We start from the raw sequence: 49543 nt of genomic DNA on the forward strand, positions 1-49543 counted from the left end.
GCGCGGGGCCGGTCAGAGGCCGCCGAGGCCGGGGCGGGGGCCACCGGCGGCGCGCCGACGCTGACGCCTGCCCGGGCCTCGGCGCTGCAGGCCGAATGGGGCGCGCGGATCCTGGCGCGGGTCGACCGCAGCCACCGCTATCCGCGTGGCACGCGGGCCAGCGGCCGGGCGCTGATCGAGCTGGTGCTGGCGCGCGACGGGCGGCTGGTCTCGGCCCGTCTGGTCCAAAGCGCGGGCGACCCGCGCCTCGACGAGGCCGCGCTGGCGGCGGTGCGCCGCGCCGGCCGGTTCCCGCCCGCACCCCGGGGGCTCGAGGCCGCGCGCTACAGCTTTACCCTGCCGCTGAGGTTCGAGTGGCAGGGCTAGCGCCCGCCCGATCCGGACGGACGACGCCCTCAGGCGGTCTCGGGCCGCCGGATCAGTGCCGCCGCGCCACGCGCCCGGTCGGAAAGCCCGGTTTTCGGGCTTTCGGCCAGGCTCAGCAGCCGCGCCCGCATGCGCGGGTCCCAGAACTGGTCGATATGGGCGGCGATGGCGGCCTCGGCCTCGTCATCGGGCAGGCGGGCAAAGGCGGTTGCGATCTGATTGGCCATATAGGCCAGCTTGTCAGGGGTCATGTTGGATCTCCTCCGCAGCGATCCGCCGGGCATGGGTATGAATGTCGAAACTCTGACCGCGCGCCCGGGCGATGAGGGTCAGCCCCGCGGCGTCTGCCGCGGCGACGGCGCGGGCGGTCGGCGCCGAGACGGCGATCAGCGCCGGTGCGCGGGCAAGCACCGCCTTCTGCACCAGCTCGATCGAGACCCGCGAGGTCAGCAGGATCGCACCGCCCGAGGCGTCGCGCCCCAGCCGGGCCAGCCGTCCCACCAGCTTGTCGAGCGCATTGTGCCGCCCGACATCCTCGCACAGCGCGACCAGCCCCTCCGCGCGGGTCCAGAACCCCGCCGCATGGGCCGCCCGCGTCGCGCCGTGCAGCTCCTGGGCGAGGCTCAGCGCGGTCATCGCCCCGGCGATCTCGGGCGGCGTCAGGCACAGCCCGTCCGGCGGCAGCACCGGCAGCGGACGGCTCGCTTCGGCAAGACTTTCGACACCGCAAAGCCCGCAACCGACCGGCCCCGCCATGCGGCGGCGCCGCCCGGCCAGCCGCGCGCCGAGACCCGGCGCCAGCCAGATCCGCAGCTCGATCCCCTCGTCATGATCCGCACGCTCGATCCGCGCGATCTGACCGGGGCGCTCGACGATGCCTTCGGTCAGCGAAAAGCCCAGCGCGAAATCGTCAAGATCGGCGGGGCTGGCCAGCATCACCGCATGGGTGGTGCCGTCATAGCACAGCGCGACCGGCACCTCCTCGGCCAGCCGCCGGATGTCGGGCGCGGCCCCGTCGGGGCCGAGGCTCTGCACCTGCGATGTTGTCCAGGCCCGCATCCGGGCTCATTCCGCGGCGGGCAGGATGCGGCGGGCGGCGCGGGCATGGGCGGCGTAATCCTCCTGCCAGTCCGAGGGCCCATTCGACAGCGCCACCTGCACCGCCGTCACCTTGTATTCGGGGCAGTTGGTGGCCCAGTCGGAATAGTCCGAGGTCACCACATTGGCCTGGGTCTCGGGATGGTGGAAGGTGGTGTAGACGACGCCCGGGCTGACCCGGTCGGTCAGGGTGGCCCGCAGCGAGGTCTCGCCCGAGCGCGAGGCGAGGCGCACCCAGTCGCCCTCGGCGATGCCCCGGGTCTCGGCGTCATGGGGATGGATCTCCAGCCGATCCTCGCCATGCCAGGCGGTGTTGGCGGTGCGCCGGGTCTGGGCGCCCACATTGTACTGGCTGAGAATGCGCCCCGTCGTCAGCAGAAGCGGGAAGCGCGGGCCGGTGCGCTCGTCGGTCGGCACATAGTCGGTGATGACGAACAGCCCCTTGCCGCGCACGAAGCCCGCCTCGTGCATGACCGGCGTGCCCCTGGGGGCGGCCGCGTTGCAGGGCCATTGCACCGAGCCCTCGCGGTCGAGCAGACCGTAGCTGACGCCCGCGAAGCTGGGGGTGGTGGCGGCGATCTCGTCCATGATCTCGGAGGGGTGGGCATAGTCCCAGCCCGCGCCCATGGCATTGGCCAGCGCCATGGTGACCTCCCAGTCGGCCAGCCCGGTCATGGGCGCCATCACCCGGCGGACGCGGTTCAGCCGGCGCTCGGCATTGGTGAAGGTGCCGTCCTTTTCGAGGAAACTCGAGCCCGGCAGGAAGACATGGGCGTAATTCGCGGTCTCGTTCAGGAAAAGATCGTGGACGATGACGCAATCCATCGCCGCCAGCCCCGCCGCGACGTGCTTTGTATCGGGGTCCGATTGCAGGATGTCCTCGCCCTGGACGTAAAGCCCGCGGAAGCTGCCATCGACGGCCGCGTCCAGCATGTTGGGGATCCGAAGCCCCGGCTCGTCCGAGATCGTCACCTTCCAGAGCCGCTCGAAGATGGCACGGGTCCCGGCGTCATGGACATGGCGGTAGCCCGGCAGCTCATGCGGGAAGCTGCCCATGTCGCAGCTTCCCTGCACGTTGTTCTGGCCGCGCAGCGGGTTCACGCCGACACCCGGCCGCCCGATATTGCCGGTCGCCATGGCAAGATTCGCGATCGCCATGACGGTGGTCGAGCCCTGGCTGTGTTCGGTCACCCCCAGCCCGTAATAGATCGCGGCATTGCCGCCCGTGGCATAAAGCCGTGCGGCCTGCCGCACCTGATCGGCCGGTACGCCGGTCAGCGCCTCGGTCGCTTCTGGGCCAAGATGGTCTTCCGAGACGAAGGCGGCCCAGTCGGCGAAGGCCTCGGCATCGCAGCGCTCGGCGATGAAGGCGCTGTCGGTCAGCCCCTCGGTCACGATGACATGGGCCATGGCGGTCAGAAGCGCCACATTGGTCCCCGGTCGCAGCGCCAGATGATGGGCGGCCTGCACATGGGGGCCCTTGACCAGATCGATCCGGCGCGGATCGGCCACGATCAGCCGGGCGCCCTGCCGCAGCCGCTTTTTCAGCCGCGAGGCAAAGACCGGGTGGCCGTCGGTCGGGTTGGCGCCGATCACCAGCACCACATCGGCCGCCTCGACGCTGTCGAAATCCTGCGTGCCCGCCGAGGTGCCGAAGGTGGTCTTGAGGCCATAGCCCGTGGGCGAATGGCAGACCCGGGCGCAGGTATCGACATTGTTGTTGCCGAAGACCTGCCGGATCAGCTTCTGCACGAGGAAGGTCTCCTCGTTGGTGCAGCGCGACGAGGTGATGCCGCCGATGGCGCCGGTGCCGCTTTCGGCCTGGATCGCGCGCAGCCTTTGCGCGGTGAAGGCCAGCGCCTCGTCCCACGAGACCTCGCGCCAGGGCTGGTCGATGGTCTCGCGGATCATCGGGTTCCGGATGCGGTCGGGATGGGCGGCATAGCCGAAGGCGAAGCGGCCCTTGACGCAGCTATGGCCGCGATTGGCCTTGCCGTCCTTCCAGGGCACCATGCGCACCAGCTGGTCGCCCTTCATCTCGGCCCGGAAGGAACAGCCCACGCCGCAATAGGCGCAGGTGGTGACGATGGCGCGGTCGGGCGTGCCCATCTCGATCACCGCGTTTTCCTGCAGCGTCGCGGTCGGGCAGGCCTGCACGCAGGCGCCGCAGCTCACGCAGTCGGAACTCAGGAAATCGGTGGTGCCCGACGCGATCCGCGCCTCGAAGCCGCGTCCCTCGACGGTCAGCGCGAAGGTGCCCTGCACCTCTTCGCAGGCCCGCACGCAGCGGAAGCAGGCGATGCATTTCGACGGGTCATAGGTGAAATAGGGGTTCGAGCTGTCCCTGGCCTCGTAGCGCGGGTTGGCCTCGCCGTTCTGCCGGGGCTCGAAATGGTTGGCGCCGGGGGTATAGCGCACCTCGCGCAGGCCCACCGCGCCCGCCATGTCCTGCAACTGGCAGTCGCCATTGGCCGCACAGGTCAGGCAGTCGAGCGGGTGGTCCGAAATGTAAAGCTCCATCACCCCGCGCCGCAGTTTGGCGAGCTTCGGCGTCTGGGTCTGGACCGCCATGCCGTCCGCAGCGGGCGTGGTGCAGGAGGCGGGCGTGCCGCGGCGGCCCTCGATCTCGACCATGCAAAGCCGGCAGGACCCGATGGGTTCCAGGCTGTCGGTGGCGCAAAGCTTGGGGATCTCGATCCCGGCCATGGCGGCGGCGCGCATGACCGAGGTGCCTTCGGGCACAGTCACGTCCGTGCCGTCGATGGTGAGGGTGACGGTCTTGTCGGACCGGCGGGCGGGGGTGCCGAAATCGGCATCGGGAAGGATGAAGTCTTTCATCTGCTGGCCTCCGGGCTGGCGGATTGGTCATGCGATGCGAAAAGGGACGCGCCCGATCCGGGGAGGGCGTCGGCTGAGAGAAGATCGGCGCGGTTCATGGTGCAATCTGCCGCCACGCGTTCCGCTGCTTGAAACGTCGCAATGCGCCCTCCCTTGGGGAGGATCGGGCGCGGCGCGGGCCGGGCGCCCGGGCCAGAGGGGTGGATACCTCGGGACAGGACGGCGGAGCGTTGCGCCATCGAAGGCATTTCGGACACGATCATTCCGCCGCCTCCCGTGCCCCGCCGAAATCCTCGGGGAAGTGGCGCAGAGCACTTTCCACAGGGTAAGGGGTGAAGCCCCCCAACGCACAAAGCGAGCCCGCGCGCATGGTTTCGCACAGATCGGCCAGGATCGCGGGCGCGGCCGGATCGCCCGCGAGGATGCGGTCGATGGTCTCCATGCCCCGGACCGCGCCGATCCGGCAGGGGGTGCAGGTGCCGCAGCTTTCGACCGCGCAGAATTCCATGGCAAAGCGGGCCATCGCGCCCATCTCGACCGTATCGTCGAAGACCACGAGCCCGGCATGGCCGATCAGTCCGCCCGCCGCGTCGCATTCCTCATAGCCGAGCGGCGTGTCGAACAGCGACCGGGGGAAATAGGCGCCCAGAGGCCCGCCGATCTGCACCGCCTTCACCGGACGGCCCGAGGCGGTGCCGCCGCACACACCCTCGATCAGCTCGCCGATGGTCATGCCGAAGGCCGCCTCGAAAAGCCCGCCATATCTGACATTGCCCGCGATCTGCAGCGGCACGGTGCCAAGCGAGCGGCCCAGCCCGAAGGAGCGGTAGTGATCCGCCCCTTCCGACAGGATCGCCGGGACCGAGGCCAGCGTGATCAGGTTGTTGACGACGGTCGGCCGCCCCATGAAGCCCTTATGGGCGGGCAAGGGCGGCTTGGGGCGTACGATGCCGCGCTTGCCCTCCATGGAATTCAGAAGCGCGGTTTCCTCGCCGCAGACATAGGACCCGGCGCCGACCCGGTCCTCGATGTCGAAGTGATCGCCCAGAATGCCCGCTTCGCGCGCGACGCGCAGCGAGGCGTCGAGCATCGCGATCGCCTGCGGATATTCCGAGCGCATGTAGACATAGCCCCGCTCGGCACCGACCGCGCGGGCGCAGATCGCCATGCCCTCGATCAGGCAGAACGGATCGCCCTCGATCAGCATCCGGTCGGCAAAGGTGCCGCTGTCGCCCTCGTCGGCATTGCAGACCACGGCCTTGCGCGCGCCCTCGGCCTCCAGCACGGTCTTCCACTTGATGCCGGTCGGAAAGCCCGCGCCGCCCCGGCCGCGCAGGCCCGAGGCGGTGATCTCGGCCACGATCTCTTCGGGCGTCATCGTCATCGCCCGCTCCAGCCCCTTCATGCCGCCCTGAGCGCGGTAGGCGTCAAGATCCAGAGGCTCGACAATGCCGCAGCGGGCGAAGGCCAGACGCGTCTGGCGGGCGAAGAAGGGGATCTGTTCGACCGGGCCGAGGGCCTTTGGGTGATCCTCGAAGGCGCCGTCGAACAGCGCGGGCACATCGGCAGGCTCGAGCGGGCCGAAGCCCATGCGCAGGCCGTTTTCCTCGATTTCCAGCAGAGGCTCCAGCCAGACCATGCCGCGGGTGCCGGTTCGCTTCAGCACCAGATCGAGCCCGCGCGCCTCGGCCTCGGACCGAAGGGCCGTCGCCACCTCGTCGGCGCCCAGCGCCAGCGCGGCCGCGTCGAGCGGCAGATACAGCGTGAGGCTCATGCCGATCCCTCCCGCGCCAGGCGTTCCAGCCGGTCGGCGGTGACCCGGCCCAGCGGACGGTCATCGACCAGCGCCGCGGGCGCGCAGGCGCAAAGCCCCAGGCAATAGGCCGGTTCCAGCGTCACCGCGCCATCTTCGGTCGTGCCGTGCCACTCGACCCCAAGCCGCGCCTTCAGATCTTCGCCCAGCGCGGCCGCGCCCTTCGCCTGGCAGGCCTCGGCGCGGCAGACCCGCAGCACCCGGCGGCCGCCGGGCTCGGTCCGGAAATCGGGGTAGAAGCTGACCACGCCATGGATCTCGGCCGCACTCAGGCCCAGTTCCTCGGCCAGCGCCGGATAGGCCGCGACCGGCACATGGCCGAAGCTTTCCTGAACGGCATGCAACACGGGCAGCAGCGGGCCGTCCAGATGCGCATGGGCCGCGGCGATGCCGCGGCATCGCGCGATGATGTCGGTGGTCATGCAGTCCTCCCTTTGCATGCCATAGTGTGCCGACTCGCCCCCGGCGGGATCAATGCCCGCGATTCGTCGGGCGATAGAAATAATCTATTGAAAAGCCGCCTTGCGGGCGGCCTCCATCAGGGCATCGAGCACCGGCGTCATCGGTTCGCGATGGGGCGCGATCAGCCCGACGACATGCTCGGCCACGGGCTCAGTCAGCGGCACCGCGACCAGCGATCCGGTGCCCAGAAACGGCTGGGCGCTGCGCAAGGGCAGGATCGTGACCCAGCCCGAGGCCTGCACATGGGCGATGAGCGCCAGCAGCGAATTCGATTCAAGCCGCGCCCGGGCCACGGCACCCGCTTCGGCCAGGTGGCGGTCGACGATCCTGCGGTTCTGCATGTCGGGGGTCAGCAGGCACAAAGGCTCGGACGCGGCCTCGGCCCAGGGCACCGCCTCGCGCCCGGCCAGCGGATGATCGGCGCGCATCACCAGATTGTAATGCTCGGCATAAAGCGGGACGGTGGCGACCCGGCCGAGCGGCTCGTTTTCAAGATAGGTGATTCCCGCATCGACCTGCAGATCGTCCAGCATCTGCACGATGGCCGCCGAGTTTCGCGAGAAGACGGTGATTCGCAAATTCGGGTGACGCAGCGTCAAAGGGCCGGTCAGCGCGGTGATCGCGGCCAGCGCGGTCGGCACCGCCGCCAGCCGCAGATCGCCCGAGAGCCCGCGCTTGGCGGTGCGCATCTCCTCGCGCAGCGCCCGTGTATCGGCGACGATCACCCGGGCGCGTTCCAGCACCCGCGCGCCCTCGGGCGTGAGCCCCCCGAAGCGCGAGCCGCGCCAGACCAGAAGCACGCCAAGCTGTTCCTCCAACTGCTTGATTGCGGCCGAAAGCGTGGGCTGGGTCACCCCGCAGGCCTCGGCCGCGCGGCCGAAATGGCGCTCGCGCGCGAGCGCTATGAACATCTCGAGCTTGTCGATCATCGGTCCCCTCCCGGCGCCAGACTGCACCGGGCGGCGCGCGCGGCAAAGGGCCTTAACCGAACTGTAACATGAATACGATCTGTGGGGGTGTCGTGCGTCGCCGTGAATGCGTGCGCTTGAAAAGTGACCGAGAAGCCGTTTTGACTGCGGCACGTGGCCCCGCGCGCCAACGGGGCCGAACCGAAAGGACGCCAGATGAGGCCCCGCCAGCCCGCCCCTTGCCTGTTCCGCCAGTTCTGCACTGCGCCGGACCGGGGACCCGACCCCGTGCCCGCAGCGGGCCGAGATGCGGGGGCCGCGCGATGAGCCTCAGAACCCCGCAGAAGGAACTGACGCTGGGCCGGGCGCAAAGCCGCGGCCTGCTGGTCGCGGTGCTGGTCTTCAGCGTCTTCACCAACCTGCTGATGCTGACCGGGCCGCTGTTCATGCTGCAGGTCTATGACCGGGTGCTGGGCTCGCGGTCCGAAGAGACGCTGGTCGCGCTCTTCATCCTGGTGGGCGCGCTTTATCTCTTCTACTGGCTGCTCGACTATGCCCGCGGCCGGGTGATGGCCCGGATCGGCGCGCGGCTGCAGGCGTCGCTGGCGCGGCGGGTGTTCTCGGCCATGGTCGAACGCGCGGCGCTGCGCGGCGGGCAGGGGCCGGGCGCGACCGCCATCGGCGATCTCGACGCGATCCGGAACCTCTTTGCGGCGCCTGTGCTGCTGGCGCTGTTCGACATGCCCTGGACGCCGTTCTTCCTGGCCGCGATCTTCCTGTTCCACCCCTTGCTGGGGCTGGCGGCCATCGGCGGCGGCGCCGTGCTGATCCTGGCCACGCTGATCAACCGCTGGGTCACGAATGGGGCGCTGGAGCGGTCGCAGGCTAAGTCCTCGCGCGCGGCGCGGCTGGCACGGCAGGCCGAAGAGGGCGGCGGGCTGATCTGGTCGCAGGGCATGGCCTCGGTCATGGCGGATCGCTGGGCGCGGATGCAGGAGGATGCCAGCGCCGAGGGCATGGATGCCAACGACCGCAGCGGTACGCTTGCCAGCTTCTCGCGCGCCTTCCGGTTCTTCCTGCAATCGGGGCTGCTGGCGCTGGGCGCCTATCTGGTGCTGCAGCACGCGGTGACGCCGGGCGCGATGATCGCCTCGTCGATCCTGATGGGCCGGGCGCTCGCGCCGATCGAGCAGGTGCTGGGCCAGTGGGCGCTGATCCAGCGTGCCCGCAGCGGCTGGAAGACGCTGGGCGAGTTCCTGCAAACGGTGCCCGAGCGGATCCAGCCGACCCAGTTGCCCGATCCGGTGGCGCAGCTGACGGTGACGAATATCGGTCTGCGCGCCTCGGCGCCCGGCGCGCCGCCGGTGCTGCAGGGCATCAGCTTCGAGCTCAATCCCGGCGAGGCGCTGGGCGTGATCGGCAAAAGCGGCGTCGGCAAGACCACGCTGGCGCGGATCATCCAGGGCCTGTTGCCGCCCACCACCGGCGAGGTCCGGCTGGCGGGCGCGACGCTCGACCAATACGGCCACGAACGGCTGGGCCGGGTGATGGGCTGCCTGCCGCAGGAGGTGCGCTTCTTCGACGGCACCGTGGCCGAGAACATCGCCCATATGGAACTGAATCCCGATCCGGCGCGGGTCGTGCAGGCGGCCACGCTGGCGCGGGTGCATGACATCATCCTCAAGCTGCCGCAGGGCTACGACACCATGCTGATCGAGGGCAGCGGGCTTCTGTCGGGCGGTCAGCGCCAGCGGCTGGCACTGGCGCGCGCGCTCTATCACGACCCGGTGCTGCTGGTGCTGGACGAGCCCAACTCGGCGCTCGATGCCGACGGGTCCGAGGCGCTGAACGCGGTCGTCGCCGACATGAAACGCGCCGGCAAGTCGGTCCTGATCATGACCCACCGGCCGACCGCCATCGCGGTCTGCGACCGGCTGATGGTGATCGATGCGGGCCAGCAAAAGGCGCTGGGTCCGCGCGACGAGGTGTTGAAAAGCGTGATCCGCAACGCGCCCGAGGTGCAGCGCGCCATGGGCGCGGCGCGCGTGAACGTGGTGCCCCAGAAGGAGGCGCAGGGATGAGCGCGAAATCGCAGATCAGCGCCCGGCTGCCGCTGGTGGTGGGCATGATCGCCGTGGTCTGCCTGGTCGGGGGCATCGGGGTCTGGAGCGTGGCGACCAGCATCGCGGGCGCGGTGGTGGCGCCGGGCACGATCAAGGTCGAATCCGAACGTCAGGTCGTGCAGCATGCCGATGGCGGCGTGGTGGGCGAGATCCTGGCCAAGGATGGCGATACGGTCGCGGCGGGTCAGGTTCTGGTGCGGCTCGACGGCACCTTCCTGCGGTCCGAACTGATGATCGTCGAACGGCAGTTGTTGGAGATCCAGGCCCGCAAGGCCCGTCTGGTGGCCGAGCGCGACAGCGTGGACAGCCCCGATTTCAGCGGGCTCGACAGTTTCAGCAATATCGAACCGTTCTGGGTGGCCGAACATATCGACGGCCAGACCCGGCTCTTTGCCGCGCGCAAGGCCGCGCTGGCGCAGGAACTGGACCAGCTGCACGAACAGACCGTGCAGATCGAGAACCAGATCGACGGTACCGGATCTCAGCAGGGCGCGCTGGTCAAGCAGCTTGCCCTGATCGAGAAGGAACTGGCCGACAAGATGACGCTTTACAAGCAGAACCTCGTGCCCGCGAGCCAGGTTCTGGCCCTGCAGCGCGAAGAGGCGGGGCTTGAGGGCGATATCGGCCGGCTGACCTCGCAGGAGGCCGAGCTGCGCGCCAAGATTTCCGAACTGGCGGTGCAGGGGCTTCGGCTTCAGGAAAGCCGCCGCGAGGACGCGATCACCACGCTGCGCGACCTGCAATATTCTGAAATCGAGCTGCAGGAACGCCGACTGAGCCTGACCGAGCGGCTGTCGCGGCTCGACGTGCGCAGCCCGGTCGACGGGGTGGTCTTCGGCTCGAAGGTGTTTGCCCTGGGCTCGGTGGTGCAGGCGGCCGAACCGATGCTTTATGTCGTGCCGGGCGGGCAGGCGCTGCTGGTGTCGGCCAAGGTCGAGACCACCGATATCGACGAGGTGTTCCCGGGCCAGCCGGTCTCGCTGAAATTCACCACCTTCGACAGCCGCACGACGCCCAATGTCTCGGGCACCGTGCTGCGGGTCTCGGCCGATGCGCTGACCGACGAGGCGACGCGCGAGACCTATTACGAGGTGGTGATTCAGCCCGATATCGACGAGATGGCGGCGCTTCCGAATATCGAGCTGGTGCCCGGCATGCCGGTCGAATCCTTCATCCGCACCCGCGACCGCTCGCCTCTGTCCTATCTGCTGCATCCGCTCGCGGTCTATTTCGAGCGCGCCTTCCGCGAGACCTGATCCCGCCCGGCCCGGCCGCCGGTCCGGGCTTGACCCCGGCCCGGCCGCGTCGCAGCCTGCGCCCCGTTACGGGCAAGCGGGAGGAGACGCATGGAAAATCCGGTCAACAGGTTCAAGGCGGGGCTGAGGGAGGGGCGCCATCAGCTTGGGGTGTGGAACGCGATCCCGCATCCGACGGTCACCGAATGTCTGGCCGCGTGCGGCTTCGACTGGATCGTGATCGACACCGAACATGGCGCGATGGAGGTGACCGATGCGCTGCCCGCGTTGCAGGCGGTGGCGGGCTATCCGGCGGCCTCGGCCGTGGTCCGACCGGCGATCAACGACTGGGTGCTGATCAAGCGCCATCTCGATCAGGGGGCGCAGACGCTGATGCTGCCTTATGTGCAATCGCGCGACGAGGCCGAGGCGGCGGTTCGCGCGATGCGCTATCCGCCGCGCGGGCTGCGGGGTGTCGCGGGGATGACGCGGGCCAGCCGCTACGGGCTGGTCGAGGACTACACCCGCCGCGCCGAGGACGAGCTGTGCCTGATCCTGCAGGTCGAGACCGCCGCGGCGCTCGACCGGCTGGAAGAGATCGCGACCGTCGAGGGCGTCGACTGCATCTTCATCGGTCCGGCGGATCTTTCGGCCAGCATGGGCTATCCGGGCCAGCCCGAGCATCCCGCCGTGGTCGCGGCCATCGAGGGCGCCATCGCCCGGCTGAAGGCCGTGGGGGTGCCCTCGGGTATCCTGACGCTCGATCCCGATTTCGCCCGGCACTGCATCGCGCTTGGCACCGGGTTCACGGCGGTCGGCGTCGACATGCTGTCGCTGCGAAACGGGACGAGGGCGCTGGTCGAGGCCTTCGGCAGCGCGTGACGCTCAGGCCGACAGCCGCGCCGTGAGCCGCCGGTCGTAGGAGGACGGAATCCCCAGAACGTCGCGGTATTTTGCGACGGTGCGGCGGGCCAGCGTAAAGCCCGCCGCCTTGGCTTGGGTCACGATCGCCGCATCCGACAGCGGCCGGGCCGGGTTTTCCCTGGCCACGATGTCGCCCACCAGCGCGATCAGCGCGTCCTGCGACGGCCCGTCCTCGCCCGATCCGGGCGTGAAGGCGCGGCTGAAGAAGGCCCGCAGCGGCACCGTGCCCCGGGGCGTCTCGATCATCCGGTGCTGCACCGCGCGGCTGACGGTCGAGGCATGCAGCCCCAGTTCCCCGGCCACGTCCTCGGTGCTGAGCGGGCGCAGATGACGCGGCCCGCTGTCCAGATAGTCGGTCTGCCGCCGCACCAGACAGACCGCCGCCGCCAGCAGCGTCGAATGCCGCCGTTCGACCGCGCGGGCCAGCCACTGCGCGCGCGACCGGGCGCGGGCAGCGAAGGTCCGGGCGGCGGCATCGCGCCCGGTGTCCGGCGGTTCGGTGATCTTGATGGCGGGCAGGCTCGAGCGGTTCAGCTCGACCGCCCAGGTGCCGTCCTTGCGGATCACCCGCAGATCGGGCGGCAGGATCGGCGGTTCGGCCGCGGCGAAGGCCAGCCCCGGCTTGGGGTCGAGCCCGCGAATGGACCGCAGGGCGTTGCGCACGTCCTGGGGGGTGCCGTCGCACAGGTCGGCCAGCGCGTCGATCCGGCCCGCGGCGACCATATCGAGATTGTCGAGGATCACCGACAGTTCCCAGGTCAGCATGCCCCGATCCTCGGCCTGCAGCCTGAGGCATTCGGCCAGTCCCCGGGCGAAAAGCCCGGCCGGTTCGAACTGCTGCAGCCGCGCCAGCACCGCCTCGGCGACGCTCAGCGGCACCCGGGTCGCGGCGGCGACGGTCTCGGGCGCGGCGCCCAGCCAGCCGGTCGGCTCCAGCGCCTCGGCAAAGGCTTCGGCCACGCGGGCGAGGCGCGGATTGGGAAAGGCCAGCGCGATCTGGCGCAACACATGCTCGTAAAGGCTTGGCTTGTCGGAGGCCAGCGCCGCGATCGCGTCGAAATCGGACCCCGCGCCGCTGCCCGCGACCCCTGTCGGCACGGCGCGCAACGCCTGCGGCACCGAGACTTCAAGGCAGGGGTTTTCCAGCGCCTCCTCGGCCAGATAGGCCGACAGGTCGACCGCGGTCATCTGCAGGATCTTGAGCGCCGCCTGCATCTTTGCGGTCATGGCCAGACCCTGGGTCTGGCGCTGGGAAACTGTCATCTCCATGGCAGCATCCTAGCACGGAAACGGTTGCCGGGGGCAATTACGGGATCGCCCGGCCCGGGACCGAAGGCCCTGTGAGCAGGCGCCCGGCCGCGCGGAACGGGCCGGGCTGCCTCATCTTGCGGCGTTCAGCCGAATTTGAAGAGGATCCCGTAGCCGCCGCGCGGATAGGACCATTCCAGTTCGCCCGTGGCCTGGCACACGATCCGGCAGGTGCCGCATTCCATGCAGCCATCGGCCGCCACCTCGACCTGGCCGTCCTCGTTGATCGAGTAGCAGCCCGCCGGGCAGATCTTGATCAGCGCCTTCAGCTCTTCGCTGTCGCCGCCCGGCTGATGGTTGATCTTCACATGCGGCCGACCCTCGTCCACCTGGTAGCGGTTCTGATAAAGCCGCTCTTCCATGCGGGGGGATTTGCTGCCGTTGGTCTTGTCCGTCATCGCCAGGCCCTCGCCAGTTTAAGCATGTCAAAGGCAACATTGAGCCAGTTGCCGCGGGCTGTCTTGAGACCCTTCAGGATCTCGGCTTCCTTGGACCGCTTGTCGCGACCGTCGACCCGCAGGAAAGCGTTCATCGAGCGGTTGAGCAAGGCGGGATAGGTGGTGAAAAGCTGCCGGTTCTTCTCGAGCAGCCCCGGGATCTTGCGGTATTTCTTGAGGTCCTTGATCACGACGCTGTCTTCCAGCGCGTCGCGATACAGCTTGAGGTTGTCGTTGGTCGCGGGCAGGCCCTGCGCCTTCAGCGCGATCAGGCTTTCGCCTGCCAGCCGTCCCGAGGTCATCGCCAGGTTCGAGCCCTCGCGGTGGACCGCGTTCACGAACTGCCCGGCATCGCCCACGATCAGCCAGCCGTCGCCCGTGAGCTGCGGGATCGCGTCATAGCCGCCCTCGGGGATCAGGTGGGCGACATATTCCTTCATCTCGGCGCCCTTCAGCAGCGGCTTGACCGAGGGGTGGTTCTTGAACCGGTCGAGCAGTTCGTAGGGCGGGATCTTCTCGCGGGCGAAATCTGCGACCAGACAGCCGACGCCGATCGAGATCGATTCCTTGTTGGTGTAAAGAAACCCGGTCCCGACCATGCCGGAAGACACCGATCCCAGCACCTCGATCACCACACCCTCGTCCTCGTCGGCGAGGTTGAAGCGCTCGCGCACGGTTTCCTCGGGCAGGAAATGGGTTTCCTTGACCGCAAGCGCCACGTGCTGCGGCTTGATCTCGCTCCGCAGGCCGGACCGCTGGCCCACGAGCCCGTTCACGCCCTCGGCCAGCACCACCACATCGGCATAGACCGGGCCGCCCTCGCGGTCGGTCAGCACGCCGATGACCTTGCCGGCCTCGTTCTTGACCAGCTCGGTCACCGTGGTCTCGGTGATCAGCGTGACCCCGGCCTCGCGCACCTGCTTGGAAAACCACTTGTCGAACTGCGCGCGCAGGATCGTATAGCGGTTGGGTTTTTCCTCGTTGAAGGTGTCGGACCGGTGATGGGTGCCGGTGTGGGATTTCTCCGACAGCATCCAGAACCGCTGTTCCACCACATGGCGTTCCAGAGGCGCGGTCTCGCGGAAATCGGGGATGATGCGTTCCAGGGCATCGGCATAGAGGATCGCGCCCTGCACGTTCTTCGAGCCGGGATATTCGCCCCGGTCGATCTGCAGCACGTTCAGTCCCGCCTTGCCCATCGTGTAGGCCGCCGCGTTGCCGGACGGACCGGCCCCGACGACGATGGCATCGAAATGTTCAGCAGGCATCGGTCAGTCCTCTCAGCTGGCCATCGCACGCGCCGAAAGGCGGCGGGCGAAGGCGTCGGTCAGGGCCGGCAACACGGTCAGCGCGTCGGCCACCACGCCCAGATGGGCGAATTCGAAGATCTTGGCCTCGGGGTCGGTGTTGATCGCGATGATCAGGTCCGCCCCCTCGACGCCCACCCGGTGCTGGATCGCGCCCGAGATCCCGGCGGCGATGTAGAGCTTCGGCCGGATCGTGTTGCCGGTCTGGCCGATCTGGCGTTCGGCCGGCGCCCAGCCCTTCTGCACCAGCGGGCGCGAGACGCCCCATTCGGCGCCCAGCACCGCGGCCAGCCGCTGCACCATTGCGAGGTTCTGCGGCTGTTGCAGCCCCATGCCGCCCGCGACCACGATATCGGCATAGGCAAGGTTCGCCTTCTCGACCTGCGCGTCCGAGACGAATTCCAGCACCTTGGTGACGATGTCGTCTTCCTTCATCCGCAGCGAATGCCAGACCATCCGGCCCGAGCGCGAGGTGTCGGGCTCGGGCATCGCCATCACGCGGGGCCGCACCGTCGCCATCTGCGGGCGGTGGTTCAGCGTGTGGATGGTGCACAGAAGCGTGCCGCCGAAGGTCGGCCGGGTCGCGGCCAGCGACTTGTCGTCGGCGATCTTCAGTTCGGTCGAGTCGGCCGTCAGCCCGGTCTGCAGCGTGGTCGCGACCGATCCCGCGAGGTCGCGGCCCAGAGGCGTCGCGCCCAAGAGCAGGATCTCGGGCTGGTACTTGTTGACCAGATCGGTCATCGCCCGGGTATAGGGCTCGTTGCGGTAATCGGCGAGCAGCGGGTCCTCGCAGATATAGCAGACATCGGCGCCGTAGTGATAGGCCTCCTTGATCGCCTGCTTGGTGCCCTCGTCGCGCGGGCCCAGAACGACGCCGCACAGATCGACGCCCAGGTCATCGGCCAGCTTGCGGCCTTCGCCCATCAGCTCCCACGACACCGGGTGGACCTTGCCGCGCTCGATCTCGACGAAGACCCAGACATGCTTGTAGCTCTTGAATTTCTCGGCCAGCTGCATCTGCATCGCAGCGCGGCTGCTGGCGGGGTTTTGCGGAGCTTGTGCCATCACGCGATCTCCTTACGCAGTGATCTTGGCGGACACGTCCGCCTCGAGTTTCGGGCTCTTCGCGAAGAGGACGTCGAGGATCGCGTCACCGATCTGGGCGGGCGTCTTGCCCTCGACGGCGACCATCTCGGCCTTCTCGGCGCGGGGCTGGGGCGCGAAGACGCGCTTGACGACCGTGGGCGAGCCGCGCAGGCCGCATTTCATCGGGTCCTCGATGCCCGCATCGTCGGCCGACCAGACCGTCAGCGGCGCGCGGGCGGCGCGCAGCATGTCCTGCAGGGTGCCGCGGCGCAGGTGGTTGGTGTCCTCGAGCATGGTGATGAGGCAGGGCAGCTTCGATTGCAGCACCTGTACCCCGCCCTCGGACCGGCGGCGCACGGTGATGGTGGCGGCCTCGGTTTCCAGCGAGTCGATGGCCGAGACATAGGTCAGCTGGTTCAGCCCCATCCGCCGGGCGATGCCGGGGCCCACCTGCGCGGTGTCGCCGTCGATGGTCTGCTTGCCGGTGAAGACGATGTCGATGGGCGCCTCCTCGGCCAGCTTGGTCAGCGCCGAGGTCAGCGCGAAGGACGTGGCCAGCGTGTCCGACCCGGCAAAGCGGCGGTCGGTGATCAGCACCGCCTTGTCGGCGCCAAGACCCAGCGCGCGGCGCAGCGCGTCCTCGGCCATGGGCGGGCCCATGGTCAGGACGGTGACCGTCCCGCCGTAATCGTCCCGAAGCCGCATCGCCTCTTCGAGCGCGAACAGGTCATAGGGGTTGATGATCGTCGGCACGCCCTGACGCATGATCGTGTTGGTAACCGGATGGACCCGGATCTGGGCCGAATCCGGCACCTGCTTGATGCAGACGACGATGTTGAGGCCCGTCCGGGTCTCGACGGGCTCTTCGGGCGCGTCGATGGCCTCGGCGGCGGGGAAGTCGGGTTCGTGCAGTTTCTCGCTCATTGGACAGACAGCCGAAGCCCCTCCATCGGCACGACATTGCCGCGCGGTTGCGTGTAGATCTTCAGCGCCTTCTGGGCGCGCGGGGTGGAATTGACGAAATCGGCATGGGCCTTTTGCAGGGCCGCGCGGGCGGCGGCGCGCACGCCCTCGTCGTCAAGCTGGCCGAGATCGGAGTCGGCCAGATACTGGCCCATCCGTTTCATCACATGCAGACGCGCCCGGTTCAGGACCGCCTGATCGAAAGGCAGGTCCAGAAAGGCGAAGAGGTCTTCGGCCGAGGACAGTGCGTAGAGCTGGTCGAGCATGCTCGGCCGGGACGCGGGGCGTGTCATGTGAGGCTCCGTTCTTGGGTTTCGGTCGGTCCGGGATGGCGGGCAAGCGCCTCGGCCCGGGCGGTGAGAAGAATGAGATCGGCCGGGGTGGCCGCGCGCTTTTCGCGGTCGGCCCAGTCGCGCAGAAGCGGCAGCACGGCGCGGGCGGTGGTCTCGTCCGAGGGCAGGCCCGCGGCCGCCAGCGCCTGGATCAGGGCTGCCAGCCCCGAATGCTTGCCCAGCACGATTTCGCGGGCGCGGCCGAAGCGGGCCGGGCTCAGCGCCTGGGCCTCGTAGGTACCGGGGTCCTTCAGAAGCCCGTCGACATGGATGCCGCTTTCATGGCTGAAGACATTGGCACCGACGATCGGCCGGGTCGGCGACAGCGGCCGGTTCGAGGCGCGGGCGACGATCTGCGACAGCCCGCAAAGCCTATCGAGCGCAACCCCGGTCGGCCGGCCCTGAACGGCCAGCGCCGCCACGACCTGTTCCAGCGCGGCATTGCCCGCGCGTTCGCCAAGCCCGTTGACCGTCACCGACAGGAAGGCCGCGCCGCCGCGATGGGCGGCCAGGGTGTTGGCGGTGGCGAGCCCCAGATCGTCATGGGCGTGAAATTCCAGCGGCAGCGGCCCCGGCGCCAGGATCGAGACCAGCGTATGGGCCGCGAACGGGTCCATCAGCCCCAGCGTATCGGCCAGCCGCATCCGGATCGCGCCCGCCTCGGCCGCGACCTGCGCGAGCTGGGCCAGAAAGCCGATATCGGCGCGCGAGGCATCCTCGGCGCCGACCGAGACCTGAAACCCCGCCCGCGCGGCCAGCCGGACCAGCCGCGAAACCTCTTTCAGAGCCCAGTCGCGGTCGCGGCCCAGCTTGCCTGCAAGCTGGCGGTCCGAGGCGGGCACCGTCAGGTGGATGCGCGACAGCGCGGTCATCGCCGCCAGTTCCAGATCGCTGTCGCGCAGTCGGCACCAGGCGACGCCCCGGGCGCGGGTCAGATGCGCGCCCGCCTCGCGGATCGCCGCAACCTCGGCCATGCCCATGGCGGGCACACCCAGTTCGATCTCGGCCACGCCCGCCCGGTCGAGCGCCACCGCGATCTCGACCTTCTCGGCGGCCGAGAAGGCAACGCCCGCCGCCTGTTCGCCGTCCCGGAGCGTGGTGTCGCAGATCTCGGCCGGGGGCGGGGCGGGGGTGAACTGGTCGGGGACATAGGGGGCAGTCATGGCGGCGGTCCTCAACGGCTGGGGGCGGGAACGACGAAGACCGGCCGGCCGAGTTCCTCGGCAAGTCGTGTCTGCAGGCCGCCGAGGGTCAGCCCGGCCAACTGGCAACCCGAGCAGCTGCCCTTCAGATGCACCCGGACCCGGGGACCCAGAATGTCGTGGAAGGCAACATCGCCGCCATCGGCGCGAAACCGGGGCCGCATTTCCTCCAGCACCGCCTCGACCCGGGCGCGTTCTTCGTTGGCCGAAAGCCTGGGGGCGCCGGCTGTCGAGGGCAGCGCGGGCTTGATCGGGGCAACGCCCAGCGGCTGGGCGACCCGGATGCCCTGGGCGGCCCGGAAGGCCGGGGGCTGGGCGTAGTCCTTCAGCGCGGCGACAAGGCCCTCGGCCGCGACCTCGGCGGCCGAGCGGTCCTCGGCGGGCAGCCCGCCCAGCGCGGCCTCGATGGCATCGGCATCGATCGCGCGCGCCTCGGCAAGCGCCTTGCCGATCACCAGCTCTGTCAGGGCCGAGCCCGCGGCGACTTCGGGCCCGCCGCCGGTCGACTGGAACATCGCGGCAGCGATGCGCCCGGCGTCGATCTTCAGGGTCAGGCGGAAGGCATTGCCGCTGCGCACCGCCCCGGCCTCGCCCAGCGCATTGGCGCCCTCGAGTGTGCCGCGGTTGCGCGGGTTCAGGAAATGGTCGGTGAGGATTTCGGAATAGTCCAGCATCTCTCTCTCCGGGGGCATCAGCAGAAGGATTTGCCGCACCCGCAGCCGCTTTTGGCATTGGGATTGTCGAAGACGAAGCCCGAGCCCTCGAGCCCCGAGACGAAGTCGATGGTGGTGCCGAGCAGGTAGCCCTGGCTGTCCGGATCGATCAGCACGGTGACGCCGCCCGCGGCCTCGACCACGGCATCGGTCTCTTCGCGGGTCAGTTCGAGCGCCATGGCATATTGCAGCCCGGCGCAGCCGCCCGACTGCACCATCAGGCGCAATCCGGCGATCGGGCGTCCGGCGCCCTCGATGGCGCTGGCCATGGCGTCTCTGGCGGCTTCGGTGATCTGGATCATGGCTGTCTCCTGTCGGTCTCGGTCCCTGACAGGAATTAAGCAATGAACGTGCCAAGATTTCAGGGCATTGCTTTAAAAGAGATTTCCTGCCCCGCCCTTTACAGTGTCGGCTTTGTCGGTGGTGTCTTTGGCGGATATGCGACACGAGGGCTGCGACAGATTGTCAGAACCGGGAAGGCTCCCGCGCCCGGCCTGCGCGGGGCTTTCGCCCCGCTTGTCCGGCCTTGGGCCGGGCCGCGCCCCTGCGGGACGCGGCCGCTGCGCGGAGGGTATTTGCACCAAGAAGAACGGGACGTTTCGCATCTTCTTCTTGGCCGAAATACCCCGGGGGTCCGGGGGCAGCGCCCCCGGTTGGCGCGGTTCAGATGGTTTGATGTCGAGAAGAAAAATATCACGCCTTTTCAGTTGTTTGCAATAGGTGGGGGGGTCGCAGGGCTTGATGCCGATGGGGCCGATTTGGGAAGGAAACGCCGCAAGACACCCAAAAGTGCACTGAAAAATGCAATGATATCAATGAGGGCTTGCAAGGATCGTCAAGCAGACCCTCCTGCGCCACGTCCACCTCTACAACACCCGGCTCCCGCACTCAGCCCCGAAGCGGCGCCCCCCCCGTCGCAACCCTCAAGGACTGGCAACGTCACAGACCCGAGCTGTTCAGGCCGCGCGTCCACAATCTCGCGGGATGTGACAGCCAGGCGTCGTCCGCGTCGCGGTCGCGGGCGAATTGCGCGGCATCCGCGACGGTCCGCACCCAGCTTTCGCGGCGAATAGTCCAGGTCTCGTAGCTTGAACGAAAACACCGGGGGTATCGAGCGTGCCCAGATGCACCTCGATCTCATCGCCGCCTATCGCGCAGACCGATGCGCCGCAAACCGGGCAGAAATACCGCCCCCGGTCGTGGCTTGGGTCGCCCTGGATCGCGACTGCCGCCTCGGGAAAGATCGCCGCTGCGTAGAAGACGGCGCCATGATGCCTGCGGCAGTCCGGACAATGGCAGATGCCCACCCGCAGCGGCGGGCCGGAGGCCACAAGGCGGATCGCGCCGCAAAGGCAGCCGCCGGTGATCGGGGGCATGGCCTCTCTCCGTCGGTCCGGTTGCCCTGCGCCCGGGCAGGGGCAGGGGCAGGGGCTTGAACAGATGGCCGGCCCTGCCGCCGATTGACATCGGGTCCGGGCGGCCTGCCCGAAACCGGCCCCCGAGACCGGCCCCCGAGACCGGCCCCCGAACCGGCGTCCGGGGGACCAGCGGGGAACCCGCGCCCGCGCCCGAACGTTGGCCGCCCGTAAGGGAATAATCGGGAAAGCGAGGGTCATGTCCGTCATCATTGCGATCAGTCTTTATCTTGTCACGGCGCTGGTGTTTCTCGCGCTCGATGCGCTGATGCTGCGCAAGGTCATGCAGCCGCTTTTCGCGCGCTATCTCGGCGACTGGATGCGGGACCGTCCGCGCATGGGGGCGGCGGCGGTCTTCTATCTGGCCTATGTGCTGGGGCTGGTCTGGCTGGTGTCCTGGCCTGCGCTGGTGCGCGGCAATCCGGGGCAGGCGCTGATCGAGGGCATGGTGGTCGGTGCGATGGCTTACGGCACCTATGAAGTCACCAACTATGCCACGCTGCGGCGCTGGTCGCCGGTTCAGGTGGCGCTCGATACCTGCTGGGGAACCTTGCTGACCGGGGTCTCGGCCTGCATCGGGGTCTATGTGGCGCGGATCCTCGTCTGACGCGCCGCCTTCCTCCGGCCTCCTCAGGTCAGGTTGTCGGGTAACGGTGGCAGCCGGTGCTGCCACCGCCCAGAGGAGCGATCACAGGGCCCTGAGATCCCCGGCCGACTTGCGTCCGTCGCGGCCTTCGATCATTTCATAGGCAATCTTCTGGTTGTCCGTCAGGCCGGTCATGCCGGCCCGTTCGACGGCGGAAATGTGCACGAAAACGTCCTTGCCGCCATCGTCGGGCGCGATGAAGCCGTAGCCTTTGGTGGTATTGAACCATTTCACGGTGCCGGTGGGCATCGTCTGTCTCCTCGGTCGTTTCCGCGCCCGCGGGATTGCGGCGCGGCAGGTCACAGCCAGGTCTTCCAGTCTCCCGGCTGCCCCTGAAGGAGGAGCGGTCGTCCAGGTCGTCTGCCGTCACACAAGAAACAATGCAGTAAGATTCGTGAAAAAATCAAGAGCCCTGTAGATTGCGCCGTAATCTCGGCTAGGTTGCGCCCGGAAACAATCGAGGTTTGGAATGGTAATTTACGGTTTAAAAACCTGCGACACTTGCCGGAAAGCAAAGGCGGCGCTGGAGCGGACGGGCAAGCCGGTCGTATTTCACGACGTGCGCGACGCGCCATTGCCGCGGGCCGACATCGCGCGGTTTCTCCAGACGCTGGGGCCGGGGCTCGTGAACCGGCGGTCGACCACCTGGCGCGAGCTGGACGCGGCGGCGCGGGCGGCCGATCCGCTCGATCTGCTCTGCGCGCATCCGACGCTGATGAAACGCCCGGTGATCGAAGCCGAGGGTCGGCTTTTTCTGGGCTGGGACGCCGCGACCGCGCTGACGCTGGCAAGCTGACGCGGACCGTCCGCGTCCCTGGGCAAGCTGACGCGGACCGTCCGCGTCCCTGAACAGCAAAAAGGCGCCGGTCGTCCGGCGCCTTTCTCAGTGGTATGCCGCGCGGCTCAGGCCAGATCGGGCGCGCGCGCCTCGGCGGCCAGGTGCGCCAGCAGGCCGTCGAAGGCGGCGGTTTCGGTCCGGGTGTCGCCCAGACGGCGCACCGAGACGGTCCGCTCCTCGACCTCGCGCTGGCCGATGGCCAGGATCACCGGCACCTTCGCCAGCGAATGCTCGCGGACCTTGTAGTTGATCTTCTCGTTGCGGATATCGGCCTCGGCCCGCACGCCTGCCGCGCGCAGGGCCGCGACCACCTCCTGCACATAGGCATCGGCATCCGACACGATCGAGGCAACGACCACCTGCCGCGGCGCCAGCCAGAAGGGTAGCTTGCCGGCGTAGTTCTCGATCAATATGCCGATGAAGCGTTCGAACGAGCCCACGACCGCGCGGTGCAGCATGATGGGCCGGTGCTTTTCGCCATCGGCGCCGATATAGGAGGCATCCAGCCGTTCGGGCAGGTTCGGGTCGACCTGCAGCGTGCCGCATTGCCAGTCGCGCCCGATGGCATCGCGCAGCACGAATTCCAGCTTCGGCCCGTAGAACGCGCCTTCGCCCTCGTTGATCTCGTACTCATACCCCGCAGCACGGCAGGCAGAGCCCAGCGCGGCTTCGGTGCGGTCCCAGCTTTCGTCGCTGCCGATGCGTTTCTCGGGCCGGGTCGACAGCTTGACCCGCCAGTTCTCGAAGCCGAGATCGGCATAGATCTTCGCCAGGAAGTCGATGAACTTCTTCGCTTCGGCCTCGATCTGGTCCTCGGTGCAGAAGATATGCGCGTCATCCTGGGTAAAGCCGCGCACCCGCATGATGCCATGCAGCGCGCCCGAGGGCTCATAGCGGTTGCAGGACCCGAATTCGGCCATCCGCAACGGCAGGTCGCGATAGGATTTGAGCCCCTGGTTGAAGATCTGCACATGGCAGGGGCAGTTCATCGGCTTGAGCGCGTTGACGGCCTTCTGGCGGGCATGGTCCTCGTCGACTTCGACGATGAACATGTTTTCCTGATAATTGTCCCAGTGGCCCGACTTTTCCCACAGCTTGCGGTCCACGACCTGCGGGGTGTTGACCTCGACATAGCCGTCGCGTTCCTGCTGGCGGCGCATGTAATCCTGCAGCGTGGTGTAGATCTTCCAGCCGTTCGGGTGCCAGAAGATCTGGCCCGGGGCTTCTTCCTGCAGGTGGAACAGATCCATCTCGCGGCCGAGGCGCCGGTGGTCGCGCTTTTCGGCCTCTTCGAGGAAGGTCAGGTAATCCTTCAGCTCCTGCCGGGTGCGGAAGCCCACGCCATAGATCCGCTGCAGCATCGGCCGGTTGGAATCGCCCCGCCAATAGGCGCCCGCGACCTTCATCAGCTTGAAGGCATCGCCCGGCACCTGGCCCGTATGTTGCAGATGCGGCCCGCGGCAGAGGTCCTGCCACTCGCCATGCCAGTACATGCGGATCTGCTGATCCTCGGGGATCATGCCGACGAGTTCGACCTTGTAGGGCTCGTCATTGTCCTCGTAATGCTTGATCGCGCGGGCGCGGTCCCAGATCTCGGTGCGGACCGGGTCGCGGGCGTTGATGATCTCTTTCATCTTCGCCTCGATCTGGCCCAGATCCTCGGGGGTGAAGGGCTCGGCGCGGTCGAAATCGTAATACCAGCCGTTTTCGATGACCGGGCCGATGGTGACCTTCACATCGGGCCACAGCGCCTGCACCGCGCGCGCCATAATATGCGCCAGATCGTGCCGGATCAGCTCCAGCGCCGGGGCGTCGTCCTTCATGGTGTTGATGGCGATCGAGGCATCTTCGGTGATCGGCCATTGCAGGTCGAAATGGCGGCCATTGACCTGCGCCGAAATCGCCTTCTTGGCCAGGGAGTTGGAGATGCTCGCGGCAATCTCGGCGGGGGTGGTCCCGGCCTCGACCGCGCGCTGATTGCCATCGGGGAAAGTGAGAGTGATCTGGCCCATGATCGGCCTCCTCGTCGGTTTGGCGCCCACGGAACGCCCGGTTGCGGGTTATGTCGGTTGGTCTAGTGAACCTGCGCGGGGCTCAAGTCAAGCCGCCCGGGCTGCGGCAGGGCAGCCCGGGCGGCAGGGGAGCCGCATGCGGCTCGGATCAGGCGAGTTCGGCCAGCCTTTCGAGCGCGACGCGCAGTTTCGCGGCCTCTTCGGTCTTGGCGGCAGCCAGATCCTTCGTTTCCTCGACCACGTCCTCGGGGGCGCTTTCGACGAATTTCGGGTTCTTCAGGCGGCCTTCGAGCCCCTTGAGGTCCTTTTCGAGCTTCGACAGCGTCTTTTCCAGCCGTGCCTTTTCCTCGGCCACGTCGATGATGCCCTCAAGCGGCAGCGCGAATGCGCCGCCCTCGACGGCGATGGTCACGCAGCCCTTGGGCAGGGTCTTCGCCTCGGTCAGGCTTTCGATCCGGGCCATGCGCTGGATCATCGCCTCGTTGCGCGCCCAGGCGGTTTTGCCCGCCTCGTCCAGCTCGGTGTAAAGCATCGCGATCTTGGCGCCCGCGGGCACGTTCATCTGAGCCCGGGCCGAGCGGATTTCCTCGATCAGCGCGATCACCCAGTTCATTTCGCGGTCGGCGCCCGCGTCGATCAGATCGACGCCGTAGGCGGGCCAGTCGGCATGGACCAGCATCTTGCGCCGGTCGGCGGTCGTGCCCCAAAGCTCCTCGGTGATATAGGGCATGATCGGGTGCAGCAGGATCAGGCACTGGTCGATGACCCAGGCCATGGTCGCCCGCGTCTCGGCCTTCTGCGCCTCGGTGCCGTCCATCAGCAGCGGTTTCGAGAATTCGACATACCAGTCGCAGACCTTGCCCCAGACGAAGGCGTAAAGCGCATTGGCCGCGTCGTTGAAGCGATAGGCCGCCAGCGCCTCGTCGACCGCCTCGCGGACGCGCGCGACCTCGCCCACGATCCATTTGTTCACGGTCTCGCCGGGGGCGGGAATGTCCCCGGTCGGCGCATAGCCTTGGAAGACGCCGTTCATCTCGGCAAAGCGGGTGGCGTTCCAGATCTTGGTGCCGAAGTTGCGATAGCCCGCGATCCGGCTGGTCGACAGCTTCAGATCGCGCCCCATGGCGGCCATGGCGGTCAGGGTGAAACGCACCGCATCGGCGCCGTATTCGTCGATCAGCTCCAGCGGGTCGAGCACGTTGCCCAAGCTTTTCGACATCTTCTTGCCCTTCTCGTCGCGGACGAGGGCATGGACATAGACGGTGTGGAACGGGATCTGATCGACCACGGCCAACTGCATCATCATCATCCGGGCGACCCAGAAGAAGATGATGTCGAAGCCGGTGATCAGCACGTCGGTCGGGAAGTATTTCGCCAGTTCCGGCGTGGTCTCGGGCCAGCCCAGCGTGCCGATGGGCCAGAGCCCCGACGAGAACCAGGTGTCGAGCACGTCGGGGTCGCGCCAGATCGGATAGACCAGCCTGGTCGGGTCCTGGCTGAGATTGTAGTCCGCGAGGCTTTCGGCCAGCACCTCTTCGGCGGCGGTGCGGCCGGAGACTTCGATCACCCGCATCGCATGCAGCGGCGCCGGCAGACCGGCGAGCACGTCCTGGAACTGTGCCGTGACCGTCTCGAAATCGGCGGCACAGTGATGGCGCGCGCCCCGCTGGACGAAGCCCTCGTTGAGCAGGCGGTAGAGTTCCACGTCGTCGAGCGCGTTGTCGCCCTCATCGTCGGCAAAATGGGACGCGTCGAGGTCGAGCCCGTACCAGACCGGGATCTGATGCCCCCACCAGAGCTGGCGGCTGATGCACCAGGGCTCGATATTCTCCAGCCAGTGGAAGTACGTCTTGGCGTCGCGTTCGGGCAGGATGCGGGTATATCCGGCCGTCTTGTCGAAGCTGCCCGCTTCCTGGGCCGCCATGCCCTTGCGGACGGCGTCGAGCGCGGGGCCGACGATCTTCTGGGTGTCGACGAACCACTGGTCGGTCAGCATCGGCTCGATCACCTGCTTCGAACGGTCGCCGAAGGGCTGCATGATCGGTTTGGCCTCGACCAGCGGCACAAGCGCGTCCGCGCCCTCCGCACCCGGCTCGAGGGCCGCCTTGCCCAGCCGGGGATCGTCGGCGCGGGTCATCACCGCCAGCATCTCGGCCGTGATCTCGTCGATCACGCGCTTGCGGGCCTCGAACCGGTCGAGCCCGCGCAGATGGTCGGGCACGAGGTTGATCGCGTCGATTTCCGCCTCGCTCGCCTCGGCGCCGCCGAGGATCGCCTGAGCCTGCCGCGCACAGTCGGCATAGGGGGCGCCGTCCTCGCGCAGATGCGCCCGGGTGTCCATCAGCCGGTATTTCGGGATGCCGTTGCGTTGCGCGACGCCGTAGTCGTTGAAATCATGCGCCCCGGTGATCTTGACCGCACCCGACCCGAAGGCGGGGTCGGGATAGTCGTCGGTGATGATCGGGATCAGGCGGCGGTGCTCCTTCGGCCCCACCGGGATCTCGCAGAGCTTGCCGACGATGGGCGCATAACGCTCGTCCGAGGGGTGCACGGCCACGGCGCCATCGCCCAGCATGGTCTCGGGCCGGGTCGTGGCGATCGAGATGTAGTCGCGTTCCTCCTCAAGGATAACGGTCCCGTTCTCGTCCTTCTCGACATAGGTATAGGTTTCGCCGCCGGCCAGCGGGTACTTGAAGTGCCACATGTGGCCGGGAACCTCGATGTTCTCGACCTCGAGGTCGGAAATCGCGGTCTCGAAATGCGGGTCCCAGTTCACCAGCCGCTTGCCGCGGTAGATGAGCCCATTGTTGTACATGTCCACGAAGACCTTGATGACGGCGTCGTGGAAATTGCCGTCCTCGCCCTCGGGCGCGCCGGGGGCGCCGGACATGGTGAAGGCGTTGCGCGACCAGTCGCAGGAGGCGCCCAGGCGCTTGAGCTGGTTGACGATGGTGCCGCCCGACTGGCCCTTCCAGTCCCAGACCTTTTCAAGGAATTTCTCGCGGCCCATCTCGCGGCGGCCGGGATTGCCTTCCTTCGCCAGTTGCCGTTCCACGACCATCTGGGTGGCGATGCCCGCATGGTCCTGACCCGGCTGCCACAGCGTGTCGAAGCCGCGCATCCGGTGCCAGCGCACCAGGATGTCCTGCAGGGTGTTGTTGAAGGCGTGACCCATATGCAGGCTGCCGGTCACGTTCGGCGGCGGGATCATGATGCAGAAGGTCTCGGGGCGCGAGGCGTTCGCCCCGGCGGTAAAGCAGCCGGCCTTTTCCCAGGCCTCGTAGAGGCGCTGTTCGGCTTCGGCGGCGTCGAAAGTCTTTTCCATGGGCATCGGAGATCCCTTGCATCGAATTGGGCTGCGGCGTGATTAGCGAAAGGCGGCGCCAAGGCCAAGCCCTCTGGACAGATGCCCCGCCGCCGCTACCCTCGCCGCAACAGGGAGGACAGGACGGATGGACAGCAAATTCGGCAAGAGCCAGACCGGCGCGCGGTTCGAGGATCTGCGCTTTCTGACGGGGCAGGGGCGCTATGTGGACGATATCGCACCGGCCTCGGCATTGCATGCGGTGTTTCTGCGCAGCCCCGTCGCCCATGCCGAGATCCGCGCGCTGGATGTCGGCGCTGCGGCCGCAGCGCCCGGGGTCGTGGCGGTGCTGACTGCGGCCGATCTGGCGGCGGCGGGGGTCGATCTGTCGATGCGCGCGACCGTGGTCACCAATCGCGACGGCAGCAAGGGGGCGGCGCCCGCGCGGCCCGTGCTGGCCCGGGACCGCGTGCGCTTCGTCGGCGAGGCGATGGCGGTGGTGATCGCCGAGACCCCGCTGGCCGCGAAGGACGCCGCCGAAGAGATCGAGTTCGATCTGCACGACCTCGATCCGCATCTGGCGCTGACCGTGGGCGGGCCGCAGATCCATCCCGAGGCGCCGCTGAACCTTGCCTATGACTGGGCCATGGGCGACGAGGCGGCGGTGCATGAGGCGTTTCGCGCGGCGGCGCGGACGGTGCGGCTGGAGGTCTCGGACCATCGCGTGATCGTCAATTCCATGGAACCGCGCGGGGCCTGGGCCGAGTGGTCGGACGGGCGGCTCCATCTTTGCGTGAACGGGCAGGGGGTCTGGGGCCAGAAGGCCAAGCTGGCTAGGATGCTGGGGCTGCCGGAAGACGCGGTGCGGGTGACCAACCCCGATGTCGGGGGCGGTTTCGGCATGAAGGCGATGAGCTATCCCGAATATTATGTCATCGCGCATGCCGCGCGGGCGCTGGGCCGGCCGGTGCGCTGGATGTCGGACCGGACCGAGGCGATGCTGACCGACAATGCCGGCCGTGATCTCGTTTCGATGGTCGAGATGGCCTTCGATGCCGGCCACCGGATCACCGGCTACCGGGTCGAGACCCTCTCGAACCTTGGCGCCTACAATTCCGAATATGCCCAGCCGATCCAGTCAGAGCTGTTCTCGAAGGTGCTGACCGGCGTCTACGACATCCCGGCGGCCTATCTCGCGGTGAAAGGCGTCTATACAAACACCACCCAGGTCGATGCCTATCGCGGCGCCGGGCGGCCCGAGGCGATCTATGCGCTCGAACGCATGATGGATGTCGCGGCCCGCGAGCTGGGCGTCGATCCGTGGGATCTGCGGCGGCGGAACTTCATCGCGCCTGCAGCCTTCCCCTACCGCACCCCCACGGGCGAGACCTATGACGTGGGCGATTTCGCCCGGGTTCTGGCGCGGGTCGAGGCGGTCGCCGACCGGGCGGGCTTTGCCGCGCGCAAGGCTGAAAGTGCGGCGCGCGGGCGGCTTCGGGGGCTTGGGCTATGCTGTTACATCGAGGCGATCCTCGGCGATCCGACCGAAGGCGCCGAGATCGAGTTCTGCGCGGAAGGCACGGTCAATCTCTATGTCGGCACCCAGTCGAACGGGCAGGGGCACGAGACGGTCTATGCCCGCTTCCTGGCCGAACGGACCGGGCTTCCGGTCGCGGCGATCCGGGTGATCCAGGGCGACAGCGACCGCATCGCCACGGGTGGCGGCACCGGCGGCTCGCGCTCGGTCACCACCCAGGCCAGCGCGACGCTGGCGGCGGTCGAGGTCATGGTCGCGGCCTTCACGCCGTTCCTGGCGGCCGAGATGGGGGTCGATCCCGGAGCCCTCGGCTTCGACGAGGGCCGGTTCCGGGCGCCGGGTTCGAACCTGACGCCGGGGCTGATCGAGGCGGCGGCGATGGCGCGGGCGGCGGGGCGGACGGATCTGTTGCGCCATCGCGCGGATTATACGCTGCCGGGACGCTCCTATCCCAACGGCGCCCATGTCGCCGAGGTCGAGATCGACCCCGAGACCGGCGAGACGCGGGTGCTGCGCTATGCGGTGACCGACGATTTCGGCAATCTGGTCAATCCGCGTCTGGCCGAGGGCCAGGTCCATGGCGGGGTGGCGCAGGGGCTTGGGCAGGCGATCTGCGAACGGGTGGTGCATGATGATTACGGCCAGCTTCTGACCGCGAGTTTCATGGATTATGCCATGCCGCGTGCCGCCGACTTGCCTTTCGTGACCTTCACGACCGAACCCGTGCCTTCGACGACGAATCGCCTGGGCATGAAGGGCTGCGGCGAGGCCGGGACGGTGGGGTCGATGGCGGCGGTCGGCAATGCGGTGCTGGACGCGCTCTGGGAAAAGGGGGTGCGCCGGGCCGACATGCCGTTCACCCCGGAACGGGTCTGGCGCCTGCTGCAGCCCGCAGCCTGACGCCCTCCCCGCGGGGCCACGAATTTTCGCAGAAAATTCGGACCGGTCGTCCGTGCCGGACGCCCGGTACCGCCACGCTCAGGCGACCTTTTCCAGATGCGCCTCGGGCAGCACACCCAGCGCGTGACAGATGTCGCGCGTCAGGTGCGGCTTGTTCAGCGTGTAGAAATGGAAATCCCGCACACCCCCCTCCATCAGCTCGCTGCAAAGCTCGGTCGCCATCGCCTTGCCCAGAAGCTCTTCCCGGCCGTCGCGGATCGCGGTCTGGAAGGCCGCGTCGATGCCCGGCGGCACATGCGCCCCGCAGCGCTCGGCAAAGCGGCGCACGCCCGCCCATTTCTCGATCGGCAGGATGCCGGGGATGATCTTCGCGCCGTCGATCCCCTGCTTCTCGCAGGCATCGCGGAACCGGAAGAAGGTCTCGGCCTCGAAGAAGAACTGGGTGATGGCCGAATCCGCGCCCGCCTCGAACTTGCGTTTCAGCCAGAGCACATCGGCGTCGGCCGATCCCGCCTCGGGATGCGGGTCGGGATAGGCGCCGACGCGCAACCGGAAACTGCCGGTCGCGGCCAGCGCCTCGATCAGCTCGCAGGAATTGGCAAAGCCCTCGGGATGCGGACGGAACGCGCCCTGGTCCTTCGGCGGGTCGCCCCGCAGCGCGACGATCTCGGTCACGCCCGCCGCCGCATAGGCCTCGGCGATCTCCAGCGTTTCGGCCCGGGTCGCGTCAACGCAGGTCAGATGCGCCGCCACGTTCAGCTTGTAATGCGTATGGATCGTCTGCACCGCCTCATGGGTCAGCTTGCGGGTGGTCCCGCCCGCCCCGTAGGTCACCGATACGAAGGCGGGTTTCAGCGGCGCCAGCGCCTGAGCGGCCTCCCAGAGGCGAAAGCTCGCCTCCAGCGACTGGGGCGGAAAGAACTCGAAGGATACGCGCGGGGCAGTCATCGGCAGGCACTCCGTGGGGTCTCGAAGGGTGCAGCCTTGTCGCACGGCCGGGACTGTGAAACAAACTCATAGTTCTCAAGATCAATATGAGCCGGGCAACAGGATGTATCTGGAACTGCGCCATCTCAGGACCATCAAGGCCATCCATGACGCGGGCGGGCTGGCGCGTGCGGCCGACCGCCTGAACATCACCCAATCGGCCCTCAGCCACCAGGTGAAGGGCCTTGAAGAGCAGGTGGGCATGGAGCTTTTCGTGCGCCGCACCAAACCCTTGCGGCTGTCCGCGGCGGGGCTGAAACTCCTGCGCACCGCCGAGCGCGTGCTGCCCGAGATCGCCGCCCTGCAGGCCGATTTCGCGGGCATGACCTCGGGCCGGTCCGGGCGGCTGCATATCGCGCTTGAATGCCATGCCTGCTATGACTGGCTGCTGCCGGTGCTCGATAGCTTCCGCAAGGCCTGGCCCGAGATCGATGTCGACATCCGCCCCGGCCTGTCCTTCGACGCGATGCCCGCCCTCGCGCGCGAGGAGGTCGATCTGGTGCTGTCCTCTGATCCCGAGGACATCGACGGCATCGGTTTCGTGCCGCTTTTCGACTATGAACCGGTCTTCCTCTGCGCCGCCGGCCATCCGCTGGCCGAGAAGCCCTTCATCGAGGCCGAGGATTTCCGCGGCGAGACGCTGATCACCTATCCGGTCGAACGCGCGCGGCTTGACATCTTCACCGGGCTCCTGACGCCCGCCCGGGTCGAGCCGCTGGCCCAGCGCCAGGTCGAGCTGACCGCCGTGATCCTGATGCTGGTCGCCTCGGGCCGGGGCGTCACCGTTCTGCCCGACTGGGTGGTGCGCGAGGCCCGCGCCAGCGCCGATTTCGCGGTGCGGCCGCTGACCGGGACCGGGCTGACCAAGCGGATGTATGCCGCGACCCGGGCCGAGGATGCGGCGCGGCCCTTCATGGCGCATTTCGTGCGGCTGGCGCGCAGCGAGCCGGTCAAGCTGCAACGCGGCACGGCCGGCTAGCGCCGCCTGACAGGGCCGGACGGGGCCGGACGGGGCCGGACGGGGCCGGACGCGAGGCAGGCGCTTGCCATTTTCCTTGGCACCGGGCGCGCCCGCGTGTATGGCCCGCGGCAAGACCGAAGGAGACCCCCATGCAAGGCAGTGCAAACCTCAACATCATGATCAAGGCCGCCCGCAAGGCGGGGCGTGCCTTGGTCAAGGACTTCCGCGAGGTCGAGAACCTGCAGGTCTCGATGAAGGGGGCGGGCGATTTCGTCAGCCGGGCCGATACCGCCGCCGAGGACATCCTGCGTCAGGAGCTGCGCGGCGCGCGCCCGACCTATGGCTGGCTCGGCGAAGAGACCGGCGGCGAGGATGGCGACGACCCGACGCGCCGCTGGATCGTCGATCCGCTGGACGGCACGACCAACTTCCTGCACGGGCTGCCGCACTGGGCGGTGTCGATCGCGCTGGAACACAAGGGCGAGATCGTCTCGGGCGTGGTCTTCGATGCCGCCAAGGACGAGCTTTTCTTCGCCGAGAAGGGCGCGGGCGCCTGGATGAACGACCGCCGCCTGCGGGTCTCGTCGCGCGCGCGGATGATCGAGGCGATCTTCGCCACCGGCGTCCCCTTCGCCGCCAAGCGCACGTTGCCCGCGACGCTGCAGGATCTGGCGCGGCTGATGCCCAATTGCGCGGGCGTCCGGCGCTGGGGGGCGGCATCGCTCGATCTGGCCTATGTGGCGGCCGGCCGCTACGACGGCTACTGGGAACGCGAACTGCACGCCTGGGACATTGCCGCGGGGCTTTTGCTGGTGCGCGAGGCGGGCGGCTTTGTCGGGCCGATCCATGAAGGGCGCAATCCGCTGGATCACGGCGAGCTTCTGGTCGCCAACGAGGCGATCTACGATCAGTTCGCCAAGGTCATCCGGGCCACCTGAAAGACCCGGCAGCGTCATTTTCCGGTCAGGTTTCAAGGCCATCCCTGACCCCCTGAACCGGGGGCAGAGGAGGCAGGCCATGACCCAGGACAAAGCGCGTCGGCAAAGCCGCAAGCGTGCGATGCGCCGTTTCGCGGCGTTCGCGTCCGACCGGTCGGGGGCCGTGACCGTCGATTGGGTGGTGCTGACCGCCGCCCTCGTCGGAGCCTGCATCGCGATGGTCTCGTCGATCCAGTCGGGCCTCGTGTCGCTGGGCGGGGATGTCGGCGGCGCGCTGACCAGCGCCAATGTGCAGACCCTCGACACGCTTGGCGGGACCGAGTGACGGACCGGGGCCGCGCCCAAACCCGGTGCGACGGCAGCCGGCCTAGGTGCGGTCGCTCGGATGGTTCACGCCGTCGCTCCAGGGCACCTCGCCCAGATCGCGCGGATTGACGCCCGCGAGCGCGCCGACATTGACGCCATATTCGTTGGGATCGGACCGCCTGCGGTGATGGGTGTAGATGCCGCAGGTCGGGCAGAAGTAATGCTTGGCGGTGCAGCTGCCCCATTGATACAGGCTCAGCCGGTCGGCGCCGCGCACCACCCGCAGCTTGTCAAGCGGCACCGTGGCCATGATCGCGCCGCGCCGTCGGCAATAGGAACAGTCGCAGCGTCGCGCCGTGGCCAGCCCCTCGGACAGCTCGACCTCAAGCTCGATGGCGCCGCAATGGCAGGTCAGGCGGGTCATCGGCGTCTCCGGACACGGGGGATGCTGGTCGGGCTGTAGACCGCGACCGGGTGGGGCGGCGACCCGGACGTACGGCCCCAGAACTCCGGGCCGCCCAGCCTCAGCCACAGCGGCAGCGTCAAGGCGAGCCCGGCGAGAAACCCGCCCGAATGCGCCCAGTAGGCGACCCCGCCTTCACCTGTCGGGGCCGAGACCCCCGAATAGAGCTGAAGCCCGAACCAGAGCCCCAGCATCAGCCAGGCGGGCACGGGGATCACCCGGAAGATCACGACGAGGATGATCAGGATATCGACGCGGGCCTTCGGGAACAGCAAGAGATAGCCGCCCATCACCGCCGCGATGGCCCCCGAGGCGCCCACCACCGGCACGGGCGAGCCCGGGTCGATGACATATTGAAACAGCGCCGCCGCGACCCCGCCCGCGAGATAGAACAGCAAGAAGCCCAGATGCCCGAACCGGTCTTCCATGTTGTCGCCGAAGATCCACAGAAACAGCATGTTGCCCGCCAGATGCAGCACCCCGCCATGCAGGAACATCGAGGTCAAAAGCCCGGTCCAGTCGCCCGATTGCGACATCAGCGCGGGCACCATTCCCCAGGTCTGGAAGAAGGCGTTCACCGCCCGCGGGTCGGAAAAGAGCGGCAGATAGGACAGGAACACAGCCACATTCACGCCGATCAGCGCCAGGGTGACGATGGGAAAGCGGCTCGACGGGTTGTGGTCACGCAACGGGAACATGGCTCAAGGCTAGCGGGCGCGCCGGGGCCGTCAAGCCGAACCGGCGCGCGCCAGCAGCGCGGCATTGCCGCCCGCCGCGGTCGTGTCGACGCAAAGGTGCCGCTCGTGCCGGGCATGGGCCGGATCGGGCATCCCGGCGATCAGCGGCAGGATCGGCCCGTCGCGCTGGGCCAGGGCCTGCGCATAGGCGCGCCCGGTCTCGGCATCGCCCCACCAGAGCGCCCCCGAAATGCCCTCGGCCGCCGTCAGCGCGGCCGGATCGAGCCGCCCCTCGACCGCGGCCGCCGCCCCGCCGAGCGCATGCACCGCCTCGGCCTGTGCTGCCGCCGCAGCCTCCCCCGGCCCGAGGCACAAAAGCGGCGGCCGCGCCCGGGTCGTCAGCCGGTTCGCTTCGCCGGTCGGTCCGGGCAGATCCAGCGTCTCTGGGCCGCGCGCCGGGCTGGCCGCGCGCAGGGCGGCCTCGACCGCCTCGGGCGCGGCCGGAATGCCGCCTGCGGGCTCGGACGTGCTCAGCGCCTCGGGGGCCGCGCGTTCGGTGAAGCGGGGCAGGTAATGCGGCCCGCCCGCCTTGGGGCCGGTGCCCGACAGCCCCTCGCCGCCGAAGGGCTGGCTGCCGACCACCGCGCCGATCTGGTTGCGGTTGACGTACAGGTTGCCGACGCAAAGCCGGTCGGCCAGATGCTGCACGCGGTCGTCGATCCGGCTGTGCAGCCCGAAGGTCAGGCCATAGCCGGTGGCGTTGATGGCCGCGATCACCCGGTCGAGATCGGCGCCCGCGAAGGTCGCCACATGCAGCACCGGGCCGAACACCTCGCGCTCGATCGCCTCGATGCCTGCGACCCGGATCGCGACCGGCGCCTGGAAATGTCCCTCGCGCGGGGCGGCACCCTCCCAGATCACCCGGCCCTGGCCCCGGGCGGCCGCCACATAGGCCGCGATCGCGGCATGGGCCTCGTCGTCGATCAGCGGGCCCAGATCGGTCGAGAGCGCCCAGGGATCGCCGACCCGCAATTCGGCCATCGCGCCCTTCAGCATCTCGAGAAAGCCGGGCGCGATGTCTTCCTGCACGTAAAGACAGCGCAGCGCCGAACAGCGTTGCCCGGCCGACTGGAAGGCCGAGGCGAGGACGTCGCGGACCGCCTGTTCGGGCAGGGCGGTGCTGTCGACGATCATGGCGTTCAGCCCGCCGGTCTCGGCGATCAGGGGCGTGCCGGGCGCCATGTGCTCTGCCATCGCGCGCTGGATCAGCCGGGCGGTCTCGGTCGAGCCGGTGAACGCCACGCCGGTGACGCGCGGGTCCGAGGTCAGCCGCGCGCCGATCTGCCCGTCGCCGGGCAGAAGCTGCAGGCATTCGGGCGGAACGCCTGCCTCGTGCAGCAGCCTGACCGCCAGATGCGCGATCAGCGGGGTCTGTTCGGCGGGCTTCGCGATTACCGCATTGCCCGCGGCCAGCGCCGCGGCGACCTGGCCGGTGAAGATCGCCAGCGGAAAGTTCCAGGGCGAGATGCAGACGAAAATCCCGCGCGCCGGGGCATCGAGCGTCTCGATCCGCGAGGCGTAGTAGCGCAGGAAATCGACCGCCTCGCGCAGCTCGCCCACTGCGTCGGGCAGGGTCTTGCCGGCCTCGCGCGCCAGAAGCGCGAAGATCTCGCCGAAATGCACCTCGTAAAGATCGGCCGCCTGGCGCAGGATCTCGGCGCAGCGGGTTTCGGGGATGTTCCAGGGCCGGGCATGGGCCAGCGCCGTGCCGACATCGCGCAGCGAGGCGTCCTGCACCCAGCCGACCAGATCCTTCGGGTCCGAGGGGCTGTGGCGCGGCCGGCCGGGCTCGGCGCGGACCGGTCCGGCAATCAGAGGGGCGGCATTGACATGGGTGGTGCGATGGGCCGCGCGCGCCTCCTCGATCCGGGCCAGATGCGGCCCGTGCGCCAGATCCCAGCCGCGCGAATTGCGCCGCTCGGGCGCGAACAGCGCAGGCCCCGGCAGGATCTCGGGGTTGGCGGGCTCGTCGAGCCGCGCCTCGATCTCGGACAGCGGGTCGGCCACCACCACCTCTGGCGGGACGCTGGTATCGACGATGCGGTTGACGAAGGACGAATTGGCACCGTTTTCCAGCAGCCGCCGCACCAGATAGGCCAGCAGGTCGCGATGCGCGCCGACCGGGGCATAGATCCGGCAGCGCGTGCCCAGCCCCTTGTCCATGACGATCTGATGCAGTGCCTCGCCCATGCCGTGCAGGCGCTGGAACTCGAAGCTCTCGGGGTCGGGATCCATGTCGAGGATCGCCGTGACCGTATGGGCGTTATGGGTCGCGAATTGCGGATAGATCCGGTCGGTCATCCGCAACAGCTTGCGGGCATTGGCGATATAGCTGACATCGGTCGCGGCCTTGCGGGTGAAGACCGGAAAGCCCTCGACGCCCGCGACCTGGGCGCGCTTGATCTCGCTGTCCCAGTAGGCGCCCTTGACCAGCCGCACCATCAGCCGCCGGTCGTGCTTCTGCGCCAGCGCGTAAAGCGCGTCGATCACCAGGCCGGCGCGCGGACCATAGGCCTGCACCACCACGCCGAACCCGTCCCATCCCGCCAGCCGCTCGTCGGCCAGCACCGCCGCGATCACGTCCAGCGACAGCACCAGCCGGTCGGCCTCCTCGGCGTCGATATTGAGCCCCATGCCCATCGTCCGTGCCTTCAGCGCAAGCTCCAGCAGGCGCGGCGCAAGCTCCGCCATCACCCGGTCGCGCTGGGCGAGCTCGTAGCGGGGATGCAGCGCCGAAAGCTTGATCGAGATGCCCGGATCGGCGCGCACGTCGCCCCGGGTCGCCGCCAGGCCGATGCGCGCGATGGCGCCGGAATAGGCGGTCATGTAGCGCCGGGCGTCGGCCTCGGTGCGGGCGGCCTCGCCCAGCATGTCGTAGGAATGGGTATATCCCTTCGCCTCCATCTCGGCAGCGCGGGCAAGCGCCGCGTCGATGGTTTCGCCCAGCACGAACTGGCGGCCCATCTCGCGCATGGCGCGGGCGGCCGCCGCGCGGATCACCGGCTCGCCCAGCCGCTTGACCGCGCCTTTCAGCGTCTTCACAAGCCCACGCTCGTGGCGTTCCAGCACCCGCCCGGTCAACAGCAGCGCCCAGGTCGAGGCATTGACCATCGGCGAGGCCGACCGGCCCAGATGACGGCCCCAGTCCGAGGGCGCGATCTTGTCCTCGATCAGCGCGTCCATGGTGGCCTCGTCGGGCACCCGCAGCAGGGCCTCGGCCAGGCACATCAGCGCGATGCCCTCGTCGGTCGACAACCCGTATTCGGCCAGAAACACCTCCATCAGCCCGGGCCGGTCCCCGGCGCGGATCTGGTGCACCAGCTCGGCCGCCGCCGCCTCGATCCGCGACCGGTCCTCGTCATTCAGCCCGGCCGCGGTCAGCAGCGCGTCAAGCGTCGGACCCTCGGGCGCGTAGGTGGCCGCCTCGATCCGGTCGCGCAGCGGCAGGGTGTCGTCCAGCATGGAAGTCTCTCCGTTTTCCGGCCATGATAGCGGGAAAACAGCAGGCCGTTCGCCTGCATTTATCTGCGTTCTTGGGCGGTTCGCCCAAAGATGGGGTTTCGTTCATGCCGGATGGCCCGCTGTCCCTCGACCGCTACGACCGCGCGATTCTGCGGATTCTCTCTGCCGAGGGGCGGATCCCGGTGGCCGAACTGGCCCGCCGCATCGGTCTGTCCAAGACCCCGACCCAGGCCCGGCTGCGCCGGCTCGAGACCGAGGGCATCGTCACCGGCTACCGCGCGATGCTGAACCCCAACCGGCTGGGGCTGGCCCATGTGGCCTTTGTCGAGCTGCGGCTTTCCGATACACGCGAGGCGGCGCTGCGCGACTTCAACGCGGCCGTCCGCGCCATCCCAGAGGTCGAGGAATGCCACATGATCGCGGGCGGGTTCGACTATCTGCTGAAGGTGCGCACCGCCGACATGGCCTCCTATCGCGAGGTCATGGCCGAACGGATTTCGGCGCTGCCCCATGTTGCCAACAGCTCGACCTTCGTGGCGATGGAGGCGGTCAAGGACGCGGCCTTCTCCACGCTGCCCTGACCGGGACGGCCGGAGAAACGCAGGCGTCTCGCAGCAAGGCGCCCGGTGGCTTCGATCCCGCGCGACCCGACTCAGGGGCCGGGCGGCTGTTGGCCCAGCAGAACCGCGCCCCGGCCGGTCGCCGCCAGTCGATCCGCCGGATTGCGCAGCGGGCAGTCGTCATGGGAAAGACAGCCGCAGCCGATGCAGCCGTCGAGCTTGTCGCGCAGCTCGGTCAGCCCGTCGATCCGCGCCTGCAGCGCCGCGCGCCATCCGGCGACCATGGCGCGGACATCGGCCGCGGTCGGCTGGCGCCCCGGCGGGATCGGTTTCAGCAATCCGGCGATTTCGGAAAGCGAAAACCCCAGCGACTGGGCGGTGCGCAGGATCGCGATCCGGCGCAGCACGTCGCGCGAATAGCGGCGCTGGTTGCCGCTGCTGCGATGCGCGCCGATCAGCCCCTTCGCCTCGTAGAAATGCAGCGCCGAGACCGGAACGCCGCTGCGTTCGGCCACCTCTCCGACGCTGAGGAAGCTGGGCGCATCTGTCGCTTTTGCCATGTCGATCCGGCCTTGACCTCAATTTAAGTTGAGGTTTTATACCGGCGGTCGGCTTGCCCATGCAAGCCCCCCGGCCGGGTCGGTGCGGGGTGTTTCCGGAGCCGACGCCGCCCTTTTCCGGCCGCTGCCGCTTCGGTCGGAAGGAGCAGACAAACAAATGGAACCAAAGAAGAAAATCGCGCTCGTCAGCGGCGGCAATCGCGGCATAGGGGCGGCGGTCGCGGCGCGGCTCGCCGAAAGCGGCGTGCTGGTCCTGATCGGCAGCCGGGATCTGGCGGCGGGGCAGGCCGTCGCGGCGCCCCTGGTCGCCGAGGGGGGCGAGGCGGTGGCGGTTCAGCTTGACGTGACCGACGATGCCAGCGTCGCCGCGCTGGCCGGGCGGATCGCCGAGACCTGGGGGCGGCTCGACATCCTTGTGAACAATGCCGGGATCGGGCTCGACCACGACACGCGCCTGACCCCGGTCGCGCGGATCGCGCGCACGCTGGAGGTGAACGTGACCGGCACGCTGCGGCTGACCGAGGCCATGGTGCCGCTGCTGGCCAGGGGCGTGTCTCCCAGGATCGTCAACATTTCATCGGAACTCGGCTCGTTCGCGCTGCGGCAGGACCCCGACTGGGAGCATGCCGACAAGATCATGCCGACCTATGCCGCCTCGAAGGCCGCGGTGAATGCGCTGACGGTGGGCTATGCGCAAAGCCTCGCGGGGCAGGGGATCAAGGTCAATGCGATCTGCCCGGGCTATACCGCGACGGCCGCGACCAATTTCGGCCCCGACCGGACGCCCGGCGAGGCCGCGTCCGCGATCGCTGCGCTGGCGCTGGCGGACGCGGACGGCCCGACCGGCGGCTTCCTCAACGAGGCCGGTGCTCTGCCCTGGTAGGCGACGGCCCCGACAAGGCCCGCCCCGGTTGCGGGGCGGGCGAACCCGGTCGCCCCCCGGCGCGGGAAACTCGCACGGTCCCTGCACCCGCCGGGCGGCAATTTCGCGGAACGCTTCGCGCCCTCGGCAGTTGCGTGCTGGCCGGGGAATGGTAGACAGGTCGAAGGGACCGAGGGAGGCCGCCACCGGGAGATGCGGGTGCTGCCCTGTCCCTGCAACCGCCAGCCAACGCCAGGGAAGCGTCATGGTCTCACGCGTCATACCGGTCGATCCGTTCGATCTCGTCATCTTCGGCGCGACCGGAGATCTCTCTACCGGGAAGATCCTGCCCGGGCTTTTCCGCCGCGATGCCGACGGGCAATTGCCGGAGACCGCCCGGATCGTTGGCGCGGCCCGCAGTCCGATGGACGACGAGGGGTTCCGCACCCTGGTGCGCGCCGCGATCCATGCCGCGATCCCCGAGGGGCGGCGCGACGCCGAGGCCGTCGACCGCTTTCTGACGCGGCTGTCCTATGTGGCGGTCGATGCCACGGGCGAGGGCGGCTGGCCCGAGCTCGCTGCCAAGATGCGCCCCGAGGTGGTGCAGGCCTATTACTTCTCGGTCGGGCCGGGGCTTTTCGGGGCGCTGGCCGAGCGGTTGCATGCCCATGGCATGAATACCGAAGGCTGCCGGATCGTGATCGAGAAACCCTTCGGCCATGACCTGGCCTCGGCCCGGGCGCTGAACGCCACGCTGGCCGCGCATTTCGACGAACACCAGATCTACCGGATCGACCATTATCTGGGCAAGGAGACGGTGCAGAACCTGATGGCGGTCCGCTTCGCCAACATGCTGTTCGAACCGCTCTGGAACGCGCAATACGTCGATCACATCCAGATCACCGTGGCCGAGACCGTGGGCGTCGCGGGCCGGGGCGGTTATTACGACAAGTCGGGCGCGATGCGCGACATGGTGCAGAACCACATGATGCAGCTTCTGTGCCTGATGGCGATGGAGCCGCCCTATGCCTTCGAACCCGATGCCGTGCGCGACGAAAAGCTGAAGGTGATCCGCGCGCTCGATCCGGTGCGCCCGGCCGATATCGTGCGCGGCCAGTATCGGGGCGCGAACGGCAAGACCGGCTATCACGAGGATGTCGAGGACCCGTCAAGCCGCACCGAGAGCTTTATCGCGCTCAAGGCCCATGTCTCGTCCTGGCGCTGGAAGGGCACGGCCTTCTACCTGCGCACCGGCAAGCGGCTCAGGACCCGCACCTCGGAAATCGCGATCACCTTCAAGGATCCGCCGCATTCGATCTTCGGCGAACAGGAAGGCCACCGCGCCAATGTGCTGGTCATCCGGCTGCAACCCAATGAGGGCATCAAGCTGAAGGTCACCATCAAGGAACCGGGACCGGGCGGCATGCGTCTGATCGAGGTGCCTCTGGACATGTCCTTCGCCGAGGCACTCGGTCCCAGTGCGCAAGAGATCCCGGATGCCTATGAACGGCTCATCATGGATGTGATCCGCGGCAACCAGACGCTTTTCATGCGCGGCGACGAGGTCGAGGCCGCCTGGGCCTGGACCGATCCGATCATCGCCGCCTGGGAGGCGCGCGGCGACCGGCCCCAGCCCTACGATCCGGGCTCGTCGGGGCCCGAGGATGCGCTGATGCTGCTGCATCGCGACGGTCGGCGCTGGCGGGAGATCCGGCCGTGAAGCTGCACGCCTATCCCGATCTCGAGATGATGATGATCGCGCTGGCCAATGTGCTGGCGGGCGAATTGAACAACGCGCTGTTCCACGAGGACCGGGTCAGCATCGCGCTGCCCGGCGGCACGACGCCGGGGCCGCTTTACGACGATCTGTGCGCCAGCAGCCTTGATTGGTCCCGGGTCCGGGTGCTGCCAACCGACGAACGGCTGGTGGCGCCCGATCATCCCCGCTCGAACGAGGGCATGATCCGGGCGCGGCTGTTGACCGGCAAGGCGGCCGAGGCGCGGTTCATCGGGCTGAGGCCCGGCGCCGACGGCATGGACGGGCTGACCGAACGGGTGCGCCGCGCGCTGCCGCTGAACGTGCTGGTGCTGGGCATGGGGGACGACATGCATACCGCCTCGCTTTTCCCCGGCGCGCCCGAACTGGACGCGGCCCTCTCGCCCGAGGCGCCGCCGGTGATGCAGATCACCCCGCCGGGCCAGCCCGAGCCGCGCATCACCCTGACCGCGCCGGTTCTGCAGGGCGCGCTCAGCACCCATATCCTGATCACCGGGGCCGCCAAGCGCGCCGCGCTCGAACAGGCGGCCGAGCTGGCCGATCCGCATCTGGCGCCGGTCTGCACGGTGCTGAAGGACGCAACGGTCCATTGGACGGAGTAACGACGTGACCCTTTCGACGATCTGGGACCGGCTCGACGCCCAGGCGGGCCGGGTATCGGCACGCGCTATCGCGACGCTCTTTCACGACAGGAACCGTGCCGCGGCCTTCTCGGTCCGCTTCCCGGGTCCGTCTGCCGCCGCCGTCCATGGCGAAGAGATGCTGTTCGATTTCTCGAAGACCAATATCGACGAGGATACGCTGGAACTGCTGATCGAACTGGCCATCGCCGCCGGTGTGCAGGCCCGGCGCGACGCGATGTTCGCAGGCCGCCGGATCAACGAGACCGAGGGCCGGGCGGTGCTGCATACTGCGCTGCGAAATCCCGAGGGCAAGGTCGCGCTGGATGGCCAGGACGTGATGCCCGGCCTGCGCGAGACGCTTCTGAGGATGCGCGGCTTCGCGCGCGAGGTCCGGGGCGGCGGGTTCGTGGGGCAGGGCGGTGCGATCACCGATGTCGTCAATATCGGCATCGGCGGGTCGGATCTGGGTCCGGCCATGGCCTGCCTGGCGCTCGCGCCCTATCACGACGGTCCGCGCTGCCATTTCATCTCGAATGTCGACGGGGCCCATGCTGCCGACACGCTGAAGGACCTCGACCCCGAAACGACGCTGGTCATCGTCGCCTCGAAGACCTTCACCACCATCGAGACCATGACCAATGCCGAGACGGTGCGCGGCTGGATGGCGGCGCGGGTCTCGGACCCGGGCGCGCAATTCGCGGCGCTGTCCTCGGCGCTGGACCGGACGGCCGATTTCGGCATCGCGCCGGAACGGGTCTTCGGCTTCGAGGACTGGGTCGGCGGGCGCTATTCGGTCTGGGGGCCGATCGGGCTTTCGCTGATGATCGCCATCGGGCCCGAGCGCTTCGACGACTTTCTTGCAGGCGGCGCGGCGATGGATGCGCATTTCCGCAGCGCGCCGCTGCGGGCGAACCTGCCGGTCCTGCTGGCGCTGGTGGGGATCTGGCATGCGCAGGTGCTGGGCCATGCGACGCGCGCGGTGCTGCCCTACGACCAGCGGCTGGCCCGGCTTCCGGCCTATCTTCAGCAGCTCGAGATGGAAAGCAACGGCAAGAGCGTGACCATGAGCGGCCAGGACGTCGCCCGGCCGACCGGCCCGGTGGTCTGGGGCGAGCCCGGCACCAACGGCCAGCATGCTTTCTATCAGCTGATCCATCAGGGCACCCAGGTCGTGCCGTGCGAATTTCTGGTCGCGGCGAAGGGCCATGAACCCGAGCTGGCCCACCACCACCGGCTGCTGCTGGCCAATGTGCTGGCCCAGTCGAAGGCATTGATGGAGGGGCGCGGGATCGAGGCCGCGCGCGCCATCGCCGAGAAGGCAGGCTTCGTGGGCGACGAGCTGGACCGGCAGGCGCGCCACCGGGTGTTTCCCGGCAACCGGCCTTCGACCACGCTGATCTATCCGCGGCTCACGCCGCGGATGCTGGGCCAGATCGTGGCGCTTTACGAACACCGGGTCTTCACCGAAGGGGTGATCCTCGGCATCAACTCCTTCGACCAATGGGGGGTCGAGCTTGGCAAGGAACTGGCCAGGTCGCTGGAGCCTCTGCTGGCGGGGGGGGCGCGTCCCGAGGCGCTGGACGGCTCGACCGCGCAGCTTCTCGATTTCGTCGCGGCAGTCAGGCTGAGCGTCTGACGCGGCGGGGGCCGTCCGGCGGGCGGCCCGGGATGGGGAAAGGATTCGTTTACGTTTTCGACCTAAGCTCGGCCCGGGTTGTGAGCGGAGCGAAGATGTCCACCTGTCGGGAATGCGGGAAAGTTCTGAGCGTGTTCGGTTCGGATGGCGACACGCTTTGCGAGCTTTGTGCCATGGTCCAGGATGCCGAGGTTCTGTTCCGCCAGATCCGGTCGCTGGAGGATGACGGCAAGACCCGCGCCGAGATCACCGAGGCCGTCTGGGACCGCTGGACCGCCGAAGAGCGCGCCGCCGGGTCCGAGGACCGCGCAAGGAAGGCGTTGACCGAGGCCGAACCGGCGGATCCTCCCCGGCGCCGCTGGCCGCGCCTGTCGCTGCGCTAGGGCGGTCTGCCCGTTATCCCTCAGATTTCCGGCGGGCTGTGCCGCCCGTGGCGCCGGTCAGATCCAGTCGCGCGGCGCAAGCCCGCGGCCGGGTCCCGCCGTCGCGCCCGGTCCGAGGGCTTCGGCCCCCGCGGCTCGGGCAGGCTTCTGCCGAGGTCCGGCCCGGCTTCAGCCCGGGCTGCGGCGGCGGATCGGGTCGGCCAGCAGCCGCAGCCCGTTCAGCACCACCAGCACGGTGCCGCCCTCATGGCCGACCACCGCCACCGGCAGCGGCAGATCGAAGAACAGCCCCGAGGCGACCAGCACCGCCATCGCCCCCATGGCGAAGATCAGGTTCTGGCGAATGATCCGCGCCGTGCGCCGCGCCAGCGCATGGGCGGCGGCAAGCTGGCCCAGATCCTCGGACAGCAGCGCGACATCGGCGGCCTGCAGGGCCACCTCGGACCCGGCCGCCCCCATCGCGATCCCGACATCGGCCCGCGCGAGCGCCGCCGCGTCGTTGACCCCGTCGCCGACGAAGGCGACCCGGCCCGCCTCGGTCAGCCCGGCCACGATCCGCACCTTGTCCTCGGGGCGCAGATCGGCATGGATCTCGGAGGGCGCGATGCCCAGATCGCCGCCGATCCGTTCGGCCACCGCGCGCCGGTCGCCGGTCAGCATCGCGACACGCGCGACGCCCCGCGCGCGCAGCGCCGCAAGCCCGGGCCGGGCGGTCGGGCGCGGCTGATCCTCGACCGTGACAGCCCCCAGAAGCCGCGCGCCCCGTCCCAGCAGAACCAGCGTCTGGGTCCCGCGGTCGAGACCGCCGACCGGGGCGGGCCGGTCGTCCGGCGTGTCCCTGGCCCCCATCCGCGCCGCGAGCCGGGCGTTCCCGGCCCAAAGCACGCCCTCGTCGTCGACCCCCACCATGCCCTCGCCGGGCACCGCACGGGCCTCGCGCACGGGGACCGGCTTGAGCCCCCGAGCGGCGGCGGCGCGGCGGATCGCATCGGCGATCGGGTGTTCGGAATGGGCCTCGAGCCCGGCCAGCCGCGCGAGGAAGATATCGGGATCGCCCTCGCAGGCCAGGTCGACCACCTCCTGCCGCCCAGTGGTCAGGGTGCCGGTCTTGTCGAAGGCGAAACTGTCGACCCGGGCCAGCGTCTCGAGCGCGGCGCCGCCCTTGAACAGGACGCCGCCCCGCGCCGAGGCCGACAGCGCCGACAGGATCGCGGCCGGAACCGAGATCACGATGGCGCAGGGGCTGGCCGCGACCAGCAGCGTCGCCGCCTTGTAAAGTGCCGCGTGCCAGCCAAGGCCCAGCCAGACGAAAATCGCGAAGGCCAGCACCGCGCCCGCGAGCACGGCCACCGTATAGCGCTGGCCGAACCAGTCCGAGAAGCGTTCGGACGGCGCGCGGGCGGCCTGGGCCTCGGTGACCAGCGCGATCATCCGCGCGACGGTGCTTTCGGCCAGCGGCCGGGCGACCTCGATGGCCAGCACGCCATGCAGGTTCACCGTCGCCTCGAAAACCTGCGCGCCGGGCTGCTTGTGCACGGGGACGGATTCGCCGGTGATGGTGGATTCGTCGATCGCCCCCTCGCCCTCGCGGATCGTGCCATCGACCGGCACACGGGCGCCGGGGCGCAGGATCACGATGTCGCCCGGCATCAGATCGGCCACCGCGATCTCTTCGGTGCCGCCCGAGGCGGTGCGGCGCAAGGTGCGGTCGGGGCGCAGTTCCATCAACGCCTCGATGGCGCGGCGGGCGCGGCCCATGGCGCGGTGTTCCAGCGTGGTCGACAGGCTGAAAAGCGTCAGCAGCACCGCGCCCTCGGCGGTCGCGCCGACCGCCGCAGCCGCCAGCGCCGCGGTCACCATCAGAAGGTCGATATCGAGTTCGCGCTCGGTCCAGAACGCCCGCAGCGCCCGCATGGCCGCCGGAATGCCGCCCGCGGCATAGACCAGCGCCAGCGCCGCGGTGCCCGCGACCGCAGGCCAGCCGGTGTCGGGAAAGGGACCCCATCTGAGTGCGGCGGCCGTCAGCATCCCGGCCAGGGTCAGCCCGGTCAGGGCCAGGCGACGAAGGTCTTCGGTCGGCAACGTCATGATCGGGTCTTCCGGTCTGGCAGGCGCCCGGCCGCAGGTCGTGTCCCTGCGGCCCGGGCGGCCCATGGCTGGTCCGCGCCCGGGATATATCCTGTCGTGCGGCCTGCGTCAGCGGCCTTGAACGCGACGCGACCATGCGCCTCTTCGGGGCCGCGGGCGTCGGAGGCGGGGCGAAAAAGACATGCGGCCGGTCCTTTCGGACCGACCGCATGCCGGGGGAGACGCCCTTGGGAAGCTGCGGTCCCGGCGAGGGACTTGGGATTGGGACAGGATCGCCGGAACCGTCGAGGGGCGTCAGCGGGTGAGATCGAAGGAAATGTCGGTCTCGCCCAGGGTCCCCGTCTCGGTGTCGAGCTTGTCGAAAATCGTGTCGAGGATCTTGACCAGAACGGTCAGGCCGCCCTGATAGCCGAAGGTCGGGAAGCGGTGATGGTGGTGACGGTCGAAGATCGGGAAGGTCAGCCGGATCAGCGGGATGTTCAGGTCACGTTCCAGATACTTGCCGTAGCTGTTGCCGATCAGCAGATCGGTCGGCTCGGTCGCGAGGATCGAGCGCAGGTGCCACAGATCCTTCCCGGCCCAGACCTGGCAGCCCTGCCCGTAGGGTGAGGAGCCCAGCAGCTCTTCCATCTTCTTGGCCCAGTCCTTCGAGCCGTTGGTGGCCAGGCAATGGGTCGGCTCGCCGCCGGTTTCCATGACGAACTTGGCCATCGCGTAAACGAAGTCCGGATCGCCGTAGATCGCGTAGGTCTTGCCGTGCAGATAGGCCTGGCTGTCGGCCATCGCGTCGACCAGGCGGCCGCGCTCCAGCGTCAGGCAATCGGGAACCGCCTTGCCGGTCAACTCCGAGACCGTCATCAGGAACTCGTCGGTGCCGGACACGCCCATCGGATAGTGCAGGGCGGCGGTTTTCTGGCCCTTCTCTTCGCAGAATTCCAGCGTCCGGCGGGTGCAGTATTCCTGCAGCGACAGGGTCGCCTTGGCGTTGATCGCGGCCTTGACGTCATCCAGCTTGGTGCCGCCGGCATACATCTGGTAGTCGCCGTCCGAGGGGGTGTCGTAGACATCCGACACGTCCGACAGGATGGTGTATTCGACGCCCATGGCGGCCAGCATGCGGTTCATCTCTCGGATGTTGGCGACCGCGAAGCCGTCGAAGCCGGGAATGATGTTGATGCTGTCGGTCTCGGCGCGCTCGGCATCCTTCCAGAAGTGGGTCAGGATCCCCTTCTGCATGTTGTCGTAGCCGTCCACATGGCTGCCGACGAAGGCGGGGGTGTGGGCGAAGGGCACGTCGAAGTCCTCGGGCACCGAGCCCTTTTCCTTCGACTGGATGATGAACGAGTTGAGGTCGTCCCCGATCACCTCGGCCATGCAGGTGGTCGAGACGGCGATCATCTTCGGCTGGTAAAGCGCATAGGTGTTGGCCAGCCCGTCGACCATGTTGGTCAGCCCGCCGAACACGGCCGCGTCTTCGGTCATCGACGACGACACCGCCGAGGCCGGTTCCTTGAAGTGGCGCGACAGATGCGAGCGGTAATAGGCGACGCAGCCCTGCGAGCCGTGCACGAAGCTCATGGTGCCTTCATAGCCCGCGGCGGCGAAGACCGCGCCCAGCGGCTGGCAGGCCTTGGCGGGGTTGATGACCAGCGCCTCGCGGGCGAGGTTCTTCTCGCGGTAGTCCCAGGACTTGGTCCAGTCGAGGATCTCGGTCACCTGGGGCGCGGTCGGCGCATTCTCGAACGTCGCCCGCTTGTTCTTGAACATTTCCTTGTATTCGGGCTCGTGGAACAGCTTGTTGTGGTCGAGCACCTTGTCTGCCGATTGGGGCATGGCTTGGGATCCTTCTTCGGGCCGTCCGCATTCCGAGACGCGGCCGAAAGGGTTGAGGGAGCTGGCGGGAGGTCTCGGCCCCCCGCCGAAGGGCGTCAGGCCGATTTCTTCCAGGGCGCGTCGAACAGGCCCCAGACCGGGTTGTTGATCGCCAGATCCATGTCGCGGGCGAAGATCGCGAAGCCGTCATAGCCGTGATAGGGGCCGGAATAGTCCCAGCTGTGCATCTGGCGGAACGGGATACCCATCTTCTGGACCGGGTACTTCTCCTTGATGCCCGAGCCCACCAGGTCGGGGCGCATGCCTTCGATGAATTTCTCGAGCTCGTAGCCGGTCACGTCATCGTAGATCAGCGTGCCTTCCTTGATGTACTCGCCGGTCCGCTTGTAGTCGTCGCCATGGGCGAATTCGTAGCCGGTGCCGACGATCTCCATGCCGAGGTCGTGATAGGCGTCGACCACGTGGCGCGGCCGCAGCCCGCCGACGTACAGCATGACCTTCTTGCCTTCGAGGCGGGGCTTGTATTTCGCCAGCACCGCGTCGACCAGCGGCTGGTACTTGGCGATGACCTCTTCGGCCTTGTCCTGGATGGTCTTGTCGAACTTGGCGGCGATGGCGCGCAGGCTTGCGGCGATCTGGGAGGGCCCGAAGAAGTTGTATTCCATCCAGCCGACGCCGTAATTCTCTTCCATGTAGCGGCAGATGTAGTTCATCGACCGGTAGCAGTGGATGAGGTTCAGCTTGGCCTTCGGCGCGTTCTCGATCTCGGCAAGCGTCGCGTCGCCGGACCAGGACCCGACCACGTTCAGGCCGATTTCCTCCAGCAGCATCCGCGAGGCCCAGGCGTCGCCGCCGATATTGTAGTCGCCGATGATGTTGACGTCATAGGGGCCGGGCTGGTAGCTCGACTCCTCGCCGCCGTTGAACACCCAGTCGCGGATCGCGTCGTTGGCGATGTGGTGGCCCAGCGACTGCGACACGCCGCGGAAGCCTTCGCAGCGGACCGGCACGATGGTCTTGCCGATGTCCTTCTTCTTCTTCTTCGAGACGGCCTCGATATCGTCGCCGATCAGGCCGATCGGGCATTCCGACTGGACCGAGATGCCCTTGGCCAGCGGGAACAGCTCGTTGATCTCGTCGATCGTCTTTTCAAGCTTCTTGTCGCCGCCGAAGACGATGTCCTTTTCCTGGAAGTCGGTCGTGAACTGGAAGGTCACGAAGCTGTCGACGCCCGTGGTGCCGGTATAGTAGTTGCGGCGCTGGGACCAGGAATAATGACCGCAGCCCACCGGGCCGTGGCTGATATGGACCATGTCCTTGACCGGACCCCAGACCACACCCTTCGAGCCGGCATAGGCACAGCCGCGGATGGTCATCACGCCGGGGACCGACTTGATGTTCGATTTGACCGTGTCGCATTTCGACACGATCTCGGTTTCTCCTTCGGCCACGGGGGCCGCCACGCCCAGGTGCTTGGCGCGTTTCTTGGCCGACTTGGCGGGATAGGCGGAGAGGACCTCTTCGATCAGCTTTTCGGGCGCGATCGGATCGGGAATGTCTTTAGCCATCTGGCAGGCTCCTTGGGGCGGGGTGGGGGGGG

The 49543-nt window shown here is 68.4% G+C and carries 42 protein-coding genes and 1 pseudogene; 16 read left to right on the forward strand and 27 right to left on the reverse strand.

Going from position 1 to position 49543, the window contains the following annotated elements; all coding sequences use genetic code 11:
* Positions 1 to 366: energy transducer TonB (locus DSD19_RS10620; protein ID WP_133260402.1), on the forward strand; the 366-nt coding region annotated here is incomplete at its 5' end.
* 29 nt (positions 367 to 395) lie between these two features.
* Here DSD19_RS10620 and DSD19_RS10625 read toward each other — a convergent pair.
* The 6 genes from DSD19_RS10625 to DSD19_RS10650 all read right to left on the reverse strand — a co-directional run bounded on the left by DSD19_RS10625 (position 396) and on the right by DSD19_RS10650 (position 7506).
* Complete coding sequence (locus DSD19_RS10625; RefSeq protein WP_075786446.1) at positions 396 to 617, reverse strand: formate dehydrogenase subunit delta; 222 nt, start codon at positions 615 to 617, stop codon at positions 396 to 398.
* Positions 607 to 1425, reverse strand: coding sequence for a formate dehydrogenase accessory sulfurtransferase FdhD (gene fdhD / locus DSD19_RS10630; RefSeq protein ID WP_113669568.1), 819 nt, complete (start codon positions 1423 to 1425; stop codon positions 607 to 609). The genes DSD19_RS10625 and fdhD overlap by 11 nt, the downstream gene beginning before the upstream one ends.
* A 6-nt stretch (positions 1426 to 1431) precedes the next feature.
* Complete coding sequence (gene fdhF / locus DSD19_RS10635) at positions 1432 to 4302, reverse strand: formate dehydrogenase subunit alpha (protein WP_113669569.1); 2871 nt, start codon at positions 4300 to 4302, stop codon at positions 1432 to 1434.
* Between the two features lie 259 nt (positions 4303 to 4561).
* Positions 4562 to 6076 carry an NADH-ubiquinone oxidoreductase-F iron-sulfur binding region domain-containing protein gene (locus DSD19_RS10640; RefSeq protein ID WP_113669570.1) on the reverse strand — a complete coding sequence of 505 codons (1515 nt, stop codon included), beginning with the start codon at positions 6074 to 6076 and terminating at the stop codon, positions 4562 to 4564.
* Positions 6073 to 6537 carry a formate dehydrogenase subunit gamma gene (locus DSD19_RS10645; protein ID WP_113669571.1) on the reverse strand — a complete coding sequence of 155 codons (465 nt, stop codon included), beginning with the start codon at positions 6535 to 6537 and terminating at the stop codon, positions 6073 to 6075. The genes DSD19_RS10640 and DSD19_RS10645 overlap by 4 nt, the downstream gene beginning before the upstream one ends.
* An 84-nt stretch (positions 6538 to 6621) precedes the next feature.
* Positions 6622 to 7506 (reverse strand): LysR family transcriptional regulator, encoded by an 885-nt coding sequence (locus DSD19_RS10650; protein WP_075786441.1) that lies wholly within the window; start codon positions 7504 to 7506, stop codon positions 6622 to 6624.
* A 302-nt stretch (positions 7507 to 7808) separates the two neighbouring features.
* Here DSD19_RS10650 and DSD19_RS10655 point away from each other — a divergent pair, with 302 nt between their 5' ends.
* The 3 genes from DSD19_RS10655 (at position 7809) to DSD19_RS10665 (ending at position 11725) form a co-directional block, all read left to right on the forward strand.
* Positions 7809 to 9566, forward strand: a complete 1758-nt coding sequence (locus DSD19_RS10655; protein WP_113669572.1) for a type I secretion system permease/ATPase — start codon at positions 7809 to 7811, stop codon at positions 9564 to 9566.
* On the forward strand, positions 9563 to 10864 hold the full coding sequence (locus DSD19_RS10660) for an HlyD family type I secretion periplasmic adaptor subunit (protein WP_113669573.1): 1302 nt from the start codon (positions 9563 to 9565) through the stop codon (positions 10862 to 10864). Before DSD19_RS10655 ends, DSD19_RS10660 begins: the two co-directional genes overlap by 4 nt.
* A gap of 90 nt (positions 10865 to 10954) precedes the next feature.
* Positions 10955 to 11725 (forward strand): HpcH/HpaI aldolase/citrate lyase family protein, encoded by a 771-nt coding sequence (locus DSD19_RS10665; RefSeq protein ID WP_113669574.1) that lies wholly within the window; start codon positions 10955 to 10957, stop codon positions 11723 to 11725.
* 3 nt (positions 11726 to 11728) lie between these two features.
* Here DSD19_RS10665 and rpoN read toward each other — a convergent pair whose 3' ends face one another.
* The 10 genes and pseudogenes from rpoN to DSD19_RS10715 all read right to left on the reverse strand — a co-directional run bounded on the left by rpoN (position 11729) and on the right by DSD19_RS10715 (position 20491).
* Positions 11729 to 13036, reverse strand: a complete 1308-nt coding sequence (gene rpoN / locus DSD19_RS10670; RefSeq protein ID WP_113669575.1) for an RNA polymerase factor sigma-54 — start codon at positions 13034 to 13036, stop codon at positions 11729 to 11731.
* A 125-nt stretch (positions 13037 to 13161) separates the two neighbouring features.
* On the reverse strand, positions 13162 to 13473 hold the full coding sequence (locus DSD19_RS10675; RefSeq protein WP_113669576.1) for a ferredoxin family protein: 312 nt from the start codon (positions 13471 to 13473) through the stop codon (positions 13162 to 13164).
* Complete coding sequence (locus DSD19_RS10680; protein ID WP_113669577.1) at positions 13470 to 14780, reverse strand: FAD-dependent oxidoreductase; 1311 nt, start codon at positions 14778 to 14780, stop codon at positions 13470 to 13472. The genes DSD19_RS10675 and DSD19_RS10680 overlap by 4 nt, the downstream gene beginning before the upstream one ends.
* Positions 14781 to 14792: 12 nt before the next feature.
* Positions 14793 to 15884: an electron transfer flavoprotein subunit alpha/FixB family protein gene (locus DSD19_RS10685; RefSeq protein WP_113669578.1), complete on the reverse strand. Its 1092-nt coding sequence runs from the start codon at positions 15882 to 15884 to the stop codon at positions 14793 to 14795.
* 12 nt (positions 15885 to 15896) lie between these two features.
* On the reverse strand, positions 15897 to 16829 hold the full coding sequence (locus DSD19_RS10690) for an electron transfer flavoprotein subunit beta/FixA family protein (RefSeq protein WP_081382163.1): 933 nt from the start codon (positions 16827 to 16829) through the stop codon (positions 15897 to 15899).
* The gene (locus DSD19_RS10695) at positions 16826 to 17161 is read right to left on the reverse strand and encodes a nitrogenase-stabilizing/protective protein NifW (protein WP_113669579.1); all 336 of its coding nucleotides are present in this window, start codon (positions 17159 to 17161) and stop codon (positions 16826 to 16828) included. Before DSD19_RS10695 ends, DSD19_RS10690 begins: the two co-directional genes overlap by 4 nt.
* On the reverse strand, positions 17158 to 18363 hold the full coding sequence (gene nifV, locus DSD19_RS10700; RefSeq protein WP_113669580.1) for a homocitrate synthase: 1206 nt from the start codon (positions 18361 to 18363) through the stop codon (positions 17158 to 17160). Before nifV ends, DSD19_RS10695 begins: the two co-directional genes overlap by 4 nt.
* An 11-nt stretch (positions 18364 to 18374) precedes the next feature.
* Positions 18375 to 19076 (reverse strand): iron-sulfur cluster assembly scaffold protein, encoded by a 702-nt coding sequence (locus tag DSD19_RS10705; RefSeq protein WP_113669581.1) that lies wholly within the window; start codon positions 19074 to 19076, stop codon positions 18375 to 18377.
* A 17-nt stretch (positions 19077 to 19093) separates the two neighbouring features.
* Positions 19094 to 19417 (reverse strand): iron-sulfur cluster assembly accessory protein, encoded by a 324-nt coding sequence (locus DSD19_RS10710; RefSeq protein ID WP_075786430.1) that lies wholly within the window; start codon positions 19415 to 19417, stop codon positions 19094 to 19096.
* A 637-nt stretch (positions 19418 to 20054) separates the two neighbouring features.
* Positions 20055 to 20491, reverse strand: a pseudogene (locus DSD19_RS10715) (GFA family protein).
* A gap of 247 nt (positions 20492 to 20738) precedes the next feature.
* Here DSD19_RS10715 and DSD19_RS10720 point away from each other — a divergent pair.
* Positions 20739 to 21137, forward strand: a complete 399-nt coding sequence (locus DSD19_RS10720; protein ID WP_371412582.1) for a DUF2177 family protein — start codon at positions 20739 to 20741, stop codon at positions 21135 to 21137.
* A gap of 81 nt (positions 21138 to 21218) precedes the next feature.
* Here DSD19_RS10720 and DSD19_RS10725 read toward each other — a convergent pair whose 3' ends face one another.
* A complete protein-coding gene (locus DSD19_RS10725) occupies positions 21219 to 21425 on the reverse strand; it encodes a cold-shock protein (protein WP_075786427.1) in 207 nt (68 codons plus the stop codon).
* A 220-nt stretch (positions 21426 to 21645) separates the two neighbouring features.
* On the opposite strand from DSD19_RS10725, the gene DSD19_RS10730 reads away from it, so the two are divergent.
* Positions 21646 to 21972: an arsenate reductase family protein gene (locus DSD19_RS10730; protein ID WP_075786426.1), complete on the forward strand. Its 327-nt coding sequence runs from the start codon at positions 21646 to 21648 to the stop codon at positions 21970 to 21972.
* Positions 21973 to 22079: 107 nt separating this feature from the next.
* Here the strand turns inward: DSD19_RS10730 and thrS are convergent, their stop codons facing one another.
* On the reverse strand, positions 22080 to 24026 hold the full coding sequence (thrS, locus tag DSD19_RS10735) for a threonine--tRNA ligase (RefSeq protein ID WP_113669583.1): 1947 nt from the start codon (positions 24024 to 24026) through the stop codon (positions 22080 to 22082).
* Between the two features lie 148 nt (positions 24027 to 24174).
* Positions 24175 to 27357 (reverse strand): valine--tRNA ligase, encoded by a 3183-nt coding sequence (locus DSD19_RS10740; protein ID WP_113669584.1) that lies wholly within the window; start codon positions 27355 to 27357, stop codon positions 24175 to 24177.
* A 121-nt stretch (positions 27358 to 27478) separates the two neighbouring features.
* On the opposite strand from DSD19_RS10740, the gene DSD19_RS10745 reads away from it, so the two are divergent.
* The gene (locus tag DSD19_RS10745) at positions 27479 to 29767 is read left to right on the forward strand and encodes a xanthine dehydrogenase family protein molybdopterin-binding subunit (RefSeq protein ID WP_113669585.1); all 2289 of its coding nucleotides are present in this window, start codon (positions 27479 to 27481) and stop codon (positions 29765 to 29767) included.
* Between the two features lie 78 nt (positions 29768 to 29845).
* Here DSD19_RS10745 and metF read toward each other — a convergent pair whose 3' ends face one another.
* Positions 29846 to 30715: a methylenetetrahydrofolate reductase [NAD(P)H] gene (metF, locus tag DSD19_RS10750; RefSeq protein ID WP_113669586.1), complete on the reverse strand. Its 870-nt coding sequence runs from the start codon at positions 30713 to 30715 to the stop codon at positions 29846 to 29848.
* A 103-nt stretch (positions 30716 to 30818) separates the two neighbouring features.
* Here metF and DSD19_RS10755 point away from each other — a divergent pair, with 103 nt between their 5' ends.
* The 3 genes from DSD19_RS10755 (at position 30819) to DSD19_RS10765 (ending at position 32978) form a co-directional block, all read left to right on the forward strand.
* Positions 30819 to 31733 carry a LysR family transcriptional regulator gene (locus tag DSD19_RS10755; protein WP_075786421.1) on the forward strand — a complete coding sequence of 305 codons (915 nt, stop codon included), beginning with the start codon at positions 30819 to 30821 and terminating at the stop codon, positions 31731 to 31733.
* A 131-nt stretch (positions 31734 to 31864) separates the two neighbouring features.
* Positions 31865 to 32653, forward strand: coding sequence for an inositol monophosphatase family protein (locus DSD19_RS10760; protein ID WP_075786420.1), 789 nt, complete (start codon positions 31865 to 31867; stop codon positions 32651 to 32653).
* Positions 32654 to 32732: 79 nt separating this feature from the next.
* Positions 32733 to 32978 (forward strand): hypothetical protein, encoded by a 246-nt coding sequence (locus tag DSD19_RS10765; protein ID WP_243627889.1) that lies wholly within the window; start codon positions 32733 to 32735, stop codon positions 32976 to 32978.
* A gap of 42 nt (positions 32979 to 33020) precedes the next feature.
* Here the strand turns inward: DSD19_RS10765 and DSD19_RS10770 are convergent, their stop codons facing one another.
* Genes DSD19_RS10770 through putA form a run of 3 tightly spaced genes read right to left on the reverse strand, consistent with a single transcriptional unit; the run spans position 33021 to position 37621 of the window.
* Positions 33021 to 33383 (reverse strand): GFA family protein, encoded by a 363-nt coding sequence (locus DSD19_RS10770; protein WP_075786419.1) that lies wholly within the window; start codon positions 33381 to 33383, stop codon positions 33021 to 33023.
* Positions 33380 to 34120, reverse strand: coding sequence for a rhomboid family intramembrane serine protease (locus DSD19_RS10775; protein ID WP_075786418.1), 741 nt, complete (start codon positions 34118 to 34120; stop codon positions 33380 to 33382). Before DSD19_RS10775 ends, DSD19_RS10770 begins: the two co-directional genes overlap by 4 nt.
* Positions 34121 to 34150: 30 nt before the next feature.
* Positions 34151 to 37621, reverse strand: a complete 3471-nt coding sequence (gene putA, locus DSD19_RS10780; RefSeq protein ID WP_113669587.1) for a bifunctional proline dehydrogenase/L-glutamate gamma-semialdehyde dehydrogenase PutA — start codon at positions 37619 to 37621, stop codon at positions 34151 to 34153.
* 104 nt (positions 37622 to 37725) lie between these two features.
* Here putA and DSD19_RS10785 point away from each other — a divergent pair, with 104 nt between their 5' ends.
* A complete protein-coding gene (locus DSD19_RS10785) occupies positions 37726 to 38202 on the forward strand; it encodes an Lrp/AsnC family transcriptional regulator (RefSeq protein ID WP_075786416.1) in 477 nt (158 codons plus the stop codon).
* 71 nt (positions 38203 to 38273) lie between these two features.
* Here DSD19_RS10785 and soxR read toward each other — a convergent pair whose 3' ends face one another.
* Positions 38274 to 38741: a redox-sensitive transcriptional activator SoxR gene (soxR, locus tag DSD19_RS10790; protein ID WP_113669588.1), complete on the reverse strand. Its 468-nt coding sequence runs from the start codon at positions 38739 to 38741 to the stop codon at positions 38274 to 38276.
* A 157-nt stretch (positions 38742 to 38898) separates the two neighbouring features.
* Here soxR and DSD19_RS10795 point away from each other — a divergent pair, with 157 nt between their 5' ends.
* From DSD19_RS10795 to DSD19_RS10815, 5 genes are all read left to right on the forward strand, one after another.
* Entirely contained in the window at positions 38899 to 39624 is a 726-nt protein-coding gene (locus DSD19_RS10795) for an SDR family NAD(P)-dependent oxidoreductase (RefSeq protein ID WP_113669589.1), read from the forward strand.
* A 244-nt stretch (positions 39625 to 39868) separates the two neighbouring features.
* A complete protein-coding gene (gene zwf, locus DSD19_RS10800; protein ID WP_113669590.1) occupies positions 39869 to 41323 on the forward strand; it encodes a glucose-6-phosphate dehydrogenase in 1455 nt (484 codons plus the stop codon).
* Complete coding sequence (gene pgl / locus DSD19_RS10805; protein WP_113669591.1) at positions 41320 to 41982, forward strand: 6-phosphogluconolactonase; 663 nt, start codon at positions 41320 to 41322, stop codon at positions 41980 to 41982. The genes zwf and pgl overlap by 4 nt, the downstream gene beginning before the upstream one ends.
* 4 nt (positions 41983 to 41986) lie before the next feature.
* Positions 41987 to 43639 carry a glucose-6-phosphate isomerase gene (gene pgi, locus DSD19_RS10810; RefSeq protein WP_113669592.1) on the forward strand — a complete coding sequence of 551 codons (1653 nt, stop codon included), beginning with the start codon at positions 41987 to 41989 and terminating at the stop codon, positions 43637 to 43639.
* A 131-nt stretch (positions 43640 to 43770) separates the two neighbouring features.
* On the forward strand, positions 43771 to 44022 hold the full coding sequence (locus DSD19_RS10815; RefSeq protein WP_075786410.1) for a hypothetical protein: 252 nt from the start codon (positions 43771 to 43773) through the stop codon (positions 44020 to 44022).
* 168 nt (positions 44023 to 44190) lie between these two features.
* Here the strand turns inward: DSD19_RS10815 and DSD19_RS10820 are convergent, their stop codons facing one another.
* From DSD19_RS10820 to nifD, 3 genes are all read right to left on the reverse strand, one after another.
* A complete protein-coding gene (locus DSD19_RS10820; protein ID WP_113669594.1) occupies positions 44191 to 46110 on the reverse strand; it encodes a cation-translocating P-type ATPase in 1920 nt (639 codons plus the stop codon).
* A gap of 294 nt (positions 46111 to 46404) precedes the next feature.
* Complete coding sequence (gene nifK / locus DSD19_RS10825; RefSeq protein ID WP_113669595.1) at positions 46405 to 47943, reverse strand: nitrogenase molybdenum-iron protein subunit beta; 1539 nt, start codon at positions 47941 to 47943, stop codon at positions 46405 to 46407.
* A 95-nt stretch (positions 47944 to 48038) separates the two neighbouring features.
* Positions 48039 to 49511: a nitrogenase molybdenum-iron protein alpha chain gene (gene nifD, locus DSD19_RS10830; protein ID WP_075786407.1), complete on the reverse strand. Its 1473-nt coding sequence runs from the start codon at positions 49509 to 49511 to the stop codon at positions 48039 to 48041.
* Positions 49512 to 49543: the final 32 nt, after the last annotated feature.

Origin of the sequence: Rhodovulum sp. BSW8 (assembly GCF_003314725.1) — a bacterium.
In the GTDB taxonomy this organism is placed as follows: domain Bacteria; phylum Pseudomonadota; class Alphaproteobacteria; order Rhodobacterales; family Rhodobacteraceae; genus Rhodovulum; species Rhodovulum visakhapatnamense.

Coding starts and splice junctions, on each gene's coding strand:
- DSD19_RS10625 (WP_075786446.1), bottom strand. CDS start 617: ATGACCCCTGACAAGCTGGCCTATATGGCCAATCAGATCGCAACCGCC.
- fdhD (WP_113669568.1), bottom strand. CDS start 1,425: ATGCGGGCCTGGACAACATCGCAGGTGCAGAGCCTCGGCCCCGACGGG.
- fdhF (WP_113669569.1), bottom strand. CDS start 4,302: ATGAAAGACTTCATCCTTCCCGATGCCGATTTCGGCACCCCCGCCCGC.
- DSD19_RS10640 (WP_113669570.1), bottom strand. CDS start 6,076: ATGAGCCTCACGCTGTATCTGCCGCTCGACGCGGCCGCGCTGGCGCTG.
- DSD19_RS10645 (WP_113669571.1), bottom strand. CDS start 6,537: ATGACCACCGACATCATCGCGCGATGCCGCGGCATCGCCGCGGCCCAT.
- DSD19_RS10650 (WP_075786441.1), bottom strand. CDS start 7,506: ATGATCGACAAGCTCGAGATGTTCATAGCGCTCGCGCGCGAGCGCCAT.
- DSD19_RS10655 (WP_113669572.1), top strand. CDS start 7,809: ATGAGCCTCAGAACCCCGCAGAAGGAACTGACGCTGGGCCGGGCGCAA.
- DSD19_RS10660 (WP_113669573.1), top strand. CDS start 9,563: ATGAGCGCGAAATCGCAGATCAGCGCCCGGCTGCCGCTGGTGGTGGGC.
- DSD19_RS10665 (WP_113669574.1), top strand. CDS start 10,955: ATGGAAAATCCGGTCAACAGGTTCAAGGCGGGGCTGAGGGAGGGGCGC.
- rpoN (WP_113669575.1), bottom strand. CDS start 13,036: ATGGAGATGACAGTTTCCCAGCGCCAGACCCAGGGTCTGGCCATGACC.
- DSD19_RS10675 (WP_113669576.1), bottom strand. CDS start 13,473: ATGACGGACAAGACCAACGGCAGCAAATCCCCCCGCATGGAAGAGCGG.
- DSD19_RS10680 (WP_113669577.1), bottom strand. CDS start 14,780: ATGCCTGCTGAACATTTCGATGCCATCGTCGTCGGGGCCGGTCCGTCC.
- DSD19_RS10685 (WP_113669578.1), bottom strand. CDS start 15,884: ATGGCACAAGCTCCGCAAAACCCCGCCAGCAGCCGCGCTGCGATGCAG.
- DSD19_RS10690 (WP_081382163.1), bottom strand. CDS start 16,829: ATGAGCGAGAAACTGCACGAACCCGACTTCCCCGCCGCCGAGGCCATC.
- DSD19_RS10695 (WP_113669579.1), bottom strand. CDS start 17,161: ATGACACGCCCCGCGTCCCGGCCGAGCATGCTCGACCAGCTCTACGCA.
- nifV (WP_113669580.1), bottom strand. CDS start 18,363: ATGACTGCCCCCTATGTCCCCGACCAGTTCACCCCCGCCCCGCCCCCG.
- DSD19_RS10705 (WP_113669581.1), bottom strand. CDS start 19,076: ATGCTGGACTATTCCGAAATCCTCACCGACCATTTCCTGAACCCGCGC.
- DSD19_RS10710 (WP_075786430.1), bottom strand. CDS start 19,417: ATGATCCAGATCACCGAAGCCGCCAGAGACGCCATGGCCAGCGCCATC.
- DSD19_RS10725 (WP_075786427.1), bottom strand. CDS start 21,425: ATGCCCACCGGCACCGTGAAATGGTTCAATACCACCAAAGGCTACGGC.
- DSD19_RS10730 (WP_075786426.1), top strand. CDS start 21,646: ATGGTAATTTACGGTTTAAAAACCTGCGACACTTGCCGGAAAGCAAAG.
- thrS (WP_113669583.1), bottom strand. CDS start 24,026: ATGGGCCAGATCACTCTCACTTTCCCCGATGGCAATCAGCGCGCGGTC.
- DSD19_RS10740 (WP_113669584.1), bottom strand. CDS start 27,357: ATGCCCATGGAAAAGACTTTCGACGCCGCCGAAGCCGAACAGCGCCTC.
- DSD19_RS10745 (WP_113669585.1), top strand. CDS start 27,479: ATGGACAGCAAATTCGGCAAGAGCCAGACCGGCGCGCGGTTCGAGGAT.
- metF (WP_113669586.1), bottom strand. CDS start 30,715: ATGACTGCCCCGCGCGTATCCTTCGAGTTCTTTCCGCCCCAGTCGCTG.
- DSD19_RS10755 (WP_075786421.1), top strand. CDS start 30,819: ATGTATCTGGAACTGCGCCATCTCAGGACCATCAAGGCCATCCATGAC.
- DSD19_RS10760 (WP_075786420.1), top strand. CDS start 31,865: ATGCAAGGCAGTGCAAACCTCAACATCATGATCAAGGCCGCCCGCAAG.
- DSD19_RS10765 (WP_243627889.1), top strand. CDS start 32,733: ATGACCCAGGACAAAGCGCGTCGGCAAAGCCGCAAGCGTGCGATGCGC.
- DSD19_RS10770 (WP_075786419.1), bottom strand. CDS start 33,383: ATGACCCGCCTGACCTGCCATTGCGGCGCCATCGAGCTTGAGGTCGAG.
- DSD19_RS10775 (WP_075786418.1), bottom strand. CDS start 34,120: ATGTTCCCGTTGCGTGACCACAACCCGTCGAGCCGCTTTCCCATCGTC.
- putA (WP_113669587.1), bottom strand. CDS start 37,621: ATGCTGGACGACACCCTGCCGCTGCGCGACCGGATCGAGGCGGCCACC.
- DSD19_RS10785 (WP_075786416.1), top strand. CDS start 37,726: ATGCCGGATGGCCCGCTGTCCCTCGACCGCTACGACCGCGCGATTCTG.
- soxR (WP_113669588.1), bottom strand. CDS start 38,741: ATGGCAAAAGCGACAGATGCGCCCAGCTTCCTCAGCGTCGGAGAGGTG.
- DSD19_RS10795 (WP_113669589.1), top strand. CDS start 38,899: ATGGAACCAAAGAAGAAAATCGCGCTCGTCAGCGGCGGCAATCGCGGC.
- zwf (WP_113669590.1), top strand. CDS start 39,869: ATGGTCTCACGCGTCATACCGGTCGATCCGTTCGATCTCGTCATCTTC.
- DSD19_RS10820 (WP_113669594.1), bottom strand. CDS start 46,110: ATGACGTTGCCGACCGAAGACCTTCGTCGCCTGGCCCTGACCGGGCTG.
- nifK (WP_113669595.1), bottom strand. CDS start 47,943: ATGCCCCAATCGGCAGACAAGGTGCTCGACCACAACAAGCTGTTCCAC.
- nifD (WP_075786407.1), bottom strand. CDS start 49,511: ATGGCTAAAGACATTCCCGATCCGATCGCGCCCGAAAAGCTGATCGAA.